This is a genomic window from Methyloligella sp. GL2 (genome assembly GCF_013341275.1).
In the GTDB taxonomy this organism is placed as follows: Bacteria; Pseudomonadota; Alphaproteobacteria; order Rhizobiales; family Methyloligellaceae; genus Methyloligella.
In genome coordinates, this window is sequence record NZ_CP054476.1 from 1096982 (window position 1) to 1154652 (window position 57671).

Sequence of the window (57671 nt, forward strand, 5' to 3'; positions counted from 1 at the left end):
TACGGCATCCGCGGATTGCCCAGGCGATCGCCGATCACATCGAAAAGCTTATTCTGCAAGGCGTTTTGCGGCCGGGCGAGCGGCTGACGCCGGAGCGCGAGCTCGCCGAAAAGCTCGACGTCTCGCGCCCTTCCTTACGTGACGCTATCGAGATGCTGGTCGAGCGCGGGCTTCTCACGCGGGCGCGCGGCGGCACTTTCGTGGCGCAATTTCTGTCGCCCTTGCTGAAGCCGCTGGCCTCTTTGCTTCAGGACAATCCCGAGGTCACCGGGGATTATTTCGAATTCCGGGAGATGATCGAAGCCCAGGCTGCGCGCTATGCGGCGCGCCGGGCCTCCGATATCGACCGCCAGGCGATCGAGGATTGCGTGGCGCGGATGAAGGCGGCGCACGAGCTGGAAGATCCGGAGCAGGAGGCGCAGGCGGATGTCGATCTGCACCTTCTGATCTACGAGGCGGCGCATAACGCGGTGCTGCTGCATTTCATGCGGGCGCTGGTGGAGCTGCTGCGCAGCAACATCTTCTATAGCCGGCAGCAGCTCTATCAGCGCAGCGCCGTGCGCAACAAACTGCTCGTGCAGCATCTTGCCATCGCCGAGGCGGTGCTTGCCGGCGATCCGGAAGCGGCCGAACGGGCCGCGGCGGAGCATGTACGATTTACTTTCGAAAGCGTCGAAGCCATTCGCCGGGACAGCATGAGGCTGCAGGCATCGCTACTACGCGTCGAAAGAAGCGACTATCTTGCGAGGTGATAAAACAAAAAACGCCCAATCAACCAAACAGATAAACATTAGGGAGGGGCGCAATGGATGCAACAGAGATTAAGAAGATGGAGCTGGGCGAGTCGCGCGATCTGACCTGCTCGGCCGGAATTGGCGAGCTGCAAGGCCATTACGAGAGGCTGCCCAGTGCACAATGCGGGCATCTCATCGAGTCGTCTTGGGAGCGCTGCGTCAGCCAGTACAAGCTCGACCGCAGCCGGCATAAAGGCCCGGAGATCGTCACCACGCCGGAGTTCAAGGACGCGGCGGATCCGCTGGATCTGCTGTGCTATGTGGCGCGGCCGCATATCGAGCGCCTGCTGGGCCGGCTGGCCTCCTCGCCCTATGTCGTGATGCTGTCGGATCCGAACGGCATCGCGCTCGACGTGCTCGGCGATACGCCGCCGGACAAGGCGATGCGCCGGATGGGCGTGTGCACCGGTGCGCTGTGGGGCGAGGATCATGCCGGCACCAACGGCATCGGCACCTCGCTCGCCACCCACTCCCCGGTCACCATTCATCGCGGCCAGCACTTCTTTCCGACCTTCGCCGGACTGACCTGCACCGCGGCGCCGATTTTCGGTGTCGACGGCGAGGTGATCGCGGCGCTGGATGCGTCCTCCGTCGCCGATCTGCCTTACGAGATGCAGGTCTTCGTGCTCGACCTGATCGTCGGAACCGCGCGGCATATCGAGCGCGGCTATTTTCTGGAGCGCAATCGCGACCGCACCATCTTGCGTGTCGAGGCGGGTCTTGCGCGGGCGCAGGAGGGCAACGGCCTGATGCTGGCGCTCGGCGATGACGGCTGCCCGGTGGAGCTGTATGGCGGCCATGGCGACGGTCTGCCGATGCTGGACGGGCGCCAGATCATCGGACATCCCTTGTCCGGCTTCCTGGAGATCACCTGGCAGGATGCCGGCGTCCATCATGCCGATGCTTTCGTCGAGCGCATCGGCATCGCGCATCTGAAAGAGTCTGGGCAGCCCTGTTTCGCCAGCCTGATGACGCCTAAGGGGCGGCGCAGTATCGCCAGGCCGGGCAAAACCTCGCCGGCGCGCTGCGAATCCAAGGTGGCGGCCCGGGGCGCGACGGAAAGCTTGGGGCTGGAGGTTCTCGCCGGTGAGGATCCGGTGTTGCGCAAGCATGTCGCCACGATCCAGAAACTGGTCGACAAGGGATTGCCGATCCTTCTGCAAGGCGAGACCGGGACCGGCAAGGAGGAGTTCGCCCGCGGCATTCACGAGACCGGTGCGCGCGCCGACAAGCCTTTCACGGTTATCGACTGCTCCTCGATCCCGGAGAATCTGGTCGAGAGCGAGCTGTTCGGCTATGAGGCGGGCACGTTCACCGGTGCGGTCCGCGGCGGCCGCAAAGGCCGGATTCCAGGCGCCAACGGCGGCACTCTGTTTCTCGACGAGATCGGCGATATGCCACTTTCCCTGCAGACCAGGCTGCTGCGCGTGCTCGCGCAAGGCGAGGTGACACCGCTGGGAACGGCGAAGCCGGTGAAGGTGGATTTCAACGTCATCTGCGCCACCCATCGCGATCTCACCGAGATGGTCGCCAAAGGGCAGTTCCGGCAGGATCTCTATTACCGGATCGCCGGCCTCCAGATGGAACTGCCGGCCTTGCGGGATCGCACCGACAAGGCGAGCGTCATTCGCGGGGCTCTGGAAATCGAGGCCGCGCGTATGGATCTCGGCATCCCGCCACGGATTTCCGAGGCGGCGATGGAGGTGCTGCTGGCGCAGCCCTGGCCGGGCAATATGCGCGAGCTACGCCTTGCCATGCGTTATGCGCTGGCCTGCACCACGGAGGACGAGATTCAGCCGGACCGTCTTCCGCACTGGCTGAAAGAGACGCCGAAGAAAGAGGAGGGGACGGTGCGTGCCGCTCTTCCGACCGCGGCGGAGCTTCAGGAGGTACTGGAGCAGCGCCAATGGTGCATCTCCGAAGCTGCCGATCAGCTGAAGGTGAGCCGCCAGACGCTCTATCGCTGGCTCAAGCGCCACAATATCAGCCGCCCCGAGTAGCGCCGGTTACATCTGGAAGCGAGGCCGCTTGCCGCCTCCCGGCGGGAGAGCGGCTTTCGCTGCCCGCCGCTAAACCGTGGCTTCGTCCGCCAAGGCGTGTCCCTCATCTACGCAAAAAAAAGGCCCTCCCGACGATATCGCCGGAAGGGCCAGGGTGGACGCGAAGGTAAGTGGGTTACTTCTTGTCGTCAGGCAGGGCGAAGACCCAGACCGAACCGCCTTCGGGCACTTCGGGTTCCCAGCCGTCCTGCACGGCCATCTTGCTCTGGATCCACTGAGCGTCGACGCCATAACCGGAGACCACGGCAATGTACTGTTTGCCGTCGATTTCGAAGCTGCTCGGAGGCGAAATGATGCCCGACGGGGTCGGGAACTCCCAAAGCAGATCGCCGGATTTGGCATCGTAGGCGCGGAACTTCCGGTCGTTGGTGCCGCCGGCGAAGATCACGTCGCCAGCCGTGGTCAGGATCGAACCGAAGTTCCAGGACTTCTTGTAGGTGTCCTTCCAGACCTGCTTGCGATCATTGATGTTCCAAGCCTGGATGCCGCCGATATAGGGGAAGTCCTTGTCGGCTTTCAGATCCAGCTTGTTGATGTCGACACCCGCGGACCACTGGCCCGGGATGATGGGCTGCACGAGGCCGGTCAGCGTCATGCAGTGATTGTCGTTGAACGGGATGTACAGCATCTTCGTCTTCGGATTGTAGGCCTGGTAGAACCAGTCCTTGCCGCCCCAAAGGCTCGGGCAGTACGTCGCCGTCTTGCCGGTGCCGACCTTGGCTTCTTCATTGTAGGTCGGACGGCCGGTCTTAGGATCGAGGGTCTTGAAGACGGTGTTCTTCACATACGGCACAGCGTGGTCGTAGGTGATCTTGCCGTCGGGCTCGCGGTTCAGCCAGTAGAGATAGCCGTTGCGCTGAGCGGTGATCAGGCCCGGCACCTTCTTGCCGTCCTTATCGAAGTCGACCAGTGCGGGCGCGTTCATGCCGGCCCAGTCCCAGGAGTCGTTCCAGTGGTACTGGTAATGGCCTTCGACATCACCGTCGTCGGGATTGATGGCCATAACGGAGGCGAGATAGAGGTTGTCGCCCGGACGCTGATCGCCCGGCCAGGGCGAGCCGTTGCCGACACCCCAATAGATGATGTCGTTGTCGGAGTCGTAGTTGCCCGGCATCCACATGGTGCCGCCGCCGTCTTTCCAGGCGTCCTTCCACTCCCCTTCATGGGGCCATGTTTCGTAGCCGGCTTCGCCCGGTCCGGGCACGCCGTAGGTGGTCCAGAGCTCCTTGCCGGTCTTGGCGTCGAAGGCCTTGATGAAGCCGCGCACACCGAACTCGCCACCGGACGGGCCGACGATGACCTGCCCCTTCACCACCAGGGGTGCCGAGGTGATGTAGGCGCTATCGTTCTGCCAATCGCAGACTTCCGATTCCCAGACCAGCTTGCCGGTCTTGGCATCCAGCGCGTCGAGCTTGCAGTCGATGCCCGCTACGTAAACGTTGTCGCCCCAAAGTGCGACACCGCGATTGGTCATGTGCAAGGCGCCGAAGCCGTCGGGCAGCTCACGCTTGTAGCGCCACAGCAGACGGCCGGTCTTGGCATCGAATGCGAGCACTTGATTCTTCGGCGTGGAAACGAACATGTACCGGCCGTTGACGATGGCCGGCGCTTCGTGACCGTAGGCCATCCCCGTTGCGCCGGACCAAACCGGCTCCAACTTGGAAACGTTCTTGGCCGTGATCTGGTCGAGGGGGCTATAACTCCAGCCTTTGTAGCTCCCCTTCGTCATCAACCAGTTTTCCGGCTCCGGATTGGCGAGCCGCTCGTCGGTGACTGTCTTGTACTCTCCCGGTCCGTCCGCGGCATATGCCGACGGGACCATTGCTATCGCTAGCAATGCTGCGTAGGTCAGCTTTCTCATTCGTTTCCTCCTAGCGAAGTTCAAGAGGGAGGGTTTCTTTGCCCCTCCCCCTCCCCGGCGGAATACCGGGATGGCTTTGCGCATCGCGCAAAGATCGTTGCTCTACTTGTCGTCAGGTAGAGCGAATACCCACACCGAACCCCCTTCGGGGACTTCGGCTTCCCAGCCGAGCTGGTTGTGCATTTTGTTCTGAATCCACTGAGCATCGACGCCGAAGCCGGCAACGACGGCAATGTATTGCTTGCCATCGATTTCGAAGCTGCTCGGAGGGGAGATGACACCCGACGGCATCGGGAACTCCCAGAGCAGATCGCCTGTCTTCTCGTCGTAGGCGCGGAACTTGCGGTCGTTGGTGCCGCCGGCAAACAAGACGCCGCCCGCCGTGGTCAGGACCGAACCGAAGTTGAACGTGTCCTTGTACGTCGTGCGCCACATCCGCTTGCGATCGTTGATGTTCCAAGCCTGGATGCCGCCGATGAAGGGAGCATCCTTCTCGACCTTAAGCTCCAGCTTGTCGACATCGACGCCGGCCGACCACTGACCCGGAATGATCGGCTGAACGACACCGGTCCAGGTCATGCAGTGATTGTCGTTGAACGGGATGTAGAGCATTTTGTTCTTCGGGTCGTAGGACTGATAGAACCAGTCCTTGCCGCCCCAAAGGCTCGGGCAATAGGTGGCCGTCTTCCCGGTGCCAGGCTTGTTTTCCATGTTGTAGGAAGGCTGCCCAGTCTTGGGATCGAGTTCCTTGAAGACGTTGTTCTTCACATAAGGAACGGCCCCGTCGTAGGTGATGTCACCCTTGTCATTGCGCTCGAGCCAGTACAGGTAGCCGTTACGCGCCGCGGTCACGAGACCGGGAACCGTCTTCCCGTCTTGTTCGAAGTTGACGAGCGATGGCGCATTCACCGCGTCCCAGTCCCAGGAGTCGTTCCAGAGATACTGGAAGTGGCCGAGGATCTTGCCCTCTTCCGGCTGGATCGAGAGAACCGAGTCCAGATAGAGGTTCTTGCCGGGACGCTGATCGCCGGGCCAAGGAGCACCGTTGCCGACACCCCAATAAATGATGTCGTTGTCGGCGTCGTAGTTGCCAGGCATCCACATGGTGCCGCCGCCGTTCTTCCAGGCGTCTTTCCATTCGCCTTCCTGCGGCCAGCTGTCGGAGCCAGGCTCTCCCGGCTCGGGAATGCCGTAAACGGTCCATTCCTTCTTGCCGGTCTCGGCGTCGAAAGCCGAAATGTAGCCGCGAACGCTGGTCTCGCCGCCCGACGGACCGACGATCACCTTGCCTTTGACGATCAAAGGCGCGGAAGTGATGTAGGCGCTGTCGTTCTGCCAATCGCAGACCTGGGATTCCCAGATCAGCTTGCCGGTCTTGGCATCGAGCGATTCCAGCATGCAATCGATCGTGGCGACGTAGACTTTATCGTCCCAGAGCGCGACGCCGCGATTGGTCATATGCAGCGCGCCGAACCCTTCGGGAAGTTCACGCTTGTGGCGCCACAACAGACGGCCGGTCTTGGAGTCGAAGGCGAGCACTTGATTTTCAGGCGTGGCCACGAACATGTAACGGCCGTTGACGATCGCCGGCGCCTCATGACCATGGGTCATGCCGGTCGCCGCCGACCATACTGGCTTCAACTTCGAAACGTTGTCGGGCTTAATCTGGTCGAGCTCGCTATGGCTCCACCCCTTGTAATTGCCCTTCGTCATTAGCCAGTTTTCAGGCTCTGGATTTGCTAATCGCTCGCCGGTTACCGGTTTGTAGTCCCCCGGTAGATCCGGCGACGATTGGGCTGCGCATACCGATGGTATCATCGCTAACGCAAGCAACGCCCCGTAGGTTAGAGTTTTCATTTGGTGCTTCTCCTTGGCATTCACATTTATTTTCTCGGGAAGGGTTTCTTTGCCCCTTTTTCCCGTTAGCGCGGTGGTCCTAGCCTGCCGATGAAATCGGCAGCCACCGTAAGGTCGCCATCGCCCTCTTTCAGAGGCAGGATGGCCAGTCGACGGGTTGCCGGCCCGTGGACAATCGCGCCGCGATCGCCCGCATCGAAAGTCGATCCGTGGCAATTGCAGACAAACTCGTGTTCGGTTTCGTTCATGGCTGAGATGACACAGCCGTTATGGGTGCAGACGGCCGAGTAGGCGACGACCTCATCTGCCGTGAGGGACTGGGTGTCCTTCTCCACATCGTCGGCAGGGAGGCGCGCCACCAGCAGCAGGTTGAGGCGCGACCTGCTGCGCACCGTTTTCGTTTTCGGATCCATCGGATAGGCCAGCTTGGGCTCTTCGCCGACCTTGAGATCGGCAGGATCGATGATTTCGTTCCTGGGACCGCCGGTCAGATAGACGAGCGTGTCTCCCACCTGCGGCAGCATGCTGCTTGCATCGGTTTCTGCCTCGACACGCGATGCTCCCAATGGCGCCACCGCCATCGTCAAAGCGCCGATCATCAGATTACGCCGACAGCAATCGACGTTCTCTTCTGGCTGATCCTCGTTCCCAGCGGTCTTCTCTTTCTCACTCAACGTACTTTTCCTCCAACATTTTCCCGACGCCCCGTCCGTGCGGTCCGATGACGTTGGGTTGCTCTGTCATCGCCTTCTGCAGGCGGCGGTTCGGCGGTCGGCCGATGTGCCCACAAATGGCTCCCGAGCCACTCTTATGACTCCCTATTAGCAAAACACGTGCCACGGACATTCGGCACGATAAATCAATGCTTTAGTTAAATACGTGACGATTAAACGCACACTCTTCATCGTCACTTCACACTCTGGTGTCACTTGACATGTGTCACACCCGCGCAGCGCGGCTTGCAGCGATCCAGACGGTCCTCGGCAGACGACTCTTTCGGTCGCCTGGGGGCCGCGCAGCCGCGACTGCGGCCGCACCGAAGGGCCCAGTTTCAGGGCGGACATCCGGCGTCCAGAAAGCACGAATGGATCTCTGGACGCCCTGACGGATGCTGCGCCGCAAGTGTCGAAAGCTGACAGCGGACCGTCCTCAGCCGTGCTGCAGATAGACGACGTGGGTCTCGGTATACTCATAGAGACCGTGCTTGCCGTCGGCGCCGCCGATGCCGGATTTGCGCCGGCCGGCATGGAAGCCCTGCATCGCCTCGAAGTTCTCGCGGTTGACGTAGGTCTCGCCGAACTGCAGATCGCGCACCGTGCGCATCGCGGTGTTGAGGTCGTTGGTGTAGATCGAAGAGGTCAGCCCGTAATCGGAATCGTTGGCGAAGGCGACCGCCTCCTCGACGCTGTCGACGACCTGGATGGGCAGCACCGGACCGAAGATCTCCTTGCGCATGATCTCCATATCCGGCTTGCAGTTGGCGAGGATGGTCGGCTCGTAGTGATAGCCGCTCTCCCGATCGGCGAGCTTGCCGCCGGTGACGATCTCCGCCCCCGCATCGCTCGCAGTCTGAACCATCTCGGCGACCTTGGTGAGCCCAATCTCGTTGACCAGCGGCCCCATTTGCAGATCGTCCTCGGCCATGGGATCGCCGTATCGCGTTTCCTGCATCAGCTTGGCGATGCGGTCGGTGAAGGCGTCGGCAACGTCCTTGTGCACATAGGCGCGCTCGGCGCAGTTGCAGACCTGTCCGGTGTTGATGACGCGGGAATTGTAGATGGCGTTGGCAGCCAGATCGAGATCCGCATCGGCGGCGACGATGGCCGGGGCTTTGCCGCCGAGCTCCAGATTCACCTTGGTGAGAGTCTTTGCCGCCGATTGCATGATCCGCGATCCCGTCTCGACACTGCCGGTGAAGCTGATCAGGCCGACATCGGGATGGCTGGAGAGGGCGGAACCTGCCTCCGCGCCGGTCCCGCCGACCAGATTGAAGACGCCTGCCGGCAGATCGGTTTCGGCGACCAGCTCGGCGAAGGCAAAGGCGTTGAGCGGGGTCTCTTCGCTCGGCTTGATGACGATGGTGTTGCCGGTGATGAGAGCCGGCGCCATCTTCCGCGCGATGAGGAAGAAGGGGAAGTTCCAGGGAAGGATGCCGGCGACGACGCCGATCGCCTTGCGCAGGAGGAAGATGCTCTCGCCTGCACGGTCGCTGGGGATGACTTCGCCTTCGATGCGGCGCGCCCACTCGGCCATGTAGTCGATATAGTCGGCGGTGAAAGCCACCTCGACGCGGGCGAGGGGAAGGATCTTACCCTGCTCCCGGGTGATGATCTGGGCGAGATCCTCGGCATTGGCGCGCAGGCGCTCGGCGATGGCACGCAGGTGCTGCGCCCGTTCGATCGCCGGCCGTTTCTCCCAAGCCGGCTGGGCGCGGCGCGCCGCTTCCACCGCTTCGTCCACCGCTTGCGCCGGGCTGTTCGGCACCGCCCCCAGCAGCTCTTGTGTGGCCGGGTTGAACACCTCGATCAGGTCGTCGCTCGCTTTGGTAAAACGGCCATCGATGAAATTTTGATATTGGTTGGTTGTTTCGTGCGCTAAGGACATTTCTGCCTCCCTTATTTGGATTGCGACGGTGCGCCCGCTCGATGATTGGCCTCTCGGCGTTCTCGGCAAATTGCGAAGACGGCCCGTGTTCGAGCCGTCTTCGGTGAGCTTGGGTACGTGTTGCGGCAGATCTTGCCGCCGATTTCGCGCCCGCGGCTCGTATGCTCGCTTGAGCATTTCTTTTCGGCGCGGCCCCACCCGGAAATCGCGTGGTGTCGATCCCAGGTGAGGCCGGCCGGTCCCCTACCAAGCGTAGATGTATCTCAGGTTCCAGCTGTCGTTGTAGGCGTGGTTCTCTCCATTGAGGCTCTTGGAATACCGAACGGCGAGAGAAGAACTCTCGGCATAGCTGACCATCACGCCCAGGCCGCCGTCCAAGCCCCAGGACTTGGGCACGTTGCTGTAGGAATCGGTATGCTCGTAATCGAGCGCGATGTAGGGCTCGAGCCAATCCAGCATCTGGTATCCGAACCGATTGTTGGTGTGGAAGGTCGTTCCCGGCTTCAGTCCGTTGTCTTTCGTGGACTGCCAGACGAAGCCGGCATCGCCCGTCCAGTCGAACTTGCCGATCAGCGGCGTGTACCAGAGCAGGCTGGTCAGGTTCTTCCAGTTGGTGTCGCTGACGTCCTTGTCACCCCACGGAATTTGCAGGAAGGACTGAATACCGAGCGTGGATTCCGGCGTCGGTTTGTACCAGGTGGCGAAGCCGGTGAGCGTGTCGCCGAAGCCGCTGACATGGCGTCCGTCGGGATCGGCGGCACCGCGGTTGCGGATCGCGATCTCAGGCTGGATCACCTCATAGGCCAGGCCGATTTTGTTGCTGAAACTCGGCGTCCAGAAATGCACGAATTTCGACAGACCGACGATGCTCTGCGAGCCATCGCCGGCGACCTTGTTGCCGTTGACGTCCCAGACATGGTCGTTGTTCTGGACGTAGGCATATTGGACGAAGACGTTGAACGGGTCGAAGTCGACCGGCAGGTCGTATTCCTTCGGACCGATAACGTCGAAGGTGGTCTGCGCCTGTGCCGGACTTGCAGTCCAGAACAGCCCCGCTGCGACGAATGCGCAGCTTGCCGCTTTCACCCCGTATGATATGCCTCGTTTCGAACCTTGCTTAAGCGTCATTCCTAGATCCCCCAAATCTTGGCCGTTTCCTCATGGCCGATTCCTGGAGACGCTATTCGGCGTGACATGTGTTGCGCCCCTGCCGAGATGCCGGTCGTTCTGTGCTCTTATCCGGCGCGCGTCTCTAGCGGCGAGGCAAACCGCAAGGACTGTGCCAATCGCATTCGGAGTACGGCCTGGAGCCGCGAACACCGTCTTAACGTCTTGTTAAGGGGAGGTTTTTTGCGCCCGCCTATCGATAGGCGCGAGCGTGGGGGCAAAGCCGGCGGCGTGTCGCATCTTGCTGTGTGACGTCACGCAGGGCCGTGACACTTTCACGAACGGACAATGCGGTTTCGGCCGCTTCGCTTACGCTTGGCGCGAGGCGAGATAGGCGCGCCAGCCGCCGAATTCGGTGATCTCGGTGGCGCCGTCCAGGCCGCGGGGTTCGCAGAGGAAGCCGCTCACCGTGCCGCCGTCTTGCAGCGAAACCTTGCCGATGCCGAGCGGGGCGGGGATGGAGGCGGTGAAGCTTCCGAAACCTTCCGCCGGCAGCGCCCAGATCTCCAGCTCAATGCCGGCGCCTTCGAAGCTTGCGTCATAGGCCAGGCCCGGCTTGGGCGGCGTGGTGTCGGCCAGCGCATAGAGCCGGTAATGGGGATCGGTGCGGGTGGTGCGCAGGAAGCGGCCCTTCCAATCGGTGAGCTGATGGTTGAGCGGCTGGCCTTTGAGATGGGCGCCGACCACGGCGATCTCGATCCAGCCTTGCGGCACGGCCGGCGTGAGCGCGGTGTCTTCGGTGAGGGGAAGGCGCGCGCCGCCGGTCTCGGGCGAGATGGCCCGGTGCAGCCTATCGCCGAGATGCGCGAGGTCGGCATCCGAGAAGGCCGGCCCGACAAGGGTGACGCCGAAGGGCATGCCGGAGGGGCGGAAGCCGGCTGGCACGGCGATGGCCGCGCAATCCAGAAGATTGACGAAATTGGTGTAGGTGCCGAGCTCGGAGTTGAGGCGCACCGGATCGTCCAGCATGGTGGCAATGGTCGGGGCGGTCGGGGCTGTGGGGAGCAGCAGCGCATCGATCTTCTGCCAGCGCTCCAGCATCTCGCGCTGGGCGGCGGCCAAGGTCTTCAGACCGTCGAACAGATCGGCGGCGCTCCAGGCCTTCGCGTCGCTCACGATCTTGCCGACTACGGGATTGACTGCGTCCGGATGGGCGTCGACGAAAGCGCCGACCGCCGCATAGCGCTCGGCGACGAAGGGGCCGCCATAGAGCAGCTGAGCGATCTCGCTTAAGGGCGTGTAGTCGATCTCGACGAGCTGCCAGCCGAGTTCGGCGGCCTTCTCCAGCGCCGCCTGGTAAAGCGCTTGCGCCTCGCTGTCGCCGCAGAAGATGCGGCTCTCCGGGCTCGGCACGCCGATCACCGGACGCTCCAGCTCCAGGCCCGTTTCGGCCGGCGCCCGGCTGAACGGATCGGCCTGGTCCAGGCCTTGGGCGATGCGGCGGACGAAATCCGCCTCGCTCGCGGTCTTGGCGAAGATGCTGATGCAGTCGAGGCTCTGGCAGGCCGGCACCGCGCCGCGCCCCGAGAGGAGGCCGCGGGAGGGCTTCACCCCGACGATGTTGTTGAGCCCCGCCGGCACCCGGCCGGAGCCTGCGGTATCGGTGCCGAGGGAGAACGGCACAAGCCCGGCGCCGACGGCCACCGCGGAGCCGGAGCTGGAGCCGCCGGAGACGTGTTCGGCACTGAACACCGAATGGGGAATGGTGTGGGGCGTGCGGGTTCCCGAAAGCCCGGTGGCGAATTGATCGAGATTGGTCTTGCCGATGGGAAGCGCGCCGGCCTCGCGCAGCTTGGCGACGGCGAAGGCGTCCGCCTCCGGCTCATAGGCATAGGCCGGGCAGCCGGCGGTGGTGGCAAGCCCCGCCACGTCGATATTGTCCTTCACCGCGAAGGGGACGCCGAGCAGCGGCAGGTCTTCGCCCGCGTTCGCCCGTGCCATCTGGCGGCGGACCTCGGCGAGTGCCTCGTCCTTCGGCAGAACCGAAATCCAGACCCCGTCATCGCCGCGAGCGGCGATGGCTTCGTAAAGCTCGGCGAGGGTCTGTTCCGGATCGATGGAACCGTCGCGATGGGCGGCGGCCAGCGCCATGAGGGAGCGCGGTGCCATCAGGTATCCTCCTTCAGCACGATCAGCACGTCGCCCTGGCCTACAGTGCGGCCCTTGGCGCAGCGGATCTCGATCACCTCGCCGGAGATTTCCGCCTCCACGGCGACCTCCATCTTCATGGATTCCAGGATCACCAGAGCCTCGCCTTTCTCGATGCGTGTGCCTTCCTCGACGGGAATTTCCCAGACATTGCCCGGCATCGGGCTGAACACGGCGCTGGCGCCGTCGAGGAGGGGCGCTTCTTCCTCCGGTTCCGGGGCCACGTCCGGCTCGGCGGCATAGGTGGCGATGCCGGCTTCCTTCCAGCGTTCGCGCTCCTCAGTGAAGGCTTGGCGCTGGGTGGTGCGGAAGGCCTCGATGCTCTCTGCGTTCTCGGCGAGGAAGCGGTTATAGGCGGGGAAGGAGAACTCGGTCTCCTCGATCTCCAGCTCTGCTTCGCCCCGGCTCATTGCCTCGCGGCGCTCCATCAGCTCGTCATGGGAGACGGGGAAGAAGCGCACCTGGTCGAAGAAGCGGAGCAGCCAGGGCGTGCCGGGTTCGAAGGCGCCGGTCTGGCGATAGGTGCGCCAGACGGGAACGGTGCGGCCGAAGAGCTGATACCCGCCCGGGCCTTCCATGCCGTAGATGCACATATAGGCGCCGCCGATGCCGACCACGTTGTCGAGGGTCCAGGTGCGGGCCGGATTGTATTTGGTGGTGACCAGCCGGTGGCGCGGATCGAGCGGTGTGGCCAGCGGCGCGCCGAGATAGACATCGCCGAGGCCGAGCACGAGATAGGAGGCCTCGAAGACGATGCGCTTCACCTCCTCGATGGATTCGAGCCCGTTGATACGGCGGATGAACTCGATATTGGACGGGCACCAGGGCGCATCGGGCCGTACCAGCTCCTGATAGCGCTGGATGATGAGGTGGATCGCCTCGTCATCCCAGGAGAGCGGCATATGCACGATGCGCGTCGGCAGGGTGATCTCGCCGGTGGGCGGCAGGCCGGCCTCGAGCGCGATGAGCGCGGCGAGCATATCGCGAATGCCGAGCGCCCTTGGATCGAAATGCACCTGCAGCGAGCGGACGCCGGGGGTGAGGTCGATGACGCCTTTCAGCCCTTCGCGCTCGATGGCCTCCATCAGCATCTGGGCACGAAGGCGTAAGGCGATGTCGAGCACCGGCGAGCCGTATTCGACGAGGATATTGTCGTCCCCGGTGCGGCGGTAGACGACCGGAATCTCGGCATCGTCGATCCGGTGCAGCACCGCTTCGCCAAGCTCGGTCTGATTGAGGTTCGGCGTGGCGATCGCGGGCGGGGCGAGCTGTGCAATCGCGGCATCCTGCACTTCCAGCGCTTCGGCCGCTTGCTGTTCGCTCATCGGGCGGAAGCGCAGCTTATCGCCGGCACGGAGCTGGCCGAGCTTCCAGATCTCGGCGAGGGAGGTGACCGCCGGGCAGACGAAGCCGCCGAGGCTCGGCCCGTCGGGCCCGAGCAGGATCGGCATGTCGCCGGTGAAGTCGATGGCGCCGACCGCATAGGCGTTGTCGTGGATGTTGGAGGGGTGCAGCCCCGCCTCGCCGCCATCGTCGCGGGCCCATTCCGGCTTCGGGCCAATCAGGCGGACGCCGGTGCGGTCGGAGTTGAAATGCACCTCGTAATCGGTGGCGAACAGGGTCTCGATATCGCCGGGGGTGAAATAATCCGGCGCGCCGTGGGGGCCGTAGAGCACACCGATTTCCCATTGGTTGGGAATTGCGGGCCGCAAAGCTTCCGGCACGCTCTGCGGCGGCGTTTCGCTGTCTTGGCCGATATGCAGCACGTCGCCGGCTTTCAGCGGACGGCCGGCATGGCCACCGAACTTGCCGAGGCGGAAGGTGGCCTTGCTGTTCAGATAATCCGGCACGTCGATGCCGCCGCGAATGGCGAGATAGGCGCGGCGGCCGCGATCGCCGATCTTGCCGAGGGCGAGCACGTCGCCCTCCTTGGCGTGATGCGGCTGCCAGGGCGCGACTGGTTCGCCGTTCAGCGTGGCTTCGATCGGCGCGCCGCCAAAGGCGAACACCGCAGCGGAGCCGAAGCGCAAGCTCGGACCGGAGAGCGCCATCTCAAGACAGGCGGCGCGCTCGCTATTTCCCACGGCGCGGTTCAGAAGCCGGTGGGAGAGGGTGTCCATCGGGCCGCTGGGTGGCACGCCGACGCCCCAATAGTTCAGGCGTCCGGGGTAATCCTGCACCGTGGTTTCGCCGCCGGGGCTGGCCACGTCGATGCGCGGCATGGCGGTCTCGAAGGTGGCGAGGAAGCCGGTGGTCACGCCGCCGGCTGCGAAGCCGTCCGAGGCGGCGATGGCCTTGAGGTAATCGAGATTGGTTTCGATGCCGCCGATCTGGGTCTCGGCCAAAGCCGCGGCGAGCTTGGTGCGCGCCTCCTCGCGGGTTTTGCCGAAGACGATGACCTTGGCCAGCATGGGATCGTAAAGCGAAGGCACTTCGGTGCCTGCCTCGATCCAGCCGTCGATGCGGGCGGTTTCCGGAAACACCGCTTCGGTGATCAGCCCGGCGCTGGGCTGGAAGTCCTTGCCCGGATCCTCGGCGTAGATGCGCGCCTCCATGGAGGCGCCGCTCGGCACCACCGCATAATCGGAAAGCGGCGGTAGCTCGCCGGCGGCCTGACGCACCATCAGATCGACCAGGTCGAGCCCGGTGACTTCCTCGGTGACGCCGTGCTCCACCTGGAGCCGGGTGTTCACCTCCAGGAAGTAGAAGGCCTTCGCATCGGCATCGTAGATGAACTCCACCGTGCCGGCGGAGGCATAAGAGACGCTCTCCCCGAGCTTACGGGCTGCCTCATGCAGCGCGTTGCGCACGGTCTCGGGTAGGTCCGGGGCCGGGGTCTCTTCGATTACCTTCTGATTGCGCCGCTGCACCGAGCAGTCGCGCTCGCCGAGAGTGATCACGCCGCCTTTGCCGTCGCCGAAGATCTGCACCTCGATATGGCGCGCATGGGCGATGTATTTTTCCAGAAACGCGCCGCCCTCGCCGAAATTGCTTTTGCCGAGACGCTCGACGGCTTCCAGATTCTTGGCGAGCTCGGTCTCGTCGCGGCAGAGCATCAGGCCGATGCCGCCGCCGCCGGCGGTGCTTTTCAGCATGACCGGATAGCCGATCTGTTCCGCCGCTCGCTTTGCCTCCGCGAAGGAGGCGAGCAGGGGGCTGCCCGGCACAAGCGGCACGCCGGCAGCTTCGGCCAGCGCGCGCGCCTCGTGCTTCAGCCCGAAGGCGCGGAGCTGATCCGGCGTCGGGCCGATGAAGGCGATACCGGCTTCCGCCAACCTCTCGGCGAAGCCGGCATTCTCGCTGAGGAAGCCATAGCCGGGATGCACGGCTTGCGCGCCCGTCTGCGCGGCCACCTCTAGGATCTTATCGGTGTCGAGATAGCTTTGGCTGGCCGGCGCAGGGCCGATCGGCATCGCTTCGCCGGCAAGCCGGGTGTGCAAAGCGTGGGCGTCGGCCTCCGAATAAACGGCGACCGACGCCACGCCCATCCTGTCCAGCGTGCGGATGATACGGCAAGCAATCTCGCCCCGATTGGCGATGAGAACCTTGTTGAACACGGCTATAGCGTCCGCTTACTCGTCCCAGACGATCAGGCGGATCGGGGTCGGGTTATAGCCGTTGCAAGGGTTGTTCACCTGGGGGCAGTTGGAAATCAGCACCAGAACGTCTCGCTCGGCGCGAAGATCGATATAGCTCCCCGGACAGGAGACGCCGTCGACGATGGCGAGATGGCCGTTGGGCTCGACGGGGACGTTCATGAACAGGTTGATATTGCAGGTGATGTCGGCCTTGCCCATGCCGTTCTCGGCCGCCGCATGCAGGAAGTTGTCGCGGCAGTTATGCATGTGTTTCTTGTCGAGGCCGAAGCGCACCTGATTGCTCTCTGCGCTGCAGGCACCGCCCAGCGTGTCGTGATTGCCGACGGTATCGTCGATCACCGTCATCAGCGGCTCGCCGCCGGTGGAATAGAGCACCGTGCCGGTGGTGATGAAGATGTTCTTCTGGGCCAGCAGCGTCTGCTGATAGTCGTAACGATCTTCGTGGTCGTAGGCGTCATAGACGAGCGTATCGACCGCCTGGCAGCCTTCCAGATCGACGACGCGCAGCACCTCGCCCTTCTTGACGAGGCGGGACCAGGGCATCCGCTTGGGATGGGTGAGGTCGTAATTGGCGGTTGCCGGATCGCGAGTCTGTGTGTCCGTCATGTTGGCCTCCCTCACTTGCCGAGCTGCGCCAGAAGCGCGTTGGTGTTGGCGAAGGCGCGGCTGGCCTCCACGGTTGCGTTGGCGAGGGGCAGCTCCGATTCCGGCTGCCAAATGGTTGCCTGCGCTTCCGGCGGCGCGAACTCCGCGCCCGGATCGAGCGGGTGGGGGCAATTGGAGAGCGCCACCAGCACGTCCATCTCGGCGCGCAAATCGATGAAGGCGGGCTCGCCGGTGCCACCGGCAAAGCTTAAGGAGCCGTCCTCGGCCACGTCCACGCCGGTGAAGAAGGCGATGGAGGGGACGATGGATTTGCGGGTGAGGCCGAACTTGGCCAGGGCCAGCTCGAAATTATCGCGGCTGTTGTGCAGGAACGGCTCCCCGCCGAACTTGGCCTGGGTCGGCTTTGCCGACGAGCCGCCGAGGATCAGGTCATGATGGCCGGAGGTATCCTCGACGATGGAGAACAGCGCCCGGCCCATATCGGACAGGATCAGCATGGATTTGCCGAGAAAGGCGTTCCACTGAACCTTGGCGGTGTCGGCGGTGTTGAGCCGTTCCTCGGGCAGATCGGCATTCACCGCCACCATGGCGAGGCTGCCGCCGCCTTTGGGGTCGGCAAGGCGCAGCACCTGGCCCTTGCGGACGACGAAGGCGGTCTGCCCGCCCGGCTGCAGGGTTTCGCTGTAAAGCACATCCGCCTCTGGCAGCTCCCGCGGCGTTGCCAGATCGGCATCGCTCACCGTGCGCTTGCGAGCCGGCGCAGAGCGGCCCGCGGCGCGCAAGGCGTCGTAGGTCGATGCGTTGTCGGTCGGGGTATCGGCTTGGTCGGTCATCGCCGGGATCCTCCGCTGTTTGAATTGCGGGTCGTCCCGACGGGGCCCTGGCGCTTATGCGGACCGGGTCGTCCCGGCCGAGCCAAGAAGAGTGTTATAGCCCGATAGGGCGACAAGAGAAAGAGGCTCGCCGTCACAGCACGTCTCCTTCGGCAAGCTTGATGCCCCGATGGCGGTTTTCCCGCCGGCGGGTGATGGGAATGTCGTGGGTGATGCTGGCGCCGTAGCGCTCGCGCTCCTCAGGGCGGTTGCGGCGGCGGTCGAGGGTGATCAGCCGCGTGCCGAGATAGAAGGCCTCCGACAGGTCGTGGCTGACCATGAACACGGTCATCTTGCTGTCCTGCCAGAGCTTGATCACTAACTCGTGCATATCGGCGCGGATGCCGGGGTCGAGGGCGCCGAAAGGCTCGTCGAGCAGCAGCACTTTGGGCTTGGTGATCAGCGCTTGGGCGATGGCCAGACGCTGCTGCATGCCGCCGGACAGGGCGGACGGATATTTGTCCATGGCCTGCTCCAGCCCGACCAGCTCGATATAATGCTCCGCCTCCGCGATGGCGCGTTTCCTCGCGCCGCCGAACAGCCTGCCGGCGATGGGGGCTTGGCCGAATTCGAGCCCTAAGGTGACGTTCTCGCGCACGGTGAGATGCGGGAACACCGAGTAGCGCTGGAACACCACGCCGCGGTCGGGCCCCGGCTCGGGCGGCAGCGGCGTGCCGTCGATCAGGATCTCGCCGCGGCTCGGTTGCTCCTGGCCGAGCAGCATGCGCAAAAGCGTGGACTTGCCGCAGCCGGAGGCGCCGACGATGAGCACGAAGGCGTGGGGCTCGATCTCCAAGGAGACGCGCTCCAGCACCACTTGGTCGTCATATTCCTTCCAGACGTCGCGGATGGAGATTGTGGTCATGGCTTAGCTCCTCCCGCCTGCGAACCAGGGGAAGGCGCGCTTCTGAAACAGCCTCAGCGCGGCATCGATGATCACCGCCAGCAGCGTGATCCAGGCGACATAGGGCAGGATCACATCCATGGCGAGGAAGCGGCGCAGCAGGAAGATGCGGTAGCCGAGGCCGCTCTGGGAGGCGATGGCCTCCGCCGAGATCAGGAACAGCCAGGCGGCGCCCAAGCTGAGACGCACGGAGTCGATCAGGCGCGGCCAGATTTGCGGCAGCACCACGCGGGTGATGATCTGCCAGCTATTGGCGCCGAGGGTCTCGGCCTTGACGATCTGCTCGCGTGGAATCTCCTCGACCCGGAGCGCGATATCCCGGGTGATGAACGGGGCGACGCCGATGGCGATGAGCACGATCTTGGCGGTTTCGCCGAGGCCGAAGACGATGAAGAGAATGGGGAGCACCGCCAATGGCGGGATCATCGCGATGACTGCGATGAAGGGGGCGAAGGTCGCCCGCATGATCGGCAAGATGCCGATGCAGATGCCGAAAATCAGACTGAACAGCGTGGCACTGGCGACGCCTGCGAACAGCCGCACCAGGCTGGCATAGGTGTCGGTCCAGAGCAGATAGTTGCCGGTGCGCTTGTCGGGCTGAAATGCCATGCGGTCGATGGCATCGACGAAGGAGGTCCAGCCAGGCAGCAGCTTGTCGTTGGGATTGACCGCTAGGCGCTCGGCGGAACCGAACGCATAGACGGCGATGACCAAGGCGAAGGGGAGCAGGGCCAGGAACAATGCCGGACCCCGCTCGACCTTCTGATTTATGAGACGACGCATTGAATGGAACCGTCTAGCGGATGCCTTACAGCTTACCGTCGGCGGCCATCTTCATGTAGTCGGTGTTGAAGCGGAACTTCACGTTCCCCTCGTCGCCGAGCACCGAGCCGTCGGGGAATTCGATGCCGACCACATCGGCGCTGGGCGCGCCTTCGCCGAGAAGGCCGTGGTCGAACAGGAAGCCGCGCACGTTATCCATGATCTCGTGGGCGTTGTCGCTCTCGGTGAACTCCACCGCATCAGCCGGATCGTAGAACATCTTGGTGGTGGCAAGCTGTGCTTCGTATCCGGGAAGATCGGTGCCGGAGGCTTTGGCCATGGATTCGCGGGCGGCTTTGCCTTCCGGCGTATCGGAGCTCATGAGCTTCATGGTCTCGTACCAGGCGCCGACCAGGGCCTTGCCGAAATCCGGATTGTCCTTCAGCGTCTCGGTGTTGACCGCGCACATATCCATGATCTCGCCGGGGATCTGCGAAGAGTCGAAGACGTTATGGGCGTCCTTATCCTTCAGGATCTCGCTGGACATGGGATTCCAGGTGGCCAACGCGGTGATATCGGGGGTCTTCCAGGCCGAGATCATATCGGCGTCAGACGTGTTGACGACGGTGACGTCCTTCTCGGACAGGTCGATGGTCTCGAGCGCCCGGGCCAGCAGGTAATGGGAGACGGAAAGCTCCACCAGATTGACGTTCTGGCCCTTGATATCCTCCAGCTTGTCCTTGCCCTTGAGGATGATGGTGTCGTTGCCGTTGGAGTAGTCGCCCATGATCAGCACGGAGGTGTCGACACCGCCGACCGCCGGAATGGCGAGCAGATCCATATTGGTGAGCAGCACGGCGTCATAAGCGCCGGCCGTGAACTGGTTGATGGATTCGATGTAGTCGTTGAACTGCGTCACCTCGATGGTGATGCCGTATTTGTCGGCCCATTTCTTGACGATGCCGTTTTCTGTGGCATAGCCCCAGGGCATCCAGCCTGCATAGATCGACCAGGCCAGTTTGAAGTCCTTCTTCTCCTCGGCCTGCGCGGTATTGGGCGCGAGCGTGCCGAGCAGCAGGGCCGCGCCGAGTACGGCGCCGCCAAAAAGCTTAGCGATTTTCCCGAAATGCATGTCTACCTCCGACTGCTTCTCTTTTCGTTCGGAGGCCCCGGGCGGAATGGGAAGTCCTTTGATGCTTTCGCATCGTGGGGCCTCCCGGGCTTTTGTCCCGCCGTGTACCCGGCCTGCGCCGCCGGGCTGCAGCTCTCGGACCAGACGATGCTTGCGGCATCCGGAACCCTAGCTGCTGGCCTCTATGTAGCAAGAGCGGTGCCAGTCCGCTGATATCTTGTTTTTCAAAGGCTTATGCGGCGGGGCCTCAAAGTACGCCTGCGCCGTATGCACAAAATATGGGCAGCCGCCTAACGAATTGTGGATTCGAGAGCTGGCAGTTTAGCGATTGCGATCAGCGATTTCATCGTCTGACAGTGGGGTCTGACACGGGGTAGGGGCTTGCGCTAAGCTCGGCGCTGATACGGAGCCCTTCACCCCAGACGACGAGTTTCCCCCATGGCGAAATCCGGCAATGTCGGAATCCTCGAGCTCAACGCCTATCGCGAGAGCGCGGGCGAAAAGATCGATCCGCTTCTGCAGCGGCATCTGGCCAATTCAGGCGCGGCCTCGGTGCTGTTCTATCAGGAGCCGATCGAGATGGTGTCGGCGCGCGGCGTCTGGATGGAGGATGCGGGCGGCACGCGCTATCTCGACTTCTATAACAACGTGCCCTCGGTCGGGCATTGCCATCCGCGGGTGGTCGAGGCGGTGTCGGCGCAGATCGCCACACTCAATATTCACACCCGTTATCTGAATGCGAAGCTCGAGGCTTATATCGAGGCGCTGAAGGCGACGCTGCCGGATGCGCTCTCCAATGTGGTGCTGGCCTGCAGCGGCAGCGAGGCCAACGATCTTGCCATGCGCGTTGCCATGAAGGCGACGGACGCGCGCGGCTTCGTGGTCACCGATCAGGCCTATCATGGCAATACCGCGCTGGTGACGGAGGTCTCGCCGGCGGCCTTTCTGCAAGGCGCGCTGCCCGACCATGTGGTCGCGATTCCAGCGCCCGACCTTGCGAACTTCGAAGGAGAGGATCTGGGCGAAGCTTTCGCCTCTGCCCTGAGCGAAGCGGCGGCGGAGCTGAAGCGGCGCGGGCATGGATTTGCCGGCTTCATCTGCGATTCCATCTTCTCCAGCGACGGCATCTTTCCCGGCGATCCGGGCTTTCTGCAAAAGGCGGTCGCGGCGACTCATGCGGCGGGTGGGCTGTATATCGCCGATGAGGTGCAGCCGGGCTTTGCCAGGACGGGCGAGGCGTTTTGGGGGTTTGGCCGCCACGGCGTGACGCCGGATATCGTCACTATGGGCAAGCCGATGGGGAACGGGTTTCCCATGGCGGGGATGGTGGCGCGCCCCGATCTGCTGGCCGGATTCTGCAATGATGTCGGCTACTTCAACACCTTTGGCGGCAATCCGGTGGCAGCTTGCGCCGGGCTCGCCGTGTTGGAGGTGATCGCCGAGGAGGGTTTGCAGGAGAATGCGCGGCTCGTCGGTGGGCACCTGAAAGAGAAGCTGGATGGGCTCGCCGAGACGATAGATACGATCGGTGCGGTGCGCGGGGCTGGGCTGTTCATCGGCGTCGATATCGAGACGGATGGTGCGCCAGATGCGGCGAAGGCCAAGCGCATCATCGAAGGGCTGAAACAGCGCCGCGTGCTGGCCGGTGCGGCCGGGAAGCACGCCAACACGCTGAAGCTGCGGCCGCCGCTTTGCCTCTCCGAGCAGGACGCCGATTTCTTCTTCGAAGCGCTGGCAGAGACGCTGAAAGCGCTCCCCACCGAAACCTAGCCGAAGATCAGCGCGACGGCCGCGCCTGCGGCGAGCACGGCGAAAGAGACGCAAGCCATCACCCAGACCGGCGGGGAGGGGGCGTGAAGCGCCGAGCCTTTCTCGGCCATCTTCATTTTTGCCTGCATGTCCGGCTTCGCCATCTCGCCCATTTCGCGTTTGGGCCGCACGGTCATCATGCCGTGCTTCAGGTGATGGGCGACCAGCCACCAATTCATCGGATAGGCGAACAGCGCGCCGACCATCAGCGCCAGCGACATGCGGAACCAGAATAGCGGCTCGGCCGGGTTATGGGCCGCCTCGTTGCCGGCGAAGGCCAGGGCCGAGACCGGCAGCATGCCGCCCATCAAGCAGTTCATGGAAAGCAGCTCGGAGGTGAAGGTGCCCTTCAGCGCCCGGGCATAGGAGCCGAACATCTCGCCCATGAACAGGGCCTGGAAGATCGACCAGCCGAAGGCGAAGCCGAGCACGTATTCGAGCGCGAAATCCGCCGCCAAGGGCAGGGACACGAGTGCGCCGATCACCGCACCGACCAGGATGCCGATACCGTCTCCGGCGACGCAATGCATGGTCGAGCCCAGGGTCTGGCGCCAGCGCGCGGCGACATATTGTTCATGGGTGCCGGGCAGCGGCTCGCGGCAGCCGAGCACATAGAGGAAGGCGCCGAACGGGCCGGAATAGGCGGTGAACAGCACGAAGGCCCATTTCATCACCGGGTGCTCAGGCGTTCCCCGGATGTCGATGGCGACGAAGGCCACGGACAGGGCGGCCAGGATGAACCAAAGCAGCATCACGCCGTCGATGAGCATCGGAGCCCCCGGAGCTGCGGCGAAGAGCCTTCGCCGATTCGCTTCAGTCTAACCCGAGGCCCGCAATAAGAAAGGCCCCGCCGGAACAGCGGGGCCCGAAGCGATGTGTGCCGGTCCGGCTAAGATTTGAAGAAGGAGTCGAGCTCGGTCTGATTGGGCACCTTGCCGCCGGGGGTCATCTTGTCGATCAGGCCGGGGAGCACGGTGGCGAGCTGATTGAGAAGATCCTGCTCGTCGATCCCGGCCTGGCGGGCCAGATCGCTGATGGTGGTCGAGCCCAGCGCATCCTTCAGGCTGCCGGGGGCGACCGGCTCGTTCTCGCCGGTCTGCACCCAGGAATCGACGGTGGATTGCAGGCCGCCCTTGCTCAAGGTCTCGAGCAGGCCGCCGAGCCCGCCGAACAGACCGCCTTCGGCGGCGGCCGTGGTGTCCACCTGCGGCGGGGCGGTCTCCGGTGCGGCGCCGTCGTCCTTCGGCGCACCGAAATCGTTTTCGCCGCCGGTCAGCATCTTACCGATCAGCAGCGCGCCCACGGCGATCATCAGCGGCTTGGTGATGTTTCCGCCGGGTACGGCATCGTCGAAAAGTCCCATTGGAGGTTTCCTTTCCCATAGTCTCGCCCCGGTTGAGGAGGACGGCGCAACATGCATGGGGCAGGCAAGCTTAGGAGCGCCGGCGGTCTCAACCCTTGGTTGCCGATTTCATAGGATTGAGCTGGAAAGGGGAATATGATCGCTGATTGTGACCGATCAATATGGAGGAGGGGAATCCAATGTCGATTATTGCTTGGGTTATCTTAGGTCTGATCGCCGGCTTCATTGCCAGCAAGATCGTCAACAAGTCCGGCCAGGGTATGTTGATGGATATCGTGCTCGGTATCGTCGGCGCCGTCGTGGGCGGCGTGGTGTTCAATTTCTTCGGTGCCGCCGGGGTGACCGGGCTGAACCTCTACAGCTTCATCGTTGCGATCGCCGGCGCGGTGATCGTGCTTTGGATCTACCACGCGGTGAGCCGCTAGACGCCTCGGCCCCCAAGGGCGGCGGAGCGCCGGCATCGTCCTTCGCAGGCGATGCCGGCACTTTCCGTATCCTTACGGATAGGCGGGCTGGTCCGGTTCCGAGGGCGGGGCTTCGGCGGAGCGGATCAGCGGCGTGATGCGCCGGATGGTGACTCGGCGGTTGGCCCGCTCAGGCGCTTGGGTGGGCACCTTCAGATAATCCTCGCCATAGCCCTGGGTGACCATGTTCTCCGGCGGGATGCCGTAATAGTCTGAGAGCACGATGGCGGCGGATTCGGCGCGCCGGTCCGACAAAGCGAGATTGTAATAGGGATCGCCCACGGCATCGGTGTGGCCTTCGATCAGGAACACCTCGTCCGGGTTCTCGTCCAAAATATCGTTGAGGATATTGGCGAGATACTCCATGGCGCCGATCTGGCTCTCATCGATCACCGCCGAATCGGTAGCGAAGGTGATGTCGGTGAGATCGATCCGGGGCATGCGCTCGCGGATGCGCGGATATTGGCGCACCTCCTCAAGGCTATAGGTCCGCGGCAGCGGCTCCACCGGTGGGGCCATCAAGGCGGTCTCGATCCGCTCGCGATTGTCGTAGCCGCCATTCAGCACATATTGGTCGCGCGGAATGCTGGGCGGCAGGGGGCCGAGATCGACCGGACCGGTGACGGAGCCGAAACGCAGATCGTCGATCAGCACCTCCTCATAGCCGTCCGGATAGCGGCGGGCGCGGGTAAGCATGCGGCCGCTGGGATCGCGCACGGTGACGATCTCGGTGCCGTCCGGGGTGGGATAGACCTCCCGGGTGCGGCCGTCGGGCAGATATTGGATATTGGGGTCGCCATAACCGACGAAGCGGTCGCGATCCATATGGCGGACGACGACGCGGTCGTCCTCGCGGCGGAATTGCCGCGTGCCGTTATCGAAGCTCACCGCCTTGGTCAGAACCGCGCCGACCATCACGCCGGCAACGGCGCCGAGCAGGAAGTTCTTGGTGGAAAACTTTTCCTCGTCGCCGCCGCGGCGGCGATGGCCGTAGCGCGGCTCGTAATGGTGGTGGCGGCCTCGGTGATAATGGCCGTAGCGGTCCCGGTCATGGTGGTTGCGGTCGTAATGGCCGCGATTTCTGTCTGAGCCGCTTTTCTGACCGCCCTTGTTGTTGCGGTTCTTGTTGTTGTCACCGCGCTTATTGGCATTGCCGTTCTTATCGCCGTTGCCGTTCTTGCCCTTGTCGGGACCGGATTTCTTCTGAGCGTCCGGCTTCTTCTGGCCGCCGCCTGATTTGCCCTTGTGGTCGCCGCTTCGGTAGTCGCCACGCGGGCCGCCGCCGCCATGATCGCCGCCGGGATGGGGCTTGCGCTCGTCGGCTCGATAGTCGCCACGGGGACCGCCAGGACCGCTGCTCTTATTGGCCGGCGGGGTCTTCTGCCCGGACTTCGGCTGGGGCTTCGGCTCGGGCTTTTTAGGTTGAGGCTTGGACTCAGATTTCGGTTCCGGCTGCTTCGGCTCTGGTTTCGGCGCCGGCTTCGGATCGGCCTTCTTCGCTTCCGGTTTCGGCTCAGGCTTCTTCGGCGCCGGCTTCGCGTCCGGCTGCTTGGGCTGCGGCTTGGGCTCAGGTTTCTTGGGCTCAGGCTTTTTAGGCTCCGGCTTCTTCGGCGCCGGAGGGGTGGAGTCGGCCGTCTTCTGCTGCGGTTTGGGCGCCGGCTTTTTGGCTTGGGGTTTTTTGGCTTGCGGCTTGGGCGCCGGTTTAGGGTGCGCCTTCGCTTGCGGCTTCGCGGCGGGCTTGCTCTTCGACGCGGGTTTGCCTTTAGAGGCGGATTTGACCTTGCTCTTATCGTCGCTGGGCTTTCCCTTCTGCGCCTTCTTCTTTTTCTTGTTCTGGTCGGCGGCGTTTTGCCCGGACGGATTTTGTGCGAAGGCCGGCTCGGCCACCAATCCGAAGGACAGAAGCGCAATCAGCGCGACACGGAAGCAAACTCTCGAAACTGTCATCTATTCCCCACGTTTCAACACGCCTCGGCTAGCGCGGCGAAAGGCAATTCAATGCCTATCGATCGTGTCGAAATAGCGCCGCCTGCCTGAATGCGAAATGAACGGCGGCGCGGGGGCTTTGCTAGCGGGGATCGTTCTCGACCGGCTCGGCTGCGGGCTGAGCCTTGCCTGTGGTGCCGGTCTTGCGGCGTGCGGCAAAGCGTTCGGCAAGCCGCGTGCTACGCGGTGTCTTGCTGCCGCTGGCAGAGGATTTCCGCTTGGTTTTCTTGGCCGGCTGGGCGGCAGTTTGCTCTTCGTCCTCGGAGCTCGCTTCGACAGCCTCGGGACTTTCTTCTTCGGCCTCGGGATAGTCGCCTTCAGCGAGCTGGTAGGAGTCCGCGCCCGCCGGCGGTTCTTCGGCCTCAAGCTCCGGCACGGGCGATCCGGGCGGCAGCGCGGCCTCCAGAATCTGCTTGGAAAGCTTGCGCATCTCCTCGCGCAGCAGATAGTCCTCGGTATCGCGCTGGCGGACGAGCGCCATCTCCTCTTGCAGAGAGGAAAGGCGGGCGGTCAGCTGCCGGTTCTCCTTGGCGAGCGCCGAATCGGAGCGGCCCATCACGCGCTTGACCGGAATGGTGTCGGCTTCGAGCGCGTGGCGCAGATGCTCGATCTCCTCGCGCTGGGCGCGGGTCGTCTTGCGGGCGGCATCGAGCTTGGCGGTGACCGTTTCCAGACGGTAGCGCAGCTCGGCATCCACCTTCTCGGTTTCCGCCACGCGGGCCTGATCCTCGGCCGATTGGCGCTCCATGGCAGGCAGGCGGCGATTGAGAATCTGCTCAAGCGCTGATTTGGCGGCCTGGGTCTCTTCCAGCTCTGCGTTCAGGGTCTCGAGCGCTGCGTCCAGCTCGTCGATGCGGACCTTGGCCTGGCTGGTTTGCACCAGCTCGTGCACGGCCTTGCTCTTGGCTTTGTCCAGCGCCACCTCGACGCGGCGCAGCTGCACGGCGAAATCGGCCCTGAGCTGATCCTTCTCCGCCTGGATCTCGGCAAAGCTCATCGGCATGGTGGCTTCGATGCGGCGCGTGGTCAGCCGCACGGCGCGCTGCCAAAGCGGCGGCACGAGAAGAAGCGCAAGCAGGCCGGCGATGACGAATCCCAGCGCACCGTATAAAACCGCGTCGATCATCCGAGTCCGCGCTCCGTTTGGGATCCCGAAGGATCCGCCAAGTCCCTCAAATGCTGGCCTTGGCCCCCCGCCTTCTTAGCCCCAGTTTAGAACGGATTCCAGGTCGGTTGCCGGGTAAATTTCAGATAACCGAGATTCGCTCCAAGGCGAAGCCCGACGCCCGACCGGATCGGCGCCAAGGTGATATTGTCGTTGACCAGATAGGTGATGCCGACGCCGCCGATGAAATAGGCCGAGCCGTCCACCCCTGAGTAGTTCTGGTAGATCTGGTTCGGATCGCGCAGATCGTAGACCAGAACCATGGTCTTGGAGCCTTCGGCGCCGAAATCGTAGCCGACCGACGGCCCCTGCCAGAAAACCTTATGATTGCCGGCATCGCGGGTATAGAGCGTGCCCTCGCCATAGCGCAGGCCCGCCACGATGGCGCCGCCAACCTCCTCGCCGAGGATATAGCCATTGGGGCGGCCGCGCTTCTGGAAGGCGTATTCGATGACCTTGGCCAGGTCGCGCGAGACGTTGCCGAAGAAGCGGTGGCCCGCATCGGTGATCTCGTCGACGGAGAAGCCGTCGCCTTCCGGCTCGGGCAGCGGGGCGTAAGGATCGGGGCCGGAATAGGGTTTGTACGGCTCGCCCGGCCCGTCATAGTTCTCGTTGCCGTATTGCTGATTGCCGTATTGCCCGTTGTTTTGCTGCGGGGTGCCGTATTGTCCGCCATTGGGCGCCGTTCCGCCATATTGGCCGTTCTGGCCATTGGCGTATGGCTGGTTATAGCCGCGCTCCTGCTGTGGAATGCGCTGCGCACGCGGCGTGATATCCGTCTGCGCCAGCTGCAAGCTGCGCTGCGGTTCGGCATGGGGGGCGGCCGCCCAACCCGCTGCAAGCAGAAAGGTCAGGACCGCGATAGCAGGGCTTCGGATCTGCATGGTCTCCCGCTTTAGGGCTTGTTCCCTCAAACTCGTGCCCGTCGGAGGCGGCATGATTGGTCTAAACTGGTACCAAACTGTGGCTGGGTTAGCGAAAGGTTACCCAGCCGGCGGCGCCATGCGCCGGGGCCGCTTTAGCGCTGGGCGCCCCAGGCGATGAAGCTGGTGTTTTTCAGGCCCCGGTCCCACTTGCCGTAGCGCATCGGGGCGCCGTCGGGGGTGACGACCGAACCGCCCGCGGCCCGCAAGACGGCATCGCCCGCCGCGGTATCCCACTCCATGGTGGGGCCGAAGCGCGGATAAACATCCGCCTCGCCCTGGGCGACTTTGAGGAATTTCAGCGAGGAGCCGGCGCTTTCGCGGGCGGCGATGGGATGCTCTTCCAGGAAAGCTTCCGTCTCGGCGTCGAGATGGGAGGCGCTGACCACGGCGGTGAGACCTTCGGCCGGGGCCGGGCGGACGGCGAGCGGCTTCAAATCCAGCTCGGAAAGCGAGGGCGCGGCGCTGCCGGGGGTGAGGGTGGTCGCGACCGCCTTGCCTGGCGCCAGGGTGAAGGCGAGAAGCTTCAGGGCCGGGGCATAGACGATGCCGAAGACCGGCGTGCCGTTTTCGATCAGCGCCACATTGACGGTGAAATCGGTGCGCTTCTTGATGAACTCCTTGGTGCCGTCGAGCGGATCGACCAGGAAGAAGCGCGCGCCGCGATCGGCATCCAATTCTTTTGCCGATTCTTCGGAAACCACCGGGATGTCCGGCGCGAGCTTGGCCAGGGCCGGCAGCAGCACGCGTTCGGCGTCGCCGTCGGCCAGCGTCACGGGGCTGTTATCGGCTTTGGTCTCAACTGCCACGTCGCTCGCGTAATGACGCATGATGCAGGCGCCCGCCTCCAGATTGGCGCCGAGCAGAACCGTGCATGCTGTTTCGAAATCAAAGTCCGGCATTGGATGTGATCGCCTCTGTTGTCGGGTTCGGGGAGGGCGGGGCAAGATGCGTCACGACAGGTGATTCGTTTCGCACCGCGCCAGGATACGGCCCTTTCGGACCAAGGCGGGGCCCGTGTAGCACATAGTTCGGCGCGTGTGCGGTTTTCCGCAAAACGAAGGCGATATGAGGAGAAGGCGATGAGCGAGCAAGCAGGCGCGATACCGGATCTCGATCTGACGGCGCTGATCTCGAGCCGTATCTGCCACGATGTGATCAGCCCGGTGGGTGCGATTTCCAACGGGCTGGAGGTGCTGAGCGACGAGACCGATGAGGGGATGCGCGAGCAGGCGATGGACCTCATCATGAAGAGCGCCCAGCAGGCCTCGGCCAAGCTGCAATTCGCGCGGCTCGCCTTCGGGGCGGCGGGATCGGCCGGCGCGGAGATCGATCTGCGCGATGCGGAGAAGGTGGCCAACGACTTCGTGCAAGGGAAGCATTCGCTGACCTGGAAGGGGCCGCTGCTCAACATGCCGAAGAACAAGGTCAAGCTGCTGCTCAATCTTATCGCGCTCGGCGTTACCGCACTGCCGCGCGGCGGCACGGTGGATGTGGAGATCGACGAGCAGGGAAACCGCTTCGGCGTGCGCTCGACCGGCAAGGCGGCGCGTCTGGCCGAACCGGTGGTCGCCATGCTGACCGGCGCGCCGGCGAATGGCGAGCTGCCCGACGCCCATTCGATCCAGCCCTATTTCGCCCGGCGCATTGCCGATGCCATCGGCCTGACCATCGCGGTTGAGCCGAGCGAGGATCAGGTGATCCTGAAAGCGGGCTAAACCCAGATATCAACGGCTTGCCGCCGCGAGTGGTCTCGTTTGCTCAACGAAACGTAAACCAGTTCTTCGCCACAATCGCCGCCGGGGCCCGCGCAAGAGTTTGCAATGAGATGCGCGAGGCAAAAGGCGATGGGTGATGGACGAGCTGCTTGGGGAATTTCTGACCGAGACGCAGGAGAGTCTCGAGCGTCTCGACGTCGAGCTCGTGCGCTTTGAGTCCGAGCCCAACGACCCCGAACTCCTGAACAACATCTTCCGCCTGGTTCACACCGTCAAAGGCACATGCGGCTTTCTCGGTCTCGACCGGCTGGCCAAGCTGACCCATGCGGCTGAAAGCCTGATGAGCCGCTACCGCGACGGGATGACGGTAAGCGCCGACGGGGTGAGCGCGATCCTCGCCAGCCTCGACCGGATGAACGAAATCCTGCAGGGGCTGGAGCGCGATCAGCAAGAGCCGGCGGGTTCGGACGACGATCTGATCGTCCGGCTTCTGGCGCTTGCCGAGGCGGCCGCGCCGCAGGGTGCGCGCGAGGCGGTCCGCGATCTCGAAGACCAAGAAACGCTGGCCGATATGGCGATGGTGCGCGCCGGGGATGAGGCGATCCGCGGCCGGCGCGTATCCGAACCGGAGGAGGCTGAGGCACGGTTGCCGGACGATCTGCAGGCTGCCGGCTTGGAGTATCTCGTCGCCGAAGAGATGGTCTCGGAGCCTATCGCTTCCGAAGAGGCTCAGGGCACTGACGCTCCCGGCCGCGAAGCTGCCCAGTCGATCCGGGTCAAGGTCGATACGCTGGAGCATCTGATGACCACGGTGAGCGAGCTGGTGCTCGCCCGCAATCAGCTTCTGGATATCGACCGGCGCAAGCAGGACACCGAATGGAAGGCGCCGCTGCACCGGCTTTCCGGCATCACCAACGAATTGCAGCGCGGCATCATGAAGGCGCGCATGCTGCCGATCGACCGGGCCTGGCAGAAGCTGCCGCGGATGCTCCGTGACCTGTCGGTCGAGCTCGGGAAGTCCATCGAGCTTACCACCTCCGGCGGGGAGACCGAGCTCGACCGGCAGGTGCTGGAATTCATCCGCGATCCGATGACCCATCTGATCCGCAATGCGGCCGATCACGGCATCGGCACGCCGGCACGGCGGCGCGCGCTCGGCAAGTCCGAGACCGGGCATATCGATCTGAAGGCCTATGCCGAGGGCGATCATATCGTCATCGAGATCGGCGATGACGGGCGCGGTCTCGATACCGACCGGATCAAGGCGAAATGCATCGAGAAGGAGCTGCTATCCGAGACGGAAATCGGGCAACTCGGCGAGAGCGAGATCCATCAGTTCATCTTCCAGCCGGGCTTTTCGACGGCGGCCGAGGTCACGGATATTTCCGGGCGCGGCGTCGGGCTGGATGTGGTGCGTGCCAATATCGAGGTGATCGGCGGCACGGTCGATCTGAAATCGAGCTCGGGGCAGGGGACGGTGTTCCGGCTGCGTATCCCGCTCACCTTGGCGATCGCCGCGGCGCTGATCGTCGAGACCGACGGGACAAGGTTTGCGGTTCCACAGCACAATGTTTCCGAAGTGGTGCGGGCCAAGAGGGAGACCGACTGCCGGATCGAGATGATCAACGATGCGCCGCAGCTCCGGCTGCGCGGCCGACTGCTGCCGGTCTACGATCTGGGCGGGCTGTTGCATCTGCCCGAGGACGAGGCGGTGCCGCGCGGACGTTTGCTCGGCGAGATGGCGACCGTCATCGTGATGGAGGCGGGCGTGCGGCGCTACGGCCTGCTGGTGGAGACGGTGCTGCGCCCGGAAGAGATCGTGGTGAAGCCGAAGGCCAGCGTGCTGCAAGACCTGACCATGTTCTCCGGCAATACCATTCTGGGCGACGGCAGTGTGATCATGATCATCGATCCGGCGGCGCTCGCCGCCCTGGCCGGTGTCAGCGAGATCCGTGCCGATTTTTCCCAGCGCGAGGCGGAGACGCAAGAGGCGCGCGAGCCGGAAGAGGCACCGGTGCCGCTTCTCCTGTTCAAGGCGGGGGGCAGCGTGCGCAAGGCGGTACCGCTGGCGCTGGTGGCGCGGCTGGAAGAGATTCCCGGCAAAGAGATCGAGGTCTGCAACGAAGGCGATGTGATCCGCTACCGCGACGGGCTGATGCCGCTGCTCTTCATGGACGGGGTGACGCGCCAGGCGGGCGATGCGTTGCAGCCGATCCTGGTGTTCGACGACGAAGGCCGCCATGTCGGGCTCGCTATCGACGAGATCATCGATGTGGTCGAGGCGCCGCTGTCGCTGGAGATCCGGTCGGTGACACCGGGGCTGATCGGCTCGCTGCTGGTGGACGGCGAGGTCACAGAGCTGATCGACATCTCCTATTATATCGGCGAGGGGCTGACCCAGCGCCTCGCGGCGCGGGAGGCCGAGGCGGCGAAAACCGCGCGGCTGCTTCTCGTCGACGACAGCCAATTCTTCCGCAACATGCTGGCGCCGCTGCTCACCGCGCATGGCTATTCGGTGACTCTGGCGGAGTCGGCGCATGAGGCGCTGGAGATGAAGGAGGAGGGGACGCGGTTCGACCTCATCATCTCCGATCTGGAAATGCCGGGGCTCGACGGCTTCGCCTTCGCGCAAGAAGCGAAGAAGGATCCGCGCTGGAGCGAGACGCCGCTGATCGCGCTGTCCTCCTATAGCTCGCCGGAGCTGATCGCCCGCAGCCGGGCGGCAGGGTTCATCGAATATGTCGGCAAGTTCGACCGCCAGAAGCTGATGGCCGCGCTGAAAGCGGTGCTGCCGCAATGGGGAGCGGCGGCATGAGCGAAGAAGCGCTGCGGCAGCTGGAAGCCGAGACCGAAGGCTATGTGACGGCGGAGCTCGACGGCCAGCTTTTCGGCCTCAAGCTGACGCAAGTCCGCGACGTTTTTCTGCCCAAGGGCATTTGCCCTGTGCCGATGGCGCCGAAGCCAGTGGCGGGACTTCTGAATTTGCGCGGCCGCATCGTGACGGCGATCGATCTGCGGGCCTGTCTCGGCTTGCCGGCGCGCGACCCGGATGCCCCGTCGGTGGCGATCGGGATCGAGCGCGGCAATGAGCTTTACGGGCTGATCGCCGACAAGATCGGCAATGTGCTGCGGCCGGAGCCGGAAACCTTCGAGCCCAACCCGGTCAATCTGGGTGCGGGCTGGGCGGATATCTGCGCCGGGGTCTACCGGCTGGATGACGGTGTGCTGATGGTGCTCGACCTTGAGGGAATTTTGGACCTAGCGCGGCCGGGGGGCCCGCAGTTAACCGCTGCGTAAGCAGCAGAGGAGAATAAGGGGCTTATGAAGAGTTGCTTGGTCGTGGACGACAGTCCGGTCATCCGAAAGGTCGCCCGCCGCATCCTGGAGGATCTGAAATTCAGTATATCGGAGGCGGAAGACGGCAAGGAAGCGCTGGAGCAATGCCGCGTGTCCATGCCCGATGCCGTGCTGCTCGATTGGAACATGCCGGTGATGGACGGAATCAGCTTCCTGGTGGCGTTGCGCAAGGAGCAAGGCGGTGACCGGCCGATCGTGATCTTCTGCACGACGGAGAACGATATCGATCATATCACCCGTGCGATCACGGCCGGTGCCAACGAATACATCATGAAACCGTTCGATCGCGACATCATCGAATCCAAATTTCACGAAGTGGGATTGCTGTAGTGGCAAGTGCGTTGCGTCGAGTATCGGCCGATCGGGCCGCCACGCCTCCTGAGGACGCGCCGCGTCCGATCCGGGTTCTCGTGGTCGAGGATTCCCATCTGATCGCCTGGCTTCTGCGGCGGTGGATCGAGGAGGAGCCCGGGCTGGAGCTCGCCGGTGCCGCCAAGAATGGCGAGGAAGCGCCTGCGCTTGCCGCGAAGACGCGGCCCGACGTGGTGCTGCTGGATATCGAGATGCCAGTGATGGACGGGCTTCAGGCATTGCCCCTGATCCTCGATGCCTGTCCTTCGGCGCGGGTGCTGATGGTTTCGGCGCTAACTCAGCGCAATGCGCAGATGACCTTCGAAGCGCTTTCGCGCGGCGCAGCGGATTATCTCGCCAAACCGGAGCCGGCCAATGGCGGCTCGTCCTCGCCGCGTTTCCGCGACGAGCTGGTGGCCAAGATCAAGGCGGTGGCGCAGAGCACGGTGCGCAGCTCGCAGCGTTTCGGCGATGCCAGCCGTCTCGGGCCGGACGGCTCGATCGCGCAGCTTCGCCCGTTTTCCATGGTGGTGCCGCGGCTGGTGACGATCGGCAGCTCGACGGGCGGGCCGAACGCGCTAACCAATCTTCTGACGCCGCTACGCAATGCGCTGCACCGGGTGCCGGTGCTGATCACCCAGCATATGCCCTCGGTTTTCACCGCCGCGCTGGCCGAGCGCATTCAAGAGGTGACGGGCCTTCCGGCGAAGGAAGGCGAGGATGGCGAGGCGCTCCGGCCGGGGCATATCTATCTGGCGCCGGGCGAGCGGCATATGGTGCTCGCGCCGGGCGACAAGCCGACGATCTCGATTAACGACGCGCCGCCGCTGAATTTCCACCGGCCGTCGGTGGATCTTTTGTTCGAGAGCGCCGCCGGCGTGTACGGCGCAGGCGTCCTGGCCGTGGTGCTGACCGGCATGGGCTCGGACGGCACGTCCGGCGCTAAGGCCATCGTGGAGAAGGGCGGCAATGTGCTGGTGCAGGATAAATGCTCCAGCGTGGTCTGGGGCATGCCGGCCGCGGTGTTGGAGGCGGGGCTCGCCTCGGCCGAGGGACCGCCTTTGCGCCTGGCCGAAACCATGCGGATGTTGTTGCAAGGAGAGCGCCTATGAACGCCAAACAGTTCGAGTTTCTGCGCCATATCCTGAAGCAATATTCGGGCATCGCGCTGAGCGCCGACAAGCAGGAGCTGATGGAGCTGCGGGTCGAGAAGCTGCTGAAGGAGCAGCGCATCTCTTCGGTGGCGGAGCTGTGCGAAGCGCTGTCGCGCCAAGATGGCGAGAGCCTGCGCTGGCGGCTCGCCGAGCTGATGGCGATTCAGGAAACCTATTTCTTCCGCGACAAGACGGTGTTCTCCTGCTTCACCGACACGATCTTGCCGGCGCTGATCGAGCGCCGGGCCTCGACGCGGCATTTGCGCATCTGGTGCGCGGCGGCGGCGACGGGGCAGGAGCCCTATTCCATCGCCATGGCGCTGGCCGAGATGCGCGCCAAGCTTACCGGCTGGAAGGTGGACATTCTGGCCACGGATTTCTCCGAAGAAGCGCTGATGAAGGCGCGCTCCGGCGTCTACCGGCAATTCGAGGTGCAGCGCGGTCTGCCCGTCACCTTGCTGCTGAAATATTTCGGCCGGAACGGCAATGATTGGGAGATCCGTCCGGAAATCCGCCAGGCGGTCAGCTTCCGGCAGCAGAACCTGCTGCATAACAGCATGCGGCACGGCATGTTCGATCTGATCTTCTGCCGCAACGTGATGATCTATTTCGATCAGGAGACGCGGGCGGAGGTCCTCGGCCGCCTGACCCAGCAGCTCAGCAATGACGGCTTCCTGGTGCTCGGCGCCACCGAGACGGTGCGCGGCATGAGCGAGGAGCTGGGGCCGCTGCCGACCCCTTGCCCGGGTGTCTATCAGCATCTGCCGTATCAGACGGGGATGGGCGAGGAAGAGCTTGGCTATCTCGGGCCCGAGCCGCAGGGGCGCCTGATGCGCCGGCCGGCCGTCAAGCGGCGTTACATCTAAGCGCCAGGTGCGGTCCTAACCGGTTGGAATCTTTGACAAGACGAAAAAAAACGCCCCCGGAAATTTCCGGAGGCGTTTTTTTGTGCGTCGATCTGGAAAGGTGAGGTTGCCCGCAAGGCTAGGCGGCAGCCTCGTCGGCCTCTTCCTCGGCATTGCGCAGCACATAGCCGCGGCCCCAGACGGTCTCGATGTAATGCTTGCCGCCGGTCGCCGCTGCGAGCTTCTTGCGCAGCTTGCAGATGAAAACGTCGATGATCTTGAGCTCGGGCTCGTCCATGCCGCCATAGAGATGGTTCAGGAACATCTCCTTGGTGAGGGTGGTGCCCTTGCGGAGCGAGAGCAGCTCCAGCATCTGATATTCCTTGCCGGTCAGATGCACCCGCTGGCCATTCACATCGACGGTCTTGGTGTCGAGATTGACGCGAAGGCCGCCGGTCTGGATGACCGATTGGGCGTGGCCCTTGGAGCGGCGTACCACGGCGTGGATGCGGGCGACGAGCTCGTCCTTGTGGAAGGGCTTGGTCATGTAGTCGTCGGCGCCGAAACCGAGGCCGCGGACTTTGTCTTCGATACCGGCAAGGCCGGAAAGGATGAGGATGGGCGTCTGGACCTTGTTGACCCGGAGCGCTTTGAGCACCTCGTAACCGCTCATGTCCGGCAAGTTCAGGTCGAGCAGTATAATGTCGTAGTCGAAGAGCTTGCCGAGATCGATGCCCTCTTCGCCGTAATCAGTCGTATAAACATTGAAGCCGTCCGACTGCAGCATGAGCTCAATGCTCTGCGCCGTCGCGCTGTCATCCTCAATTAAAAGCACCCTCATTTCGATCCCCCGGCCATTGATAGGTGAGGTTCGCGTGCGCGGGCCGCAAACCTTTGTAAACGCGGATGGTTAACTCGAATCAACAAACTAGGGTCCAATAGTTAACAAAAACTGACCGCTAAGGGACGTTTAATGAATTCGGGTCGTTTTGGGACGGATCGTTACGCTAGCGTTTCAAATGCGAACGCCATGGTTTACCGGGCCTTAAGCCCTCTCGCCGACAATCGCCTCGGAAGACGCGGGGGGACCGGACGGCGTCTTTTCCATCTTACTTTCGGTGCTGAATTCGGGCCGGGCGCACCAAATCAAAGGGTGCAGCGCGGCGCGGATGAAGGGACGGCAGAGGCTGCCGAATATTTTTAAGCGAGGCAGGCCGGCGATAAAGCCGATTTTAGGGAGTGTTCCGGTAAACTGGCACGAGTTTTGATGCTCTCCATCGTGCCAGGGCAGCGTCTGAGTAGTTTGAGGTATCGAGTATGAAGTCACGAGACGCACTGATCCGCCTGAAGCGTTTCGACGTCGAGGAAAAGCGTCGGACCGTCGAAGACATCGAGGCGATGATCGCCGATTTCCAGCAGATGGCCGCCGATCTCGACCGCCAAATCGCAATCGAGCAGGAGCGGGCCGGCGTCACCGACGTCAATCATTACGCCTATCCGACCTTCGCCAAGGCGGCGGTGGAGCGGCGCGATAATCTGAAAGAGTCCAGCCGGGACCTGGAAGAGAAGCTGCAAGCCGCCAAGGAGCAGCTTGCAGAAGCCGAGGAAGAGCTGGCGCGGGCCGGGCTGCTGGAAGAGCGCGAGACGGGGCGCGGGCGCGACAAAGGCGCCAAGAGCACGCTTTCTGCGCTCGATGCGCACGGTCATCACCGCGCGGCAAGCTAAGCCTCCGATCCGAGATATTGGCTTATAGGCGCCGCCGGCCCATTCGTGACAGGATGGGGCCGGCGCGTAGCCTTTTAGCGACAGGGGAGGGGTAAGATGCCGTCCTTCGACATCGTTTCCAAGACAGATCTGGCCGAGGTCGACAATGCGCTCGCCAATATGCGGCGGGAGATGGAGCAGCGTTACGACTTCAAGGGCTCGTCCTCCACGGTCGAGCGAAAAGAAAGCGAGATCGTCATCAATGCCGATGACGATCTGAAGCTGCGCCAGATGCACGAGCTACTGCAGGGCCATTTCGCGCGGCGCCAGCTCGATGCCGGCTGCATCGACTACAAGACGGTGGAGCCGGCCGCGGGACAGTCGGTGCGCCAAGTCGCCTTGATCCGCCAGGGCATCGACCGGGAACTGGCCAAGCGTCTGGTCAAGGAGATCAAGACAGGCAAGTTCAAGGTGCAGGTCTCGGTGCAGGGCGACGAGCTGCGCGTCACCGGTAAGAAGCGCGACGATCTGCAGGCCGTGATCGGCTTCGTGAAGGGGCTGAAGATCGAGCAGCCGCTGCAATACGAAAATTTCCGCGACTGATTTTGCCGCCCCTCGCTTCGCTTGAGGGCGCGGAAGAACCGAGATCGTGAAACGCCGCGATGAGAGATCTCTTCGCGGCGTTTGCCGTCACGATGATTTTTCGGGATCGATGCTCTCGCAGCGGCGGCGAGATTTGTGCCGCCGCGTTGGGCTTTGTCGGCCCGCGATATGCTTAGCCGCGATATTCCTGGACGCGGGTGGCGCGCAGGCCCGGAAGGCCATGCTTGTCGATAGAGCGTTGCCAGCTCAGGAACTCGTCGACGGTGAGGGTATAACGCTCGCACGCCTCCTCCAGGCTCAGCAGCCCGCCACGGACCGCGGCCACGACTTCCGCTTTGCGGCGAATAACCCAGCGCTTGGTGTTCTTGGGCGGCAGATCGGCAACCGTCAGCGGGCTGCCGTCGGGCCCAATCACATAGCGAACGCGCGGCCTATATTGTTCTGTCATCGTACTCACTACACCACTCGATGATCTAATATTTGAGCGGACAGTAGCAGCGGGCTTTTAAAAAACACCTAAGCAGGCCGGTAAAGGAAGCCGCAAAGGAATGGGCAAAAATTACGGGTATTACGAAGAAAAAGTATTCACGTATTGAGAACTGCCGATCCGGTGCGGCGAGGACTTGCCGGGGTGCGCGAATCACCGGACCGAATTGCCCGTGAGCCAAAGGGTTTAAGCTTCGCCTGAGCGGCGCTTGCGTCTTGCCGGGGCTGCGCCTATCTTCGCGCCAAGAGAATAAATGCGCCGGACCGGTGTTTTGCGAGGGCCGGCGAAAGCGAGAAACGGCGTCCCGAAGCCAGCCCCGGCAAATCAGCCTGGCAAGCCAGCTTTGGCGAGCGCAAGGGACCGCCCGATAGTTTTCCAATCCGCCGAAACGTGAAATGACCGTCGCCATGCGTAACAGCTTGCATCTTGAAGGATCGCCGCAGGACACCCGGGTCGTGGTCGCCATGTCGGGCGGCGTCGATTCCTCGGTGGTCGCCGCGCTGCTGAAGGATCAGGGCTACGACGTGGTCGGGATCACGCTGCAGCTCTACGATCACGGCGAGGCGGTGGGACGGCGCGACACGTGCTGCGCGGGCCGCGATATCCACGATGCGCGCGCCGTGGCCGAGACCATCGGCATTCCGCATTACGTGCTGAATTACGAGCAGCGCTTCGCCGAGTCGGTGATGGGCGAGTTCGCCGACAGCTATCTGAACGGCGAGACGCCGGTGCCGTGCGTTGCCTGCAACCAGAAGATCAAGTTCCGCGACCTGCTGGGCACCGCCAAGGAGCTTGGCGCGGCAGCGCTGGCCACCGGGCATTACGTGCGCTCCAAGCCGGCGGGCGAGGGATTTGCGCTTTACCGCGCCCATGACAAGGACCGCGATCAGAGCTACTTCCTGTTCAACACCAATGCCGAACAGCTGTCCTTCCTGCGCTTTCCTCTGGGCGAGATGCCCAAGGACGAGACGCGGGCTCTGGCGCGCAAATACAATCTGCCGGTGGCGGAGAAGTCCGACAGCCAGGATATCTGCTTCGTGCCGACGGGGCGCTATACCCAGGTGATCGAGCGGCTTCGGCCCGGCGCTGCCGAGCCCGGCGATATCGTGCATGTGGACGGCACGGTGCTGGGGCGCCATCGCGGCATCATCAACTATACGATCGGTCAGCGCCGGGGCATCGGCGTTGCCGCCGCCGAGCCGCTTTACGTGATCCGGCTGGACGCACAGACGCGCCAGGTGGTGGTAGGGCCGCGCGCCTGGCTGCTGGCCAGCCATATCACCTTGCGCGACGTCAACTGGATTGGCGAGGAGGCTTTGCAGGCGCTCCCCGTAGAAGGCAAGCCGGTGCTGGCGCGGGTACGCTCCAGCGGCGATCTTCATCCGGGCGTGTTGCGCTGGACCGAGGCCGGCGCCGTGGTGGATCTCAACGAGGGCGAGGAGGGCGTCTCGCCGGGCCAGGCTTGCGTTTTCTATTCGGCGGAAGAGGAAGACCGGCTGCTGGGCGGTGGCTGGATTACCTCGGCCAAGTTCAGCGCAGAGACCGAACTTGGCACGGCGAACGGCACCCGCGATGTGCGCACCGATGCGGCAATCGCGGCACAGTCGCAGTAAATCGCGCGTAACCGTCGAAATTGCGCCCGGTTTCGGCTTAATCTTGGCGTCGATGGAAGCTTAGGAAAGGTCGTCAGGTGGGCGAAGGATCTTCCCATATGGATACCGGCTCGGTGTTGGAAGCCTATCGGCGCTGGGCACCGGTCTACGATTCGACCTTCGGCAAGGTCGCCGCGGCCGGACGCAAGCATGCGGTCAAGCTGATCAACGAGCGCCAGGGCCGCGTGCTGGAGGTGGGCGTCGGCACCGGGCTTTCGCTTGGCGCCTATAAGCCGCATCTGACGGTGACGGGCATCGACCTCTCGCCGGAGATGCTGGCCAAGGCGCAGGAGAAGGTGGAGCGGCAGAAGCTCTCCCATGTCGACGGCTTGCACGAGATGGATGCGAGCCAGCTGGATTTCGAAGACGACAGCTTCGAGACCGTGGTTGCCATGTATGTGATGACCGTGGTGCCCGATCCGGATGCGGTGATGGCCGAGCTGGAGCGGGTCTGCAAGCCGGGCGGCGAGGTGATCCTGGTCAATCACTTCAGCCAGGAAGAGGGCTTGCGCGGGCTGATCGAGCGGCGCATGGCGCCGATGGCCGAGCTGATCGGCTGGCATCCGGTGTTTCCGGTCGAAAACGTGCTGGTGCGGGACGATCTGCGACTCACTGAGCGGGTCTCGCTGCGGCCGATGGGGCTGTTCACCATGCTGCGCTTCGTCAAGGAGCCGGGCTATGGCCGCGGGCGCGAGCCGCTGAAGGCTTCTATTCGCGGCGCCAAGGGCGCCGTCAGCAAAGGGCTTTCCGGCACCCAGCCGGCGGAAGCCTCGCCTTCGGGCGGACAATAATTCCTTCTGACGCGCCGCTTCCTTGACAGGGGTCTCAAGCCCTCCTTATATCGGCGCCTCAAACCCAAATGGCGGAGTAGCTCAGCTGGTTAGAGCAGCGGAATCATAATCCGCGTGTCGGGGGTTCAAGTCCCTCCTCCGCTACCAATCTTCTCGCCGAGAAAATCGACTGCTTCAACCTCGTCACCGAGAAGGTAGACGAGCGGCCTCCCGTCGTCGCGCTGCGGGACTGGGCAGGAGCGGTGCCGATTGTCGCCGCGAACAGGCACTCGCGCGCATAGGAGCCGACCGGCTGTCCCTTTGCGCGCATCTCCAACTCCGCCGCTCTTCAGTTGAGAGACGAAAGGAAAAGGGATGGGATTTGCTTGTATACTGCTGCCGGAGGGGCCTGTTGGCGGGGCATCTTCGCCCGCAACTAGCCTCCCATTCGGCCTATCAAAATATCTTCCAGCGGTGGCACAAAACGTCGGAGCAATTGCCCCTCCTTACAGCGTGCCGCCGGAGTTCAGTGATGGCCCAAGCCTCTGGGCTTACGCCAAGAGCAGTCCGGAGATGAGGGTGGATACTAAGGGGTTGCAAGCGAGCTGGTATCTGCCGAGTCTGAGCACACCCATCGAGCAATGTGCGTGGAACAAACAGAGTGACCGCTGCCAGAAGATAAAGGAAATGTGTATAGGCGACTGTTCGTACGATCTCCCCTCGGGCAACTACGGATTTCGATTTTGGAATTGTGTCAACAGGTGTATGGCAATAAATGGATGCCCTCCATAGGATAAGGTGGATATATGTCAAAGGAAAATGCGAAGAAGATTCTAGATCTGGCGTTAAAGCAGGGCGCGGAGCAGGATGCGATGCTAGAAGAGCTTAAGACGAATTGTTCTGATGAAGAATTTGAAGAGTATAGGGGAATGGCATCAAGAATTCTTGGGTCCCTTTTGTTTGAAATTATAAACCCTATTGTTAAGAAGTATCCGGATCTTAAGCCGAAAGAGATGGATTAACCTCTTAGACTGATTGTATTTTCAGAATGTTCTTGTGTAATTATAATATCTACACGAACAGGAGGTAGTATTCTGTGATTTTTCCGTAAATGTTTCCTAGGCCAAGTATCGGATGATTGTCCGTGAGGAGTCTGTGTATTTCCTTTTACGTCCGGCACTGAGAAACGGACTAAGTAGTGAATTTTCTAGCCAAAACTCCGAAAATGTTTGCAGCCGTAAGGGCGCAAACGAAAGACTATGACGGCTGCTTTCGATGATCAGGAGCTGTATGAGCTAACGGCTTTGGCTCGAGAGTTCGTGCAGTTCATTATAACCGATATTCCGCCGAAGCTCGGATTCGCAATGGACGCAGAGAATGGCGCTTGTACGGATGACGGATCAGCTTCCTGATCGACCTAAGCTTTTTCCGGCGCCTTAGATTGTTCAATATCCTGATCTTGATCCCGATAGATAAAAGTGGGTCAATCGCCCTAGGAAAGACCTTGGAAACTATGGGCCATTCAGATGGCTCACCAAACCCTAAGCGGGTGAAATAAAACGCTTTTTTCATTCCCCTACGGGGCGCCATCCACTAAAAAATTCCATTTGATATCAATCGGCTGATGGCGGTGGGTCAATCACCTGTTCTTCCGGTGGCCCACCGGTGGGTCAATTTCCTTCCCCATATGGTCGTCTCGGGATAGTAGGCGCATGGCCTGTGTGAGAGACGAAAGTCGCTGTGAAGCGCGAGATGATTGGGACATTTTCGATTGCAGGATGGTGGGCTTTCCTCCGTGTTTCGCGCAAGCAGCTCAGAGATACGCAGCTTGCCTTGCTGGTCGCCCAATTCCACCATTGTCGTACTAGGGGAGCGTCAAATGATTATTGCGATGCGAGAACTTACTCTTATCGATGGAGAACGGGCGACGCGCATCCCGATAACGATTCATTTGCCCCAGCAGGCCGACGACGGAGCTTGGAGCTGCCGGTACGAAATTGGATGGCCGGAAGTGCATCGGACTTTCGAAGCCCTCGGTGCCGACGCTATTCAGTCGCTTGTGATTGCGCTCCAGATGATCGGAGCCGAGCTCTACACGAGTACGGCGCATAAGGAGCAAAAATTGAAATGGGAAGAGGCAGGAAGCGGATATGGTTTTCCGGTCGCCAGAGCGCTTCACGATATTTTGGAAGGGGATGACGCGAAATTCTTCTGACGAACGCTAGTAATGACTGACTAGTGTCATTCGTTGACGAGGTGTGACGAATAGATGGTGGAGGCATCGGACAGGAGGCCGTCTCTAACCTCCGCGGTTTCGTGCGGAGCAACACCAGGACGATGCGCTCCTGCGCGGGTAACGATTCTCTGCGCTAGATGGAGCCGATATTAGCGTGCGCATATAGCCGCTTCAGTGGGTAGCCCTCCTCCGCTACCAATCTTCTCGCCGAGAAAATCGACTGCTTCAACCTCGTCACCGAGAAGGTAGACGAGCGGCCTCCCGTCGTCGCGCTGCGGGACTGGGCGATTACAATCTACTGTCTCGTTTGCTTAAAGCGGCCGCCGAATCTTCCTAAATATGAGCCGCCACCACCACCGGGCATTACCAAGCCCGAACCGAAGGACGGCAAATAAGGTAGCGCTATTTGGGAGATTAAATAATGGATTGGGAACGAGAGCCTGATCTAGAAGAGTTGCGTGAAATCTATCTTTTGCTTGAACGCTCCCCCGATCAGGCGGAGCCAAAGCTGGCAGCTCTGGCTGAGCAGCAGGGCTCTATTGCAAGCATGTGGTTGCTGGCAGAAGGGTACTCTGGAACCTACTTCCCAGCGGATACGAGCCGATCAAAATATTGGTACCGGCAAGCGGCGGAGGCTGGTTCCGAAGAGGCAGCGTATAATTTGGGGCGTCTGCATTTGGAAGACAGAGAAGATGGTAAAGCGGTTGCCGCGTTCGCTCGAGGCGCTGAACTTGGGCACTTGCCGTCAGCCTACAATTTGGCATTGCTTTGTCGAGAGGGCCGCGGAACGAGGAAAGACATATTGCGGTATCGTAAGTTGCTCGAATGTGCGGCCGCCGATGGCCATCTCTTTGCAAAGAGGGATCTGGCAGTGGACCTCATGACACGCCAATCTGGCCTGAAGCTCAAGTTTCGCGGCTTTCTCTTACTGACACGGCTCTATCTCATTGACGTGCCACATGAACTCCTTCGTGCTTGGAAGCATGGTCCTGAAATTGGCGATCATCTGCGCGGGTAACACAATGGGTTTCGAGATTGCTCCCATCAGAGTCTTGGAAGATGCGTTAAGATGAGCCAGTGCTAGTGGAGCTCATTAGCCGCTTCAGTGGGTAGCCCTCCTCCGCTACCATTTCCTTCCCTAAGAAATTGATCGGTTCAGCCGCGAAGCAGGTAACGTGCCTTTCGCCGGACTGTGGGCGAATTACTCGTCTGGATCGGTTCGCTCATCGAGAATCAGCTGGAGGAAGGTCAGGTCGAGCCATCGGCCGAATTTGGTGCCGACCTCCGGCATTTGGCCGACGCGCTCGAAGCCGAGCTTCTCGTGCAGCCGGATCGAGGGGAAATTCTCCGCGCCGATCCCTGCCACCATGACGTGTTTGCCGATTGTCCGGGCCCGCGCGATCAGCGCCCGCATCAGCGCTTCGCCGATGCCCCGGCCATGGGCATCGCTCCGGACGTAAACCGAATTCTCGACGGTATGGCGAAAGCCCTGCCAGGCCCGCCAATCCCCGAAGGAGGCATAGCCCAGAACCGTCGCTTCCGGCGATATGGCGACCAGAATCGGATAGCCGGCTTGTCGCCGGTCCTGCAGCCAAGCCAGCCGGTTTGCGGCATCCACCGTGGTTTCGTTCCAGATCGCGGTGGTGTGCAGCACGGCCTCGTTGTAGATGGCGAGGATCCCCTCGACATCGCCGTCTGAAGCATCCCTGATTTGCATGATTGTCCGTCTCAGCCTTGGTCTAGCTGGGATGTCGCGTGGATCGCGCAGCCGCGCAAGTGCGGCGTGGTCGCCGCCTCGCGGCGCTAAGGCCGGGTGCCGCCGCCGGCCGCGGCGGCGTCGATCAGCCACCAGAGCTGGCCTTTGCTTGCGACCTTGCCGGCGGGAAGATCCTCGCCGGCAGCAAGACGGCGCAAGGCTTCGGTCTTGCCGGCGCCGGTGATCAGGAACAGCACCAGGCGCGCGGAGCCAAGCGCCGGATAGGTGAGGGTGATGCGCGGCACGAAGGGCTCCAGCCCCGGCTCGGGCACCGGCGTCGCCAGGGCCTTGTCTTCGTTCAGCGCGGCCGTGCCGGGAAACAGCGAGGCGGTATGCCCGTCGCCGCCGAGGCCGAGCAGCACCAGATCGAACAGCGGATAGCCGCCGGTAAAGCCGCCGGGGCCGTGGAACTCCCGCAAGGTCCGGTCATAGGCGGCGGCGCCCGTCTCGGCGCCTTCGCCGGTGGGGATGACATGGAAATTGGCCGGCGGAATCGGTGCATCGTCGAACGCGGCGTGGGCCATGCCGGCATTGCTGCGGCTATCGTCGAGGGGCACCAGGCGCTCGTCGCCGAAGAACCAATGAATGCGTTCCCAGGGTAGGCGGTGGCGATAATCGGTGCTGCCGAGCAACTGATAAAGCCGCTTCGGCGTGCTGCCGCCGGCCAGGCAAATGGCGATCTTCTCTTGGGTCGCGGTGGCGCAGATCACCAGGAGATGATCGGCGGCGGCACGGGCGACCGCCTCGGGATCGGGCAGAAGCTGGGTGCCGCGCGGAAGGGAGAGCGTCATGGGAGCGTTATGGCCATGGCTTTGCCGCGCGCCGCCTATTTCGGTTCCTGATGGCCGCCGAAGCCCTTGCGCATGGCGGAGAGGATCTTGTCGGCGAAGCTCTCCTCTTTGCGCGAGCGGAAGCGGGCATAGAGCGCCGCGGAGAGCACATTGGCCGGGACGGCCTCCTCGATTGCCGCATTGATGGTCCAGCGGCCTTCGCCGGAATCGGAGACGAAGCCGGAGAAGCCGTCGAGCTTCTCGTCGCCGGCAAGCGCCTGGGCGGTGAGGTCGAGCAGCCAGGAGGAGACCACGCTGCCGCGGCGCCAGACCTCGGCAATGTCGGCGAGGTTGAAATCGTAGCGCTGGGCCTCGGGCAGGGTCTCCGAGTTCGCCTGCTCGAGAATCTCGAAGCCCTCGGCGAAGGCCTGCATCATCCCGTATTCGATGCCGTTATGGATCATCTTGACGAAATGCCCGGCGCCGGCGGGACCGGCATGGATATAGCCCTGCTCGGCGCGGGGGTCGCGGGTCTCGCGGCCTTCGGTGCGGGGAATGTCGCCGATACCGGGGGCGAGGCTTGCGAAGATCGGATCGAGGCGCTGCACCGTCTCGGTGTCGCCGCCGATCATCATGCAGTAGCCGCGCTCCAGCCCCCAAACGCCGCCGGAGGTGCCGACATCCAGATAGTGGATGCCCTTCTCGGCGAGCGCGGCGGCGCGGGCGATGTCGTCCTTATAGAAGGAGTTGCCGCCGTCGATGATCACGTCGCCGGGCTGCATCAGCTCGCCGAGGCGCTGCACCGCGGCTTGCGTGATCTCGCCGGCCGGCAGCATCACCCAGGCGATGCGCGGGGCCTCGAGCTTGGCGACGAGGTCTTCCAGGCTGTTTGCGCCGGTAGCGCCTTCGCCTTCCAGCGCGGCGACGGCGTCCGCGTTCTGATCGAAGGCCACCGCCTCATGGCCCTCGCGCAGCAGGCGCCGCACGATATTGCCGCCCATGCGGCCAAGGCCGATCATTCCGAGTTGCATCATTCTCTCCTGAGGCTTCAAGCCAAAGCGGCTTGTGTCGCCGCTTCGAGCCGGTCCAAAGCCTTGGTTACGTCGCCATGTTTAATATGAACTCTTAAGGCCCGCCGCCCGCGCTCCGAGAGCACGGCGAGATCGCCGCGGGCTTGAGCGGCGACGACGGTGGCAAAGCCGAGCTTGCGGTCGGGGATCGATAGGTCTTGCGCCGGCTCGGCGGTGATCTGCAGAAACACGCCGCTATCGGGACCGCCCTTATAGGCCTGCCCGGTGGAGTGCAGGAAGCGCGGGCCGAACTCGGCGCAGCAGGCGGCTTTGCGTTTCTCCCGGAGGGTGTTGCAGAGGGTGCGGAGCTGCGCGGTATTGGCGGGGTTGCGCGGGATATAGGCCAGCAGCGCGACGTAATCGCCCGTCTTTATACGCGCGAAATGCTCGCGAAGCGCAGGCTCCAAACCGTCGCCCGCGCCGGGGAGCGCCGCCGCATTTTCCGGATCGGCGAAGAGGGCGATCTGCTCGTCTTCGAAGATCGGCGTCTCTTCCGGCAAGGCCCCGGTCGTCTCGGCGGCCTCGAACAGCTTGCGGGTTTCGACCTTGCTGGCTTCCACATCGGGCTGGTTGAACGGGTCGATGCCGAGCACCGCGCCGGCGATCGCCGTGGCGATCTCGAAGCGGAAGAATTCCTGCGGGATCTGGGCGGCATCTTTCAGGTCGATGCGGATGACGGGATGGCCGGCCTCGGCCAGCGCCGCCACGCCTGCGTCCTGGGCGGGATCGGCGGCATCGGCCAGACGGAGGTAAACGAAGCTGCGGTCCGGGCCGTAGACGTCCGGCGCGCCCAGCGGCTCGCCGTCGACGGGGATCAGCGCCTTGCCCTGTTTGCCGGTGGATTCGGCGATCAGCTGTTCCGCCCAGGCGCCGAACGGGGCAAGCCGTGGCGAGGCGATCAGGGTGACCTTGTCGCGCTGCTCGGTGAGGGCGGCGACGCCCAGGGCAACGCCGAGGCCGACACCCGGATTGTGGACCGGCGGCACCAGGGCGCCGCAGGAATGGAACATGGTGCGGGCGGTGCTAAGAAACTCGGCGATGTCGATGCCCATGGCCGCGGCCGGCACCAGGCCGAAGGCTGAGAGCACCGAATAGCGGCCGCCCACCTCCGGCACACCGTGGAAGATGTGCCAGAATTTGTCGGCGCTGGCCCGCTGTTCCAGGGCGGAGCCCGGATCGGTGACGGCGACGAAATGGGAGGCGGCGGCCCCGCCGGCCACCTCCTTCATGCGGCCGAAGAAGTAGTCGCAGAACAGGTTCGGCTCCAAGGTCGAGCCGGACTTGCTGGCGACGATGAACAGCGTGTTCGGAAGGTCGAGCTCTGCCTCCAAAGCGCGGATCTCGTCCGGATGGGTGGAGTCCAGAATACGCAGCTTGGGGAAGCCGGCTTGCGGTCCGTAGATCTCGGCCAGAACTTCCGGGCCGAGGCTGGAGCCGCCCATGCCGAGCACCACCACGTCGGTGAAGCCGCGGGTGCGCACCTCTTCGGCGAAGGCGGCGTAGCGGTTCCCTTGCGCGCTCTCGTCGGGGATCAGGTCCAGCCAGCCGAGCCAGCGGTTCTCGTCCGAGTTGGTCCACAGCCCCGGATCGCGCGCCCAGAGCAGCCGGGTCGAGCCGCCGAGCTGCCATCCTTCCAGCGCGGCATCGACGGCGCCTTGCAACGCTGCCGGCAGCTCCAGGGTCTGAGCGTTGAGACGGTCGCCGAGAATGGCAGCGCGTTTCTCCGCCACCGCATCGAGCAGCCGGTCGGCCGCCTCGGCGAAAAGCTGAACGCCTTGATCCAGCAGCTCGGCGGCCACCGCCTCGATATCGATGCCGGTTTCGGCGAGCTTCGCCATGACGGTCTCGGCAGCGTCCATATGCCGATCGAGGGTTGCCGCCACGGTGCCGTGATCGCGGAAGGCGTCCATGGTGGCGGGCGGCATGGTGTTGACGGTCTGTTTGCCGATCAGCTCGTCGACATAGAGCACGTCGGAATAGGCTTTGTTCTTGGTGCCGGTGGAGGCCCAGAGCAGGCGCTGGGGCTTGGCGCCTTTGGCGGCCAAAGCCTGCCAGGCGGGGGCGGTGCAGATCTCGCCGAAGCTCTGATAAGCGAGCTTGGCATTGGCGATGGCCACCTTGCCCTTCAGCGCGACGAGGGCCTGGCTTTCCTCATCGGACGCGAGACCGCCGATGCGCTGATCGAGCAGGGAATCCACGGCGGTGTCGATGCGGCTGATGAAGAAACTGGCGACGCTCGCGACTTTGGCGACATCGTCGCCGCTCGCATCCAGATCCTGCAGGCCTTCGACGAAGGCGTTTGCCACCTGCTCGTAGACCTGCCGGGAGAACAGCAAGGTGACGTTGATGGAAATGCCTTCGGAGATCAGCTGCCGGATGGCGACGAGCCCGGCGGGCGTTGCCGGCACCTTCACCATCAGATTGGGGCGATTGACGGCGGCGTGCAGGCGCCGCGCCTCGGCGATGGTGGCCTTGGCATCGTTTGCGAGATAGGGCGAAACCTCGAGGCTGACATAGCCGTCGCCGCCGCCGCTTGCGTCGAAGACCGGGCGAAGGATATCGGCGGCATCCTGGATGTCGGCGATGGCCAGGCTCTCATAGAGCGTGCCGATATCGGCATCGCCCGCTTCCAGCGCGGCGCGGATGGCGGGGTCGTAATCCTCCGATCCGGCGATGGCCTTCTCGAAGATCGCCGGGTTGGAGGTGACGCCGCGCACGCCGTCCTGCTCAACCAGCGTCTTGAGGCTGCCATCGGCGATGGCGGCGCGGGAAATGAAATCGAGCCAGACGGCTTGGTCCTGTTCCGGATGCAGGGCCTTCAGCGGTGTCATCGGTCGGCGGTCCTTGCGTTGGGTCGGAAGCGGGCGCGGAGCGGAGGTGGACGGTTCCGCTCCGCGCCGGTCCGAGACTGCTCTGGGGTCGTCAGCGCAGTCGCGGCATAACATGCTCGGCGAAAAGACGCATGGCGCGTTCTTGATCGGGGCCAGGGAAATGGAACACCAGATGGTCGAAACCGAGCCCGGTATAGAAGCCGATCTTCTCCACCGCGGTCTCCGGATCGGAGGCGACGATCCAGCGCGAGGCGGCACGCTCGATGGGGAGCGCATCGGCCATGCGCTCGAAGTCGAGCGGATCGTCGGTGTTCATCTTCTCTTCCGGCGTGAGCGCGAGCATGCCCCAGTAATGGGTATCGTGCAGGGCGCGTTCGGCATCGGTGTCGAAGGAGAGTTTGATCTCGATCATGCGCTCGAACGGGCCGGCCTGGCTTTTGCGCTGCTCCAGTCCGGTCGCGACATTGGGGAGCAGGGTCTCGGTATAAAGCTCCGGCGCCTTGCCGCTGGTGCAGATGAAGCCGTCATTGCGGCCGGCGAGCTTGGCCATGTAAGGCCCGGCAGCGGCAACGTAGATCGGCACCGGGATCTCGGGGTGCTCGTAAATCGTCGCCCGCTCGGTCTGATAATATTCGCCGTCGAAGGAGACGCGCTCTTCGGTCCAGAGCTCGCGGATGAGCTTGATGGCTTCGCGGAAGCGGGCGGTGCGCTCCTTCTGGATCGGCCATTCGATGCGGGCCGCCGGCACCTCGTTGAGGGATTCGCCGGTGCCGACGCCGAGGATCACGCGGCCGGGAAACATCGCGCCCAACGTGGCGAAGGCCTGGGCGACGATGGAGGGGTGATAGCGGAAGGTCGGGGTCAGCACGCTGGTGCCGAGGGTCATGCGCGAGGTCATCGCGCCGGCCGCGCCGAGCCAAGCGATGGAGTTCGGCGCCTGGCCGCCGTGATGGCGCCAAGGCTGGAAGTGATCGCTGATGAAGGTGGAGTCGAAGCCGAGCTCTTCGGCGAGCACGGTGAAATCCAGCAAAGGCCGCGCGGCGAACTGCTCGGCGGAGGCCTTATATCCAATCTTCGGCATTGCTTACGTCCCTCGTTTCTCTTTGACGAGATCCAGACAGATGCGCGCCAAGGCGAGGCGCTCCTTGTCCGAATGCATGATGGTGGGGGCGGTTCGGATGCGCGGGTTCTGCGCGGCGAGATCCGCATCCGCTTCGTCGGCCAGAACGATGTCGGCGAAATCGACGTAAAGCTCGGCGATGGTCGCGGCAGACGGGGCGTGGCCCATCTCGCGCATCATTTTCGCAGCAGGACCTTTCAGGGCGCTTCCTGCAACGATCGGCGAGACCGCCACGACCGGGCAGTCCAGCGTGGCCAGCGATTGGCGCAACGGCTGGACCGCAAGCATCGGCGCGATGCTGAGATAGGGATTGCTCGGGCAAAGGATGACGCCGGCAAGGGAGGGGCTGGCGAGGGCTTGCGCAATCTGCGGATTGAGGCGCGCGGTCTCGGCGCCCTCGAAGTGCACCGCCCGGACGGCGGGCGCGCAGCGGCGGCGCACGAAATAATCCTGGAAGGCGAGGGGGCCTTCATCGGTCTCGACCACGGTGCGCAGCTTATCGTCGGTGATGGGCAGGATTTTGGCTTTCACGCCGAGGCGCGTCGCCAGCTCGGCCGTCACCGCGGTGAGGGAGAGGCCCTGGTCGAGGCGTGCGCGGCGCAGGAGATGCAGGGCGATATCTTTATCGCCGAGCAGGAACCAATCGTCGCCGCCGAGGCGGCGCAGCTCGTCCAGCACGCCCCAGCTTTCGGCTTCGCGGCCCCAGCCTTGATCGCGGTTGGCGAGACCGCCAAGGGTATAGAGCACCGTGTCGAGATCGGGCGAGATATGCAGCGACAGATGCTCGAAATCGTCGCCGACATTGACCGCGATGCGCAGCGCGCCTTCGGGAAGCGTCTTGGCCAGGCCGTCGGCGAGCTTGGCGCCGCCGACCCCGCCGCAAAGCGCAAGGTAGTGAGGAGCATCGCGCATCGGTTTCTTCCCCGGGCTGTCGGAGGAAAGCATAGGGGGTTCTGAGCCCGTCTGGGGCGCCCCGGCGGCTTTGCCGCGGGTGCCGGCGGGATGCGTCTCGCAGCGACGAGGATCCTGCCGGAGGGCGGGTCTCCCACCGGAAACGGCAAGCGTGCGCAGTGCCTGCTCCCGGCGGGAGAGAGGGAACGGAAAATCATGCGGTGGCGGGCAGCTCGATGCGGGATGCCGCGCGGTGTTGCACCCGGTGGAAACCGCCCCTTTCATCTTGCTCGCCCCTTTCCGTTCGACGCCTGAAAGCCTTAAGTCGGCTCGCCAGCGCAGCCAAATTCATCAGCCTAATATGAAACGTTTCAATTCACGTTCCAAAGAAAGGCCGAGGGAAGCTTATTTGCACTTCCAACGGCCTGGCCGGTGTCGTTCGATGTCGCTCAAGCGATTGATTTAGATGACGAAATCGTCGCAATCCGCAGTTTCAACCGACGCCTGAAACGACCGGCTGCCGCCCTTTACTTACAAGAGATCGGCAGCCGTTCCTCTGTTTCGCCGCGGATGTTACGGAGCATGTTTGCAGCCTGTCAATATGATTGAAGCATTGGGGCAAGCATATCGGTGCTTGTGCGCATTGACCGCAAGCTCGACTGCCAAAAAAACGAGCGTTCAGACATTTTGCAGCCAAAACCGGTATCGGGCCGTAAAAAACGCGTGTTTATGCCGATTTAGGAACTGCCGAGCTGCGGCGTAAACACGCTAAACATGCATCGCGATAAGAGGCAGCCGAAGATTGTATTCAGCCTCCCGGCGGCGGCTTGGCGTGTGTCTTTCTTCATGCCGCTTAGGCGGCAAAAAATCATCTATACCAGTGCGATAACCCGATTCCTGCGGTGTCGGGCCGTGCAGTGTGACGGCGGATCTCGAGGCGTCGCGACCGGATGCGCCGATGCCTCTCTCCTTAGCGTCATGCATAAATTTCCAGCAGGCTAAGCCGCAAATTTCGCCGCCCATTGCTTTGACAAATGAAACGGTTCATAAGAGCGTTTCGGTGGGTGCCGTGTTTGGAGCGTGCCGGGCGGATCCCTTTGCAGGCACGGGCAGGACATAGGCGGAACTGGAGCCGGCGCACCATGAGATCGGTGCCTCACGGATCGGAGTTTAAGGGAATGTCGACACCATCGTGGTTTCACAACGTCATTCTGAACACGGATAATTATAAGCACTGCCATTACGCGATTTATCCGGAAGGGACGGAATACGTCTCCAGCTATATCGAATCGCGGGGTGGAGCGTTCCCGGCGACGCTGTTCGTCGGTCTTCAGGCCTATCTTCGGGAATATCTGATGACGCCTGTGACCTTGGAGCATATCGACGAGGCGGAGGCGCATTGCCGGGAGATCGGGATGCCGTTCAACCGGGAGAACTGGATGGGGGTGCTGAACGATCACGGCGGCTATCTGCCGGTGGAGATCGAGGCGGTGCCGGAGGGCACGGTGGTGCCGACGGGCAATGTGCTGGTTCAGCTGATCAACACCGATCCCAAATATTGGTGGGCGACGAGCTTCTTCGAGACGGCGCTGCTTCGGGCGGTTTGGTACCCGACGACGATCGGCACGATCAGCTGGATGTCGAAGGAGATCATCAAGCAGGCCTTCGCGCAGACCTCCGACCATCCTGAGATCGTCCGCCATATCCTGCACGATTACGGCGCCCGGGGGGTGAGCTCGCAAGAATCGGCGGCGCTGGGCGGTCTGGCGCATCTTGTGAACTTCAACCAGTCGGACACGGTGCCGGGGGTGGTGGCCTCCAAGCGCTACTACAATCACGTGACGCCGGCGCTGTCGGGTCCGAACTCCGAGCATGCCTCGTTCACGGCCTGGGGGCCTGAGAACGAGGCGGCGGTGATGCGGCACATGATCGACATGTACCGGGACTACGGCGTGGTGATCTTGCTGACCGACTCTTACGACCACGAGAACGCGGTGAAGAACATCATCGGCAAGGAGCTGAAGGAGACCATCGAGGCGGGTCCCGGGCTGATCGGGGTGCGGCCCGATAGCGGCGATCCGGTTCAGGTCACCGCCGAGACCACCGAATGGCTGATGGAGGCGTTCGGCTACAGCGTCAACTCCAAGGGCTACAAGGTTCTGCCGGACTTCATCCGCACGGTGCAGGGGGACGGGGTGACCATGTACAGCCTGCGGGACATCTATATCGAGATGGAGCGGCGGGGCTTGGCGGCGGACAATGCGGTGTTCGGCATGGGCAGCGGTCTGTTGCAGCAATGCAATCGCGACACGCTGAACTTCGGGCAGAAGGCCAATGCGGCGAAGGTGAACGGCAGCTGGGTCGACATCTTCAAGAAGCCGACGGGGGCGGCGTTCAAGGCCTCCAAGCGCGGCCGCCTTGCCTTGAAGGCGGAGAACGGCAGCTACGTCACCGTGCCGAAGGACTCCATCGCGCCGGAGGAGAACCTGCTGCAGCCGGTGTTCCGCAACGGCAAGCTGCTCAAGAAATGGGACTTCTCCGAGCTGATCGAGCGCTCCGAGCAGCCCGTCCCGGAAAGCTACTATGCCGAGATCGTCCAACCCATGGTCGAGGCCTTCCAGACACAAACCGCTCAATCCGCTTGAGGGGACGCGGGCGCAAGCAAACCGAGGATGGGGGCCGGGCGGCCCCCATCTGCACTCAATGTTCTTAAGTCATGATCGAAGGATGAGGAGCCAATGACGCTGGATCCCTATGCGACGAGTGAGACGCGCTTTCCGCGCGTGATCACCATGTCGGAGATCGAAACCATGCCGCGCCTGAAATTCGAGGACGGTATCGGCACTGCGATCTTCCTGTCTCAGGAGCGAGACGATGCGCGGTATTTCCGCCAGGGCATCTGTTTTCAGGAGCCGGACCACACGCCGTATAACTGGAAGCAGGCCGATTTCGACGAGACCCATTACTGCCTGAAGGGGTTGATCCGGCTTCGGATCAAGGATGCCGAGGGGCGCGAGGTGGTGTTCGAGGCGACTGTCGGCGAGCACATCTATCTCCCCGCCGGCTACGAATACACGCTGGAGCCGACAGGCGTGGAGACGATGTTCTTCTGGAGCAGCGGGCCTTCGCCGCGCTGCGGCCTCGCCGAGCTTCCCGAGTACAGCCAATCCCTGACCGATTTGCGTGGAGACCTGATTGATGACTAAGGCATCGGAAACCAGCCCGCTGACTCCAATTCACGGCATGACGGGGGCGAAGCGCTGGGCTTTCATCAAGCGGCAGCGCACCATCCGCCTGGCGACCGCCAATGCCAACGGCAATATCTATCTGACGCCGCTTTGGTACGTGGTGATCGGCGAGCGCATCTTCCTGCCGCTGGATGCCGGCAGCCGCCACGCCAAGAATGCTGGGGCGGGCCGCTCGCTCTCCGGCGTGATCGATGCCGGCGACGAATACGCCACCGTGCATGGCGTGAGCCTGGCCGGAACCTTGAAGCCGGTGGAGGACGAGAAGCTTACCGAAGAGGTGATGCAGCTCGTGTTCGAGAAGTATTTCTACGAAGGCCATCCCTATGCCGAGAACTATTTCCTGTTCGGCCGTGCCGCCGGCCGCAAGGTCGTCGAGCTGGTCGTCGAGAGGATGGTCGGCTGGGATATGCGTGAGAATGCGCTGCCTCCGATGCCCGAAGCGCGGGTTCTGCCCGACTTCGTCAAGGACCGGCGTCTTTCCTAGGGATTGGCTTTCACTAAAGGAGAAAATCCATGGCGGATTCGACGTCGCCGCGGGCGCGCGTGCTTGTAGTCGGGGAATCCTGGATCAAGCAGACGACCCATATCAAAGGGTTCGATCACTTCGTGACGGTCGAGTATGAGGAGGGCGCAGGCGTCTTTCTGAAAAGCCTCACGGACGCGAATTTCGAGGTCACCTATATCCGCGCTCACGAGGTGTCGCAGCGCTTCCCGACCACGCTGGAAGGGCTTCAGCTCTATGACGCCATCGTGCTGAGCGATATCGGCTCGAACAGCTTCCTGCTCGCCGACGAGACGTTCTTGCGCTCGGAGGTCAGCATCAACCGGCTTTCGCTTCTCGCCGACTATGTGCGCGGCGGGGGCGGGCTGGTGAAGATCGGCGGCTATATGTCGTTCACTGGTATCGACGGGCGCGCCCGTTTCGGCGCCACGCCGCTGGCCGACGTGCTGCCGGTGGAGATGCTTCCCTATGACGACCGGGTGGAGCTGCCGGAAGGGCTGAAGCCGACGGTGCTGGAAGCGGGGCATGCCGCGATCGGCGAGACGCCTTCGGATTGGCCGATCCTGCTCGGCTATAACCGGACGCTTCCCAAGAAGGGCGCCACGGTGATCGCGCAGATCGGCGCTGACCCGCTTGTTGTGGTGGACGAGGTCGGCAGGGGCCGGGTGCTTACCTTCGCCTCCGACGTTGCCCCGCATTGGGCACCGCCGGAATTCATGGCCTGGCCGCATTATGCGGAGCTATGGACCTCGATGGTCGGCTGGGCCGCCAAATCGGAACTGGTGGGCGCCGCGTAGGAGACCGCAATGGCCGGCGTGCAGACACAGATGGGATCGGGCGATGAAGCTGCTTTCCTGCAATAGCAATCGTCCGCTCGCCGAGGCCATCGCTTCGGAGCTTGGCGTGCCGCTCGCCTCGGCGAGCGTGCGCCGGTTCTCCGACATGGAGGTGTTTATCGAGATCCACGACAATATGCGCGGCGAAGACGTCTTCATCGTCCAGGGCACCGGCTATCCGGCCAACGACCATCTGATGGAGCTGCTGATCATGATGGATGCGGCGCGGCGCGGCTCGGCCCGGCGGATCACCGCGGTGATGCCGTATTTCGGCTATGCCAGACAGGACCGGAAATCCGGACCGCGGACGCCGATCAGTGCCAAGCTGGTGGCCAATCTCCTGGAGAAGGCGGGGGCCGACCGGGTGCTGACCCTGGATCTCCATGCCATGCAGATCCAAGGCTTCTTCGATATTCCGGTGGACAATCTCTATGCCGCTCCGCTGTTCAAGCGCGATATCGACGAGCGCTTCGGTAACGCGCCGCTGGTGATCGTTTCGCCCGATGTCGGCGGGGTGGTGCGGGCGCGGGAAATCGCCCAGCGCCTGGAGGTGCCGCTCGCCATCATCGACAAGCGGCGCGAGCGGGCCGGCGTTTCCGATGTGATGAACGTGGTCGGCGACGTTGCGGGCAGCGACTGCATCCTCGTCGACGACATTATCGATAGCGGCGGCTCGCTGTGTAACGCGGCCGAAGCGCTGATCGAGCGGGGCGCTCGCTCGGTCGAAGCCTATGTCACCCACGCGGTTCTGAGCGGCGATGCGGTGGCGCGGGTCGAGAGCTCTCCGTTGAAGCAATTAACGGTTGCGAATACCATTCGCGCCAGCGAGCGCGCAGAAGCCTCTTCCCGGATTCGTCAGCTTTGTACGGGGAATCTTTTTTCCCGCGCCATCTATGCGGTGGCCAATGAGAGTTCCGTTTCGTCGCTTTTTCACTAATGTGAGGCCCTGGATTGAGCGTTCCTATCCATATCCCGACATCGTCCGCCGCTGCTCGGCGCCGCTTATGCCGGCGTCGAATCCCGGCTGCGGCGCGGCGTGTCGAATGTGGCCTTGAGGGCAAACAAGACGCAGGTAGCGCCGATGGCGAGTGACGATCAAACGCGGACATTGGGCAACGGGCAGAAGCCGCCTGCCAAGAGCGAGGCGAAGGGCGCTTCGGCAAAGCGGCGTCCGACGATCCGCGAGGTGGCGCGTGCCGCCGAGGTTTCCATCGGCACGGTGAGCGCCGTCATCAACGGGGCGACCACGGTCACCGAGAAGACCCGCCAGCGGGTGCAGCGCTGCATCACCGAGCTCGGCTACGAGCCGAACACGGCGGCGCGCAGCCTGAAGCGCCAGCGCAGCTCCTCCATCGGCATGGTGGTTCCGGATCTGCAAAACCCGTTCTTCGCCGCCGTCGCGGAGGGCGCGCATAATATCGCCCGCAAGAACGACGTGTTCGTCGTGCTCGGCGCCACGGGCGCGGAAAGCCGCTGGGAGGAATATTACTCCCAGTCGCTTCGCGCGCGCCGGCTGGACGGGATGATCCTGCTGTCGGGTTCGGGCCGTCCCAATGTCGGGTTGGTCAAGCTGGTGGATTCGGGCTCGGTGGTGTTCGTCGACGAAACCATTCCGGGGCTGGATGCGCCTTTCGTCTCGGCGGAGAACCGCAAGGGCGCTCGGCTTGTGGCGCAAGAGCTGATCGGGAGGGGGC

At 63.1% G+C, this 57671-nt stretch carries 49 protein-coding genes, 1 tRNA gene and 1 riboswitch (2 of these 51 running past the window's edge); of the genes, 24 read left to right on the forward strand and 26 right to left on the reverse strand.

Annotated features, from left to right (window positions below):
* A protein-coding gene (locus HT051_RS05185; RefSeq protein ID WP_174541049.1) for an FCD domain-containing protein crosses the window boundary here: on the forward strand, positions 1 to 752 show its 3' portion. 10 nt of this gene lie to the left of the window's left edge; 752 of the gene's 762 nt are visible here — the last part of the coding sequence; the start codon falls outside the window, past its left edge; its stop codon occupies positions 750 to 752.
* A gap of 53 nt (positions 753 to 805) precedes the next feature.
* Entirely contained in the window at positions 806 to 2794 is a 1989-nt protein-coding gene (locus HT051_RS05190) for a sigma-54-dependent Fis family transcriptional regulator (RefSeq protein ID WP_174541050.1), read from the forward strand.
* 175 nt (positions 2795 to 2969) lie between these two features.
* Here the strand turns inward: HT051_RS05190 and HT051_RS05195 are convergent, their stop codons facing one another.
* The 12 genes from HT051_RS05195 to HT051_RS05250 all read right to left on the reverse strand — a co-directional run bounded on the left by HT051_RS05195 (position 2970) and on the right by HT051_RS05250 (position 20366).
* Positions 2970 to 4676 (reverse strand): PQQ-dependent dehydrogenase, methanol/ethanol family, encoded by a 1707-nt coding sequence (locus tag HT051_RS05195; protein WP_246810183.1) that lies wholly within the window; start codon positions 4674 to 4676, stop codon positions 2970 to 2972.
* 141 nt (positions 4677 to 4817) lie between these two features.
* Positions 4818 to 6572, reverse strand: a complete 1755-nt coding sequence (locus HT051_RS05200) for a PQQ-dependent dehydrogenase, methanol/ethanol family (protein WP_174541052.1) — start codon at positions 6570 to 6572, stop codon at positions 4818 to 4820.
* 65 nt (positions 6573 to 6637) lie between these two features.
* Entirely contained in the window at positions 6638 to 7246 is a 609-nt protein-coding gene (locus HT051_RS05205; RefSeq protein WP_208454388.1) for a ubiquinol-cytochrome c reductase iron-sulfur subunit, read from the reverse strand.
* A 475-nt stretch (positions 7247 to 7721) separates the two neighbouring features.
* Positions 7722 to 9176, reverse strand: coding sequence for an aldehyde dehydrogenase (aldA, locus tag HT051_RS05210; protein WP_174541053.1), 1455 nt, complete (start codon positions 9174 to 9176; stop codon positions 7722 to 7724).
* Positions 9177 to 9419: 243 nt separating this feature from the next.
* A complete protein-coding gene (locus HT051_RS05215; protein ID WP_208454389.1) occupies positions 9420 to 10304 on the reverse strand; it encodes a transporter in 885 nt (294 codons plus the stop codon).
* A gap of 348 nt (positions 10305 to 10652) precedes the next feature.
* Positions 10653 to 12452 (reverse strand): allophanate hydrolase, encoded by a 1800-nt coding sequence (gene atzF, locus HT051_RS05220; RefSeq protein WP_174541054.1) that lies wholly within the window; start codon positions 12450 to 12452, stop codon positions 10653 to 10655.
* On the reverse strand, positions 12452 to 16048 hold the full coding sequence (gene uca / locus HT051_RS05225) for an urea carboxylase (RefSeq protein ID WP_174541055.1): 3597 nt from the start codon (positions 16046 to 16048) through the stop codon (positions 12452 to 12454). Before uca ends, atzF begins: the two co-directional genes overlap by 1 nt.
* A 15-nt stretch (positions 16049 to 16063) precedes the next feature.
* Positions 16064 to 16696 carry an urea amidolyase associated protein UAAP2 gene (locus HT051_RS05230; RefSeq protein WP_174541056.1) on the reverse strand — a complete coding sequence of 211 codons (633 nt, stop codon included), beginning with the start codon at positions 16694 to 16696 and terminating at the stop codon, positions 16064 to 16066.
* Positions 16697 to 16707: 11 nt separating this feature from the next.
* Positions 16708 to 17529: an urea amidolyase associated protein UAAP1 gene (locus tag HT051_RS05235; RefSeq protein WP_174541057.1), complete on the reverse strand. Its 822-nt coding sequence runs from the start codon at positions 17527 to 17529 to the stop codon at positions 16708 to 16710.
* 133 nt (positions 17530 to 17662) lie between these two features.
* The gene (locus HT051_RS05240; RefSeq protein ID WP_174541058.1) at positions 17663 to 18433 is read right to left on the reverse strand and encodes an ABC transporter ATP-binding protein; all 771 of its coding nucleotides are present in this window, start codon (positions 18431 to 18433) and stop codon (positions 17663 to 17665) included.
* Between the two features lie 3 nt (positions 18434 to 18436).
* Positions 18437 to 19255: an ABC transporter permease gene (locus tag HT051_RS05245; RefSeq protein ID WP_174541059.1), complete on the reverse strand. Its 819-nt coding sequence runs from the start codon at positions 19253 to 19255 to the stop codon at positions 18437 to 18439.
* A gap of 25 nt (positions 19256 to 19280) precedes the next feature.
* Positions 19281 to 20366: a putative urea ABC transporter substrate-binding protein gene (locus tag HT051_RS05250; protein ID WP_174541060.1), complete on the reverse strand. Its 1086-nt coding sequence runs from the start codon at positions 20364 to 20366 to the stop codon at positions 19281 to 19283.
* Positions 20367 to 20445: 79 nt separating this feature from the next.
* A riboswitch (guanidine-I (ykkC/yxkD leader) is annotated at positions 20446 to 20549 on the reverse strand.
* A gap of 255 nt (positions 20550 to 20804) precedes the next feature.
* On the opposite strand from HT051_RS05250, the gene HT051_RS05255 reads away from it, so the two are divergent.
* Complete coding sequence (locus tag HT051_RS05255) at positions 20805 to 22136, forward strand: aspartate aminotransferase family protein (protein ID WP_174541061.1); 1332 nt, start codon at positions 20805 to 20807, stop codon at positions 22134 to 22136.
* On the opposite strand, the gene HT051_RS05260 is transcribed toward HT051_RS05255, so the two are convergent.
* Together HT051_RS05260 and HT051_RS05265 are read right to left on the reverse strand one after the other, a co-directional pair.
* Positions 22133 to 22945 carry a DUF4396 domain-containing protein gene (locus tag HT051_RS05260; RefSeq protein ID WP_174541062.1) on the reverse strand — a complete coding sequence of 271 codons (813 nt, stop codon included), beginning with the start codon at positions 22943 to 22945 and terminating at the stop codon, positions 22133 to 22135. The genes HT051_RS05255 and HT051_RS05260 overlap by 4 nt on opposite strands.
* Positions 22946 to 23064: 119 nt before the next feature.
* The gene (locus tag HT051_RS05265) at positions 23065 to 23538 is read right to left on the reverse strand and encodes a YidB family protein (RefSeq protein ID WP_174541063.1); all 474 of its coding nucleotides are present in this window, start codon (positions 23536 to 23538) and stop codon (positions 23065 to 23067) included.
* A gap of 179 nt (positions 23539 to 23717) precedes the next feature.
* On the opposite strand from HT051_RS05265, the gene HT051_RS05270 reads away from it, so the two are divergent.
* Entirely contained in the window at positions 23718 to 23963 is a 246-nt protein-coding gene (locus HT051_RS05270) for a GlsB/YeaQ/YmgE family stress response membrane protein (RefSeq protein WP_174541064.1), read from the forward strand.
* A gap of 72 nt (positions 23964 to 24035) precedes the next feature.
* Here HT051_RS05270 and HT051_RS05275 read toward each other — a convergent pair whose 3' ends face one another.
* The 4 genes from HT051_RS05275 to cysQ form a co-directional block, all read right to left on the reverse strand.
* Positions 24036 to 25949: an OmpA family protein gene (locus HT051_RS05275; protein WP_174541065.1), complete on the reverse strand. Its 1914-nt coding sequence runs from the start codon at positions 25947 to 25949 to the stop codon at positions 24036 to 24038.
* A gap of 121 nt (positions 25950 to 26070) precedes the next feature.
* The gene (locus HT051_RS05280) at positions 26071 to 27114 is read right to left on the reverse strand and encodes a hypothetical protein (protein ID WP_174541066.1); all 1044 of its coding nucleotides are present in this window, start codon (positions 27112 to 27114) and stop codon (positions 26071 to 26073) included.
* Between the two features lie 86 nt (positions 27115 to 27200).
* Entirely contained in the window at positions 27201 to 28037 is an 837-nt protein-coding gene (locus HT051_RS05285; protein WP_174541067.1) for a DUF1134 domain-containing protein, read from the reverse strand.
* A gap of 134 nt (positions 28038 to 28171) precedes the next feature.
* Entirely contained in the window at positions 28172 to 28978 is an 807-nt protein-coding gene (gene cysQ, locus HT051_RS05290; protein ID WP_174541068.1) for a 3'(2'),5'-bisphosphate nucleotidase CysQ, read from the reverse strand.
* A gap of 180 nt (positions 28979 to 29158) precedes the next feature.
* Between cysQ and chpT the strand changes: the two genes are divergently transcribed.
* The 6 genes from chpT to HT051_RS05320 all read left to right on the forward strand — a co-directional run bounded on the left by chpT (position 29159) and on the right by HT051_RS05320 (position 35522).
* Positions 29159 to 29794 (forward strand): histidine phosphotransferase ChpT, encoded by a 636-nt coding sequence (chpT, locus tag HT051_RS05295; RefSeq protein ID WP_174541069.1) that lies wholly within the window; start codon positions 29159 to 29161, stop codon positions 29792 to 29794.
* A gap of 136 nt (positions 29795 to 29930) precedes the next feature.
* A complete protein-coding gene (locus HT051_RS05300) occupies positions 29931 to 32609 on the forward strand; it encodes a chemotaxis protein CheW (RefSeq protein WP_174541070.1) in 2679 nt (892 codons plus the stop codon).
* Positions 32606 to 33091 (forward strand): chemotaxis protein CheW, encoded by a 486-nt coding sequence (locus HT051_RS05305; RefSeq protein ID WP_174541071.1) that lies wholly within the window; start codon positions 32606 to 32608, stop codon positions 33089 to 33091. The genes HT051_RS05300 and HT051_RS05305 overlap by 4 nt, the downstream gene beginning before the upstream one ends.
* Before the next feature lie 24 nt (positions 33092 to 33115).
* Positions 33116 to 33481 carry a response regulator gene (locus HT051_RS05310; RefSeq protein WP_174541072.1) on the forward strand — a complete coding sequence of 122 codons (366 nt, stop codon included), beginning with the start codon at positions 33116 to 33118 and terminating at the stop codon, positions 33479 to 33481.
* 11 nt (positions 33482 to 33492) lie between these two features.
* Entirely contained in the window at positions 33493 to 34614 is a 1122-nt protein-coding gene (locus tag HT051_RS05315; RefSeq protein WP_174541073.1) for a chemotaxis response regulator protein-glutamate methylesterase, read from the forward strand.
* Positions 34611 to 35522 (forward strand): protein-glutamate O-methyltransferase CheR, encoded by a 912-nt coding sequence (locus tag HT051_RS05320; protein WP_174541074.1) that lies wholly within the window; start codon positions 34611 to 34613, stop codon positions 35520 to 35522. The genes HT051_RS05315 and HT051_RS05320 overlap by 4 nt, the downstream gene beginning before the upstream one ends.
* 118 nt (positions 35523 to 35640) lie before the next feature.
* On the opposite strand, the gene ctrA is transcribed toward HT051_RS05320, so the two are convergent.
* Positions 35641 to 36342, reverse strand: a complete 702-nt coding sequence (ctrA, locus tag HT051_RS05325) for a response regulator transcription factor CtrA (protein WP_174541075.1) — start codon at positions 36340 to 36342, stop codon at positions 35641 to 35643.
* Between the two features lie 476 nt (positions 36343 to 36818).
* Here ctrA and HT051_RS05330 point away from each other — a divergent pair, with 476 nt between their 5' ends.
* Both HT051_RS05330 and HT051_RS05335 read left to right on the forward strand, forming a co-directional pair.
* On the forward strand, positions 36819 to 37226 hold the full coding sequence (locus HT051_RS05330) for a flagellar export protein FliJ (protein WP_174541076.1): 408 nt from the start codon (positions 36819 to 36821) through the stop codon (positions 37224 to 37226).
* Positions 37227 to 37322: 96 nt separating this feature from the next.
* Positions 37323 to 37808: a YajQ family cyclic di-GMP-binding protein gene (locus tag HT051_RS05335; RefSeq protein WP_174541077.1), complete on the forward strand. Its 486-nt coding sequence runs from the start codon at positions 37323 to 37325 to the stop codon at positions 37806 to 37808.
* A gap of 172 nt (positions 37809 to 37980) precedes the next feature.
* On the opposite strand, the gene HT051_RS05340 is transcribed toward HT051_RS05335, so the two are convergent.
* Positions 37981 to 38256: a DUF1153 domain-containing protein gene (locus HT051_RS05340; protein WP_174541078.1), complete on the reverse strand. Its 276-nt coding sequence runs from the start codon at positions 38254 to 38256 to the stop codon at positions 37981 to 37983.
* 446 nt (positions 38257 to 38702) lie between these two features.
* Between HT051_RS05340 and mnmA the strand changes: the two genes are divergently transcribed.
* From mnmA to HT051_RS05370, 6 genes are all read left to right on the forward strand, one after another.
* Entirely contained in the window at positions 38703 to 39908 is a 1206-nt protein-coding gene (gene mnmA, locus HT051_RS05345) for a tRNA 2-thiouridine(34) synthase MnmA (protein WP_174541079.1), read from the forward strand.
* Positions 39909 to 39985: 77 nt separating this feature from the next.
* Complete coding sequence (locus HT051_RS05350; protein WP_246810184.1) at positions 39986 to 40738, forward strand: class I SAM-dependent methyltransferase; 753 nt, start codon at positions 39986 to 39988, stop codon at positions 40736 to 40738.
* Between the two features lie 70 nt (positions 40739 to 40808).
* Positions 40809 to 40885 (forward strand) — tRNA-Met (locus tag HT051_RS05355).
* A gap of 638 nt (positions 40886 to 41523) precedes the next feature.
* Entirely contained in the window at positions 41524 to 41739 is a 216-nt protein-coding gene (locus HT051_RS05360) for a hypothetical protein (RefSeq protein WP_174541080.1), read from the forward strand.
* 857 nt (positions 41740 to 42596) lie between these two features.
* The gene (locus HT051_RS05365) at positions 42597 to 42932 is read left to right on the forward strand and encodes a hypothetical protein (RefSeq protein WP_246810185.1); all 336 of its coding nucleotides are present in this window, start codon (positions 42597 to 42599) and stop codon (positions 42930 to 42932) included.
* Between the two features lie 442 nt (positions 42933 to 43374).
* Positions 43375 to 43971 (forward strand): tetratricopeptide repeat protein, encoded by a 597-nt coding sequence (locus HT051_RS05370; protein ID WP_174541081.1) that lies wholly within the window; start codon positions 43375 to 43377, stop codon positions 43969 to 43971.
* Between the two features lie 183 nt (positions 43972 to 44154).
* On the opposite strand, the gene HT051_RS05375 is transcribed toward HT051_RS05370, so the two are convergent.
* The 6 genes from HT051_RS05375 to cofD all read right to left on the reverse strand — a co-directional run bounded on the left by HT051_RS05375 (position 44155) and on the right by cofD (position 51412).
* On the reverse strand, positions 44155 to 44670 hold the full coding sequence (locus HT051_RS05375) for a GNAT family N-acetyltransferase (protein WP_174541082.1): 516 nt from the start codon (positions 44668 to 44670) through the stop codon (positions 44155 to 44157).
* An 86-nt stretch (positions 44671 to 44756) separates the two neighbouring features.
* Entirely contained in the window at positions 44757 to 45500 is a 744-nt protein-coding gene (gene pgl, locus HT051_RS05380) for a 6-phosphogluconolactonase (RefSeq protein WP_174541083.1), read from the reverse strand.
* Between the two features lie 35 nt (positions 45501 to 45535).
* The gene (gene gnd, locus HT051_RS05385) at positions 45536 to 46510 is read right to left on the reverse strand and encodes a phosphogluconate dehydrogenase (NAD(+)-dependent, decarboxylating) (RefSeq protein WP_174542878.1); all 975 of its coding nucleotides are present in this window, start codon (positions 46508 to 46510) and stop codon (positions 45536 to 45538) included.
* Positions 46511 to 46527: 17 nt separating this feature from the next.
* Positions 46528 to 49380 carry a bifunctional transaldolase/phosoglucose isomerase gene (locus tag HT051_RS05390; RefSeq protein ID WP_174541084.1) on the reverse strand — a complete coding sequence of 951 codons (2853 nt, stop codon included), beginning with the start codon at positions 49378 to 49380 and terminating at the stop codon, positions 46528 to 46530.
* Positions 49381 to 49471: 91 nt separating this feature from the next.
* A complete protein-coding gene (fgd, locus tag HT051_RS05395; protein WP_174541085.1) occupies positions 49472 to 50461 on the reverse strand; it encodes a glucose-6-phosphate dehydrogenase (coenzyme-F420) in 990 nt (329 codons plus the stop codon).
* 3 nt (positions 50462 to 50464) lie between these two features.
* A complete protein-coding gene (cofD, locus tag HT051_RS05400) occupies positions 50465 to 51412 on the reverse strand; it encodes a 2-phospho-L-lactate transferase (protein ID WP_174541086.1) in 948 nt (315 codons plus the stop codon).
* A 1157-nt stretch (positions 51413 to 52569) separates the two neighbouring features.
* Here cofD and HT051_RS05405 point away from each other — a divergent pair.
* From HT051_RS05405 to HT051_RS05430, 6 genes are all read left to right on the forward strand, one after another.
* Positions 52570 to 54036: a nicotinate phosphoribosyltransferase gene (locus HT051_RS05405; RefSeq protein ID WP_174541087.1), complete on the forward strand. Its 1467-nt coding sequence runs from the start codon at positions 52570 to 52572 to the stop codon at positions 54034 to 54036.
* 93 nt (positions 54037 to 54129) lie between these two features.
* A complete protein-coding gene (locus HT051_RS05410) occupies positions 54130 to 54597 on the forward strand; it encodes a hypothetical protein (protein ID WP_174541088.1) in 468 nt (155 codons plus the stop codon).
* Entirely contained in the window at positions 54590 to 55123 is a 534-nt protein-coding gene (locus HT051_RS05415) for a pyridoxamine 5'-phosphate oxidase family protein (protein ID WP_208454390.1), read from the forward strand. Before HT051_RS05410 ends, HT051_RS05415 begins: the two co-directional genes overlap by 8 nt.
* Before the next feature lie 29 nt (positions 55124 to 55152).
* Positions 55153 to 55938, forward strand: coding sequence for a glutamine amidotransferase (locus HT051_RS05420; RefSeq protein ID WP_174541090.1), 786 nt, complete (start codon positions 55153 to 55155; stop codon positions 55936 to 55938).
* A 43-nt stretch (positions 55939 to 55981) separates the two neighbouring features.
* A complete protein-coding gene (locus tag HT051_RS05425) occupies positions 55982 to 56914 on the forward strand; it encodes a ribose-phosphate pyrophosphokinase (RefSeq protein ID WP_174541091.1) in 933 nt (310 codons plus the stop codon).
* A gap of 144 nt (positions 56915 to 57058) precedes the next feature.
* On the forward strand, positions 57059 to 57671 hold the 5' portion of the coding sequence (locus HT051_RS05430; RefSeq protein WP_174541092.1) for a LacI family DNA-binding transcriptional regulator. It continues 479 nt past the right edge of the window; 613 of the gene's 1092 nt are visible here — the first part of the coding sequence; it begins with the start codon at positions 57059 to 57061; the stop codon falls past the right edge of the window.

Bases quoted from the DNA above. Each gene is read 5' to 3' on its own strand.
- HT051_RS05275 (WP_174541065.1), bottom strand. From the start codon at position 25,949: ATGACAGTTTCGAGAGTTTGCTTCCGTGTCGCGCTGATTGCGCTTCTG.
- HT051_RS05305 (WP_174541071.1), top strand. From the start codon at position 32,606: ATGAGCGAAGAAGCGCTGCGGCAGCTGGAAGCCGAGACCGAAGGCTAT.
- HT051_RS05250 (WP_174541060.1), bottom strand. From the start codon at position 20,366: ATGCATTTCGGGAAAATCGCTAAGCTTTTTGGCGGCGCCGTACTCGGC.
- HT051_RS05265 (WP_174541063.1), bottom strand. From the start codon at position 23,538: ATGGGACTTTTCGACGATGCCGTACCCGGCGGAAACATCACCAAGCCG.
- HT051_RS05405 (WP_174541087.1), top strand. From the start codon at position 52,570: ATGTCGACACCATCGTGGTTTCACAACGTCATTCTGAACACGGATAAT.
- HT051_RS05415 (WP_208454390.1), top strand. From the start codon at position 54,590: ATGACTAAGGCATCGGAAACCAGCCCGCTGACTCCAATTCACGGCATG.
- cysQ (WP_174541068.1), bottom strand. From the start codon at position 28,978: ATGCCGGACTTTGATTTCGAAACAGCATGCACGGTTCTGCTCGGCGCC.
- HT051_RS05235 (WP_174541057.1), bottom strand. From the start codon at position 17,529: ATGACCGACCAAGCCGATACCCCGACCGACAACGCATCGACCTACGAC.
- HT051_RS05375 (WP_174541082.1), bottom strand. From the start codon at position 44,670: ATGCAAATCAGGGATGCTTCAGACGGCGATGTCGAGGGGATCCTCGCC.
- HT051_RS05245 (WP_174541059.1), bottom strand. From the start codon at position 19,255: ATGCGTCGTCTCATAAATCAGAAGGTCGAGCGGGGTCCGGCATTGTTC.
- aldA (WP_174541053.1), bottom strand. From the start codon at position 9,176: ATGTCCTTAGCGCACGAAACAACCAACCAATATCAAAATTTCATCGAT.
- fgd (WP_174541085.1), bottom strand. From the start codon at position 50,461: ATGCCGAAGATTGGATATAAGGCCTCCGCCGAGCAGTTCGCCGCGCGG.
- HT051_RS05370 (WP_174541081.1), top strand. From the start codon at position 43,375: ATGGATTGGGAACGAGAGCCTGATCTAGAAGAGTTGCGTGAAATCTAT.
- HT051_RS05215 (WP_208454389.1), bottom strand. From the start codon at position 10,304: ATGACGCTTAAGCAAGGTTCGAAACGAGGCATATCATACGGGGTGAAA.
- HT051_RS05320 (WP_174541074.1), top strand. From the start codon at position 34,611: ATGAACGCCAAACAGTTCGAGTTTCTGCGCCATATCCTGAAGCAATAT.
- HT051_RS05425 (WP_174541091.1), top strand. From the start codon at position 55,982: ATGAAGCTGCTTTCCTGCAATAGCAATCGTCCGCTCGCCGAGGCCATC.
- cofD (WP_174541086.1), bottom strand. From the start codon at position 51,412: ATGCGCGATGCTCCTCACTACCTTGCGCTTTGCGGCGGGGTCGGCGGC.
- HT051_RS05360 (WP_174541080.1), top strand. From the start codon at position 41,524: ATGTCAAAGGAAAATGCGAAGAAGATTCTAGATCTGGCGTTAAAGCAG.
- chpT (WP_174541069.1), top strand. From the start codon at position 29,159: ATGAGCGAGCAAGCAGGCGCGATACCGGATCTCGATCTGACGGCGCTG.
- gnd (WP_174542878.1), bottom strand. From the start codon at position 46,510: ATGCAACTCGGAATGATCGGCCTTGGCCGCATGGGCGGCAATATCGTG.
- HT051_RS05310 (WP_174541072.1), top strand. From the start codon at position 33,116: ATGAAGAGTTGCTTGGTCGTGGACGACAGTCCGGTCATCCGAAAGGTC.
- HT051_RS05280 (WP_174541066.1), bottom strand. From the start codon at position 27,114: ATGATCGACGCGGTTTTATACGGTGCGCTGGGATTCGTCATCGCCGGC.
- HT051_RS05330 (WP_174541076.1), top strand. From the start codon at position 36,819: ATGAAGTCACGAGACGCACTGATCCGCCTGAAGCGTTTCGACGTCGAG.
- HT051_RS05190 (WP_174541050.1), top strand. From the start codon at position 806: ATGGATGCAACAGAGATTAAGAAGATGGAGCTGGGCGAGTCGCGCGAT.
- HT051_RS05260 (WP_174541062.1), bottom strand. From the start codon at position 22,945: ATGCTCATCGACGGCGTGATGCTGCTTTGGTTCATCCTGGCCGCCCTG.
- HT051_RS05340 (WP_174541078.1), bottom strand. From the start codon at position 38,256: ATGACAGAACAATATAGGCCGCGCGTTCGCTATGTGATTGGGCCCGAC.
- HT051_RS05285 (WP_174541067.1), bottom strand. From the start codon at position 28,037: ATGCAGATCCGAAGCCCTGCTATCGCGGTCCTGACCTTTCTGCTTGCA.
- HT051_RS05230 (WP_174541056.1), bottom strand. From the start codon at position 16,696: ATGACGGACACACAGACTCGCGATCCGGCAACCGCCAATTACGACCTC.
- HT051_RS05420 (WP_174541090.1), top strand. From the start codon at position 55,153: ATGGCGGATTCGACGTCGCCGCGGGCGCGCGTGCTTGTAGTCGGGGAA.
- HT051_RS05365 (WP_246810185.1), top strand. From the start codon at position 42,597: ATGATTATTGCGATGCGAGAACTTACTCTTATCGATGGAGAACGGGCG.
- HT051_RS05195 (WP_246810183.1), bottom strand. From the start codon at position 4,676: ATGGTCCCGTCGGCATATGCCGCGGACGGACCGGGAGAGTACAAGACA.
- ctrA (WP_174541075.1), bottom strand. From the start codon at position 36,342: ATGAGGGTGCTTTTAATTGAGGATGACAGCGCGACGGCGCAGAGCATT.
- atzF (WP_174541054.1), bottom strand. From the start codon at position 12,452: ATGGCACCGCGCTCCCTCATGGCGCTGGCCGCCGCCCATCGCGACGGT.
- pgl (WP_174541083.1), bottom strand. From the start codon at position 45,500: ATGACGCTCTCCCTTCCGCGCGGCACCCAGCTTCTGCCCGATCCCGAG.
- HT051_RS05270 (WP_174541064.1), top strand. From the start codon at position 23,718: ATGTCGATTATTGCTTGGGTTATCTTAGGTCTGATCGCCGGCTTCATT.
- HT051_RS05240 (WP_174541058.1), bottom strand. From the start codon at position 18,433: ATGACCACAATCTCCATCCGCGACGTCTGGAAGGAATATGACGACCAA.
- mnmA (WP_174541079.1), top strand. From the start codon at position 38,703: ATGCGTAACAGCTTGCATCTTGAAGGATCGCCGCAGGACACCCGGGTC.
- HT051_RS05410 (WP_174541088.1), top strand. From the start codon at position 54,130: ATGACGCTGGATCCCTATGCGACGAGTGAGACGCGCTTTCCGCGCGTG.
- HT051_RS05335 (WP_174541077.1), top strand. From the start codon at position 37,323: ATGCCGTCCTTCGACATCGTTTCCAAGACAGATCTGGCCGAGGTCGAC.
- HT051_RS05300 (WP_174541070.1), top strand. From the start codon at position 29,931: ATGGACGAGCTGCTTGGGGAATTTCTGACCGAGACGCAGGAGAGTCTC.
- HT051_RS05390 (WP_174541084.1), bottom strand. From the start codon at position 49,380: ATGACACCGCTGAAGGCCCTGCATCCGGAACAGGACCAAGCCGTCTGG.
- HT051_RS05200 (WP_174541052.1), bottom strand. From the start codon at position 6,572: ATGAAAACTCTAACCTACGGGGCGTTGCTTGCGTTAGCGATGATACCA.
- HT051_RS05255 (WP_174541061.1), top strand. From the start codon at position 20,805: ATGGCGAAATCCGGCAATGTCGGAATCCTCGAGCTCAACGCCTATCGC.